Raw genomic sequence first — 57671 nt, 5'->3', positions numbered from 1 at the left:
GCACGGAGTCCGTCGAGCACCGTTGTGATCATCTCGCGCGGGTGCCCGTCGGGCAGCCAGTCCGCCTGCCCGGACGAGCCGGCCCAGTCGCCGAGCTGCGTCTGCGCGTCGTCGGCGAGGGGCCCGACGACCGCGATCCGCCGAGCCGGCGCATCCGCGAGCGGCAGCGTGCCGTCGTTGCGCAGCAGCACGAGCGAGCGGCGGGCGGCCTCGAGGTTGAGGTCGGCGTGCGGGGCGCTGCCGACAACGGCGGCGATGCGCGCCACGTCAGGGTGACGCGGGTTCTCGAACAGGCCGAACTCGAACTTGAGCGTGAGGATGCGCGAGACCGCCTGGTCGAGGTCCGACTCGGCGAGGAGCCCCTGCTCGATGGCGTCGAGGGCGCCCTGGTAGAAGCCGGGGGTGGTCATCACCATGTCGTTGCCGGCCTTGACGGCCGCGGCGGCCGCGTGCGCGTAGTCGGGCTGCACCTTCTGCTCCCACACCATCCGCCCGACGTTGTCCCAGTCGGTGATGAGCGTGCCGGTGTAGCCCCATTCGCCGCGCAGCACGTCGTTGAGCAGCCAGTCGTTGACCGTGATCGGCACGCCGTCGGTGGTCTGGTAGCCGAGCATGAACGTGCGGCAGCCCTCGCGGGCGACCCGCTCGAACGGCGGCAGGAACCACGAGCGGAGCTTGCGGCGCGAGATGTCGGCCTCGCTCGCGTCGCGGCCGCCCTGCGTCTCTGAGTAGCCGGCGAAGTGCTTGGCGGTCGCGAGGATCGCGTCCTGGTCGTCGAGGCCACCGCCCTGGTAGCCGCGCACCATGGCCGAGGCCAGCTCGCCGATGAGGAACGGGTCCTCGCCGAAGGTCTCGTCGACACGGCCCCAGCGCAGGTCCCGCGCGATGCACAGCACCGGCGAGAACGTCCAGTGCACGCCCGTGGCGGCGACCTCGACGGCGGTCGCCCGCGCCACCCGCTCGAGCAGATCGGCGTCCCACGACGCGGCCATCCCGAGCTGCGTCGGGAAGATCGTCGACCCCTCGAAGAACGAGTGACCGTGGATGCAGTCCTCGCCGACGAGCAGCGGGATCTGCAGGCGCGTCTGCGCGACGAGATCGTGCGCGCGGACGAGGCGCTCGGGGGACGTGTGCAGGATCGAGCCGACATGCTGGCGGAGCACCTGGTCGTCGAGGTCCTCGCGGGCGTCCAGCTGCATCATCTGACCGACCTTCTCCTCCCGCGTCATGTGCGAGAGGAGGTCGGCGACCCGCTCGGCGACGGTTCGTGTCGCGTCGAGGTAGGGGGCTTCGGTGATCACTGATTCTCCTGGGGGGATGCGGCAGGCACGGTGCGGACGGCCGTGACGGTGTCGTTGACGTTCATGCCCTTCTTCTTCAGGGCGCGAGCGCGCTCGCCGGCGGAGCGCAGGCGGGGGTTGACGTACTCGTCGATGCCGAAGTTGATGAGGGAGAGGGCGACGCCGATCGCGGCGATGCACAGGCCGGGAGGCATGAACCACCACCACTGACCCAGCCGGAAGGCGCCCTGCGCGCTCGCCCAGTTGAGGATCGTGCCCCAGTTGTAGGTCGTGACCGGGATGACGCCGATGTACGACAGCGTGGTGAGGGCGATGATGGCGGCCGTGACCGTCCCCACGAAGCTCGCGGCGATGAGCGCCATGAGGTTGGGGAGCATCTCGACGGTGATGATGCGACGCAGCGGTTCGCCGTTGGCGCGTGCGGCCAGGACGAAGTCGCGGCTGCGCAGAGACATCGTCTGCGCGCGCAGCACGCGGGCACCCCACGCCCAGCCGATGATGCCGAGCACCGCTGCGATCAGGATCAGCGGCGGATCCTCGAACATCGTGGACACGATGATGATGAGCGGGATGCCGGGGATCACCAGGAACACGTTGGTGACCGCCGAGAGGGCCTCGCTCCGCCACCCGCGCAGATAGCCCGAGCTCACGCCGATGACGATCGCGATGATCGTCGCGATGAACGCGGCGAGGAAGCCGACCACGATGACGCCGCGCGTCCCGTGGATGACCTGGCTCAGCACGTCCTCGCCGATGTGCGTCGTGCCCAGCCAGTGCGCGGCCGACGGCGGCTGGAACCGCGCGGTGTTGTCGACCTTGGTCGGCGAGTACGGCGCGAGCACGTCGGCGAAGATCGCGACGAGCACGAAGAAGCCGAGGATCATCAGGCCGGCGATCGACTTCCGGTTGCGGAACATCGCGAAGGCGTTGCCGAGCCTGGTCCAGAAGGTCGGCCGCTTGCGGAGGTCCTTCGCGGCGGGCGAAGGGGTGCGCAGGGTGGCTGTGGCCGGCGTGTTGGCCGGGAGCTGCGCCGTGGTGTCGTTGGCGATGGTGTCCATGCTCAGGCCTCCGTCTGGCGCGTGCGCGGGTCGAGGAATGCGTAGGCGACGTCCGCGAGGAGGTTCGCCAGGAGCACCGAGATCGTGATCACGAGGAACACCCCCTGCATGAGGGCGTAGTCCTTCGCGTTGGTGGCGTCGAGCAGGAGCTTTCCGACGCCGGGGTAGCTGAACACGACCTCCATGACGATCGTGCCGCCGACGATGAAGCCGAGCGCGAGCGCGAAGCTCTGGATCTGCGGGAGCACGGCGTTGCGTGCCGCGTAGCGCCACAGCACCCGGTTCTTCGGCATGCCCTTGGCCTGCGCCACCGTGACGTAGTCCTCGTCGAGCACGGTCAGCATCATGTTGCGCATGCCCAGCATCCATCCGCCGAGCGAGGCGATGATGATCGTCCCCGCAGGCAGGACGCCGTGGTGGATGACGTCGCCGATGAACTCCCACGACCACTCGGGCGCCATGCCGACGCCGTAGGCCTTGCCGATGGGGAACCACCCGAGCATGACCGCGAACACCGAGATGGCGAGCAGGCCCAGCCAGAAGTACGGGATGGTGCTGAAGAACGTCGTGATCGGGATCAGCGCGTCCAGGCGGCTCCCGCGGCGCCAGCCGACGATCGCGCCGCCGATGGTGCCGACGGCGAAGGCGATGAGCGTCGCGAAGCCCACGAGGCCGACCGTCCAGATCAGGGACTGTCCGACGACCTCGGTCACCGGGCGCATGCCGTTCAGCAGCGAGATGCCGAGGTCGCCCTGCAGCAGGTGGCCCCAGTAGTCGACGTACTGCTGCCAGATGGACTTGTCGGTGTCGAGCCCGAGGAGGGCCCGCAGCGCTTCGGCGGCCTCGGGCGAGATGTTGCGGTTGCGGGCCAGATAGTTCGTGACCGCGTCACCCTTCATCAGGCGGGGGAGGAGGAAGTTGATCGTGATCGCGGCCCACAGCGTGAAGAGGTAGAACGCGGCACGGCCGCCGAGGAACCGCCAGGGGATGCGGGAGTGGGCCTTGACGGCGCGGGTCGCTGTCGTCCCCGACGCGATCGCGTCGAAGGGCTGGTCTGGGAGCTGGGGAGCGACGGCGCTCATTTCGCACCTCCGAGGTCGCCGGTTGCGTGGGCGAAGAAGGTGTCCGGATCCGGGGATGCCGCGCGCAACTCTTGGGTGTACGGGTTCTGGGGTCGCAGGATCACGTCGTCGGCCGGCCCGCGCTCGACGATGCGTCCCTGGTTGAGCACGATGATCTCGTCGCTGAAGTGCCGCGCGGTCGCGAGGTCATGGGTGATGTAGAGCACACCCAGGCCCTTCTCGCGCTGCAGGTCGGCGAGCAGGTTGAGCACGCCGAGCCGGATCGACACGTCGAGCATCGACACGGGCTCATCGGCGACGAGGATCTTCGGGCGCGAGGCGAGGGCGCGGGCGATGGCGACGCGCTGCCGCTGGCCGCCCGACAGCTCGTGCGGGCGACGGTCGATCACGGTGTCGGCGTCGAGGCGGACGCGATCGAGCAGGCGGCGCACCTCGTCGTCGAGCTGGGCCTTCGGCACGACGTTGTCGAGCTCGAGCGGCCGCTGGATGGCGTAGCGGATGGAGTGGTACGGGTTCAGCGAGGCGAACGGGTCCTGGAAGACCATGCGCAGCTGCTGGCGGTACGCGCGCAGTCCCTTGCCGCGCTGGGGGATCGGCTGGCCGTCGAAGCGGACCTCGCCGCTCGTGGGCCGCTCCAGCTGGGTGAGGATCTTGGCGATCGTCGACTTGCCGCTGCCCGACTGGCCGACGAGGCCGATCGTCTGGCCCGAGTGGAGCGCGAAGCTCACATCGTCGAGGGCTTTGATCTGTCCGGCGCCGCGCACCGAGTACGACTTGGTGACGGCATCGAATTCGAGGACGGTCATCGGCGGACCACCCCCCTCTCTCCGGTGAGTCGCGGGAACGACGCGAGCAGTGTGCGGGTGTATTCGTCCTGCGGATCGGTCCAGATGCGCTCCGCGGTGTCGAGCTCGACGATCTCACCCTCGCGCATGATCGCGATGCGATCGCTGATCTCGAGCAGGAGCGGGAGGTCGTGGGTGATGAAGACGACGGAGAAGCCGAAGTCGTGGCGCAGCTCCGAGATCTGACGCAGGATCTCGCGCTGCACCAGCACGTCGAGTGCGGTCGTCGGCTCGTCCATGACCATGAGCTGGGGACGCAGCGCGAGGGCCATGGCGATCATGACGCGCTGGCGCATGCCGCCGGACAGCTCGTGGGGGTAGGAGCGGTAGCGCTGCGCGCCGACCTTGACGATCTCGAGCAGCTCGATGACGGCGGCGCGGCGCTCGGAGCGCGAGAGGTTCGGGCGGTGCACCTCGAAGACGTCATCGAGTTGCGAGCCGATGGTGGCGACCGGGTTCAGCGAGTTCATCGCGCCCTGGAAGACCATGGAGATCTTGTCCCAGCGGAACCGGCGCATCTCCTCTGGCTCGAGGCTGTTGATGTCGATGTCCTCGCCGCCGGCGTCGTGGAAGACGACCGAGCCGCTCGTGATGACGGCCGGAGGCCGGAGCAGGCGCTGGACGCCGTAGGCGAGGGTGGTCTTCCCGCATCCGCTCTCGCCGGCGAGACCGAGGATCTCGCCGCGCTGCAGTTCGAGGGTGACGTTCTTGACCGCGTGCACCGGCGGGTCGACGTCGTAGACGATCGAGAAGTCGTTGATGGAGAGCAGGGGATCGCTCATCAGTGGTCGCTTTCAGGAGGGGTGACGCACAGACGGGGCGGATGCTGAGCATCCGCCCCGTCTGCGATGCGTCACTCGGCGGGCTGCAGCTTGGTCAGGATCTGCACGATCGCCGGCTGCGTCGGGTCAGCCGAGGAGTACTGGTCGTCCTCCGACGGCCATCCGACGTAGTTGCGCGTGTTGAACTCGCCCAGGAGCGGGTGAGCACCGAGCGGGATCGCCGGGACGTCCTCGACGAACGCGGTCTGGATGACCTCGAGCGCCGCGGTGCGGTCCTCGTCCGACGACGCGTTCGCGTACGTGTTCAGCGCCTCGGTGACCGCCGGGTCGTCGTAGCGGCCGAAGTTGAAGGCCGCCTTGTCGTCGACGATCCACTTCGGGTCCATCGTGGAGGTGTAGAGGCCGTAGGCGTTGCCCGTGTCCTCGAGCCAGTGGATGATCGCCTGGAAGGTGCCCTCCTGGCGAGCGGCGTCCCAGCCGCCCCAGTCAGGCTGGTCGACCTTGACCTCGATGCCGAGGCCTTCCTTGAGCTCTTCGGCAATGAGCGCCTGCTCGGTGTTCCAGTCGCTCCAGCCGGCGGGGACCGAGATCGAGAACGTGACGGCCTCGCCGTCCGGGTCGATCAGAGCCTCGTCCTTCCAGGTGTAGCCGGCGTCCGTGAGGACGGCCTTGGCCTTGTCGACGTCGACCGAGTAGTCCTGGCCGGCGTACTCGGGGGCGATCTCGTCCTCGAGCAGGCTGCCGAGACCGGTCACGCTCCAGACCGCCTCGCTCGCGCCCTCGCGGGCGATGTCGACGTAGGCCTGACGGTCGATCGTCCATGCCAGCGCCTGGCGCAGGGCCGGGTCGTTGAACGGCTTGGTCTGCAGGTTCATGAACAGCGTGCCCGCGCCCGCGGTGGGCGAGACGAGGAACTGGTTGTCGGGGTCGGCCGACAGGTAGCTGTCCTCGATCTGCGGGATGAACGCCTGAGCCCAGTCGGCCTCGCCGGTGGCCAGCGCGGTGGTGAGCGCCGCGTTGTCGCCGTACGAGACGTAGTGCAGCTCGGGAACCGCCAGCTCGCCGCCCCAGTAGTCGGGGTTCGCGGTGAGGGTGACCGACTCGGTCGTCCACGAGTCCATGACGTACGGGCCGGTGCCGACGACCTGACCCTCACCCGTGAGGGGGTCGGTGTTCGGGTCTGCGATGTCCGCCCAGATGTGCTCGGGCACGATCTGGAAGTGCAGCACGCGCGCCTGCTGCGTGAACTTGGAGCTGTTGAAGTCGAGGGTCACGGTGTCACCGTCGACGGTGACCGCCTTGAGGTCCAGCGCGTTGGTGTCGTTGAGCTTGCCGTCGAGGACCTGCTTGTACGAGAACGCGATGTCCTCAGCCGTGAAGTCCTCGCCGTCGCTCCACTTCACGCCGCTGCGGGCCTTGGCCGTGAGCTGCGTGTAGTCGTCGTTCCAGGTCACGGACTCGGCCAGCCACGGCGTGGTGCCGAGGTCGCCGGTCGGGTTGACGAGGGCGAGCGACTCGAAGATGACCTTGCCGTAGCCGTACTTGGCGGCCGACGAGTCACCCAGGTACGGGTTGTTCGACTCGGTGCTGATGGCGCCGTCCGGCTTCGCGATCGTGAGCGCGACGGTTCCCTGCCCGGTGCCTTCGTTGCTGGTGTTGTCGTCGGTGCCGGCGCCGGCGCAGCCGGTGAGCACCAGTGCCGTCGCGATGCCGACGACAGCGAGGGAGGTTCTGAGCCTCATTGCTTCTCCTTCGTAGTGGACGTGCGGCGACGACCGGTCCTGGAAGGATCACTCGGCGCCGAGTGTGATTGCGGAATCAACTTACAATCAAGTAAGTAAGTTTGCAACAGCATGGTGCCGCAGTGCGAAGACGCGTCTGCGTAGACTCTGATCCGCACGCGGACGGGAGGGATCGACATGGTGGATTCGCGCAGGCAGACGCGGTCGCGCCCGGAGACGCTCGTTCGTCGCAAGGAGATCATAAAGGTCGCGGCTGAGGTCTTCGGTGCCAAGGGGTACGCCGGGGGAACCCTCGTCGAGATCGCGGAGCACGTGGGCATGACCCACGCCGGAATCCTGCACCACTTCGGGTCGAAGGATCAGCTCCTCCTCGAGGTGCTCGACTACCGCGATGAGACCGATGTCGAAGACCTCGAGGAGCGCCACATCCCCGGCGGCGCCGAGCTCTTCCGTCACCTGATCCGCACGGCGACGAAGAACGCCGAGCGCGCGGGCATCGTGCAGTCGTTCGTCGTGCTGTCGGCCGAGTCGGTCACCGACGATCACCCGGCCCGGGAGTTCTTCCGCAGTCGCTACGAGACGCTGCGCGGCGAGATCGAGCGCGCCTTCCGCAGCATGTGCGACGAGGCGGGCGTCGCGGAGCCGCAGAAGGTCGCGGATGCGGCCGCCGCGATCCTGGCCGCGATGGACGGCCTGCAGGTGCAGTGGCTGCTGCAGCAGGACGCCGTGGACCTCGCGCGCAGCACCGAGTTCGCGATCGAGGCGATCGTCTCCGCCGTGCTGCATCCGCAGCCGGCACCCCTGGCCTGACGCTCCGCCACCGAGGCGCGGGGCGCGGGGCGTCAGCCGCGGAGGCCGTCCACGGTGTAGTCGATGCAGCGGATCAGCTGGCGCACGTCGTCCGGCTCGACCGACACGAACGTCGCGATGCGCAGCTGGTTGCGGCCGAGCTTGCGGTAGGGCTCGGTGTCGACGATGCCGTTGGAGCGCAGGCTCTTGGCGACGGCCGCAGCATCCACGCTCTCGTCGAAGTCGATCGTGACGACGACGGGGGAGCGATCGGCCGGGTCGGCGACGAACGGGGTGGCGAACGACGAGGCCTCCGCCCACGCGTACAGCGCGCTCGACGACTCGCGGGTGCGCCCGTCCGCCCACTGCAGGCCGCCGTTCGCGGTGATCCACTCGAGCTGCTTGTCGAGCAGGAACAGCGTCGACAGGGCAGGGGTGTTCAGGGTCTGGTTGAGGCGCGAGTTGTCCAGCGCGTTCTTCAGGCTGAGGAACTCGGGGATGTACCGACCGGATGCGGCGATCCGCTCGATCCGCTCGATCGCCGCGGGCGAGACCGCCGCGAACCACAGTCCGCCGTCCGAGCCGAGGTTCTTCTGCGGGGCGAAGTAGTAGACATCGGCCTGGTGCAGCGAGAAGTTGATGCCGCCGGCGGCGCTGGTCGCGTCGATGACGGTGAGGGCGCCCTCGTCGCCCTCCACGCGCTGGATCGCCGTGGCGACGCCGGTCGAGGTCTCGTTGTGCGGCCAGGCGTACACGTCGACGCCCTCGACGGCCTCTGCGGCGATGCTCGTGCCGGGGGCCGAGCTGCGCACGTCGGGCGCTTCCAGCCACGGGGCGGCGGCGGCCGCGGCGAACTTGCCGCCGAACTCGCCGAACACGAGGTTCTGGCTGCGCTTCTCGATGAGGCCGAAGGCGGCAGCATCCCAGAAGGCGGTCGATCCGCCGTTGCCGACGATGATCTCGTAGCCGCTCGGCGCCCGGAACAGATCGGACAGCTGTACGCGCACCTGACCGACGAGGCTCTTCACCGGAGACTGCCGGTGCGACGTGCCCATGAGCGCGGAGCCGGGGCCGACCAGGGCCGCCAGGTGCTCGTCGCGCACCTTCGACGGGCCGCAGCCGAAGCGTCCGTCGGCGGGCAGGATTTCACGGGGGAGAGCGACGTGGGCCATGCCCTCGATTCTAGGGATGCGGTCGCCCGCCGCCAGCCGTGTGACACCGCCCGTGGGCACTCGCGGCTTCGCTAGGCTGGACGGGCACCAGACGACCCGCTGAGGACGACATGACCGACCTGATCGACACCACCGAGATGTACCTGCGCACCATCCTCGAACTCGAGGAGGAGAGCATCGTGCCGCTGCGCGCGCGCATCTCCGAGCGGCTCGGCCACTCCGGCCCCACGGTGTCGCAGACGGTCGGGCGGATGGAGCGCGACGGCCTCGTCGTCGTCTCGGACGACCGCACCCTCCAGCTCACCGACGACGGCCGCCAGAAGGCCGTCGACGTCATGCGCAAGCACCGCCTCGCCGAGCGCCTGCTCTCCGACGTGATCGGCCTGGACTGGGCGTACGTGCACGAAGAGGCCTGCCGCTGGGAGCACGTGATGAGCGAGCAGGTCGAGCGGCGTCTCGTCGAGCTCCTCGGCCACCCCACCGAATCGCCCTACGGCAACCCGATCCCCGGCCTCGCCCAGCTCGGCGACGCCGCCGCGAACACCTTCGACCAGGGCGTCATCGGACTGGTCCGCAAGCTGAACACCGTCGGCGCGCCGATCTCCGGCACGGTGCGGCGTCTCGCCGAGCCCGCTCAGGTCGACCCCGAACTGCTGCAGCAGCTCAAGAACGCGGGCGTCGTGCCCGGCGGCACCGGCGACTTCCAGTTCAGCGAGGGCTACGTGCTCGTGCAGATGAGCGGCTCCGACGACGCGCTCGAACTGCCCGTCGAGGTCGCCTCGCACATCTTCCTGGTCGACGACGCCGCCTGAGATCCGTCCGGATCAGCCCCGGGAATCCGGCGCAGAACGGCTCCTCCCCAGCCTGCGCGAACCCGCACAGCCACCTGGGAATGGCGTCGTGAGCGTGACATGTTCGTTACCTTCGGGTAGCGTGAGGGAGTCCACAGGCGAGAAGCCCGCCGTCGGATCCCGTTCAGATTGCCTCTCCGGCTCGTCGTCTGCACGGTGAAACCCGCACCAAGTGCCCCGAACACGCAGTGCTGACGAGCCAGCGCCGCGGCGCAGAGGCGCCGGAGGACTGAGTTGGCTGAAGAGAACGAAACGGCGTATCCCGTTGCCCCGACGACGGGATCGAGCCGCAAGGCCGAGCGCCAGCGCGTCGCGAGCTCCGCGAAGGCCGTGCGTGCCGCCGATCGCCCCGCGCCCCGCCCCGCTCGCGCCCCCCGCCGCACGGCCAAGCCGCTGCGCAGCCTCGTGATCCTCACCATGGTCGGCGGCCTCGTCGCCACCGTGGCACTCCCCGCCTACGGCGCCTGGCGCCCCACCGAGGCGGAGGCTGTCACCATCCAGCAGCTCGCCAACGACAACGCGCAGTCCCTGGTCGTCGCCTCCGACGCGACGAACTCCACGCTCAACCGCGAGAGCTACTCGGCCACCACGTCCGAGCAGATCGCGAAGAAGAAGGCGCAGGAGGCCGCGGCCGCCCGCGCCAAGGAGCTCGCAGCATCCGTCGCCTCGACGACCTCCCAGTTCGCATCGGTCGACCTCTCGATGGTCGCCCCCGGCACCGGCGCGGTGCGCTGGCCGCTCGCGAGCTTCACCATGGGCGAGGGCTTCGGCGCTCGCGGCGGTGCCCACATGGGCGTCGACATGCTCATCGGGCAGGGCACGCCGATCTACGCGGCAGCAGCCGGCGTGGTGCGTGTCTCGCAGGAGAGCTTCGGCGGCTACGGCGTCGCGGTCACCATCGATCACGTCATCAACGGCGTGAAGGTCTCCACCCTCTACGGGCACATGACGTACGGCAGCCGCCAGGTCTCGTCGGGCCAGACCGTCAAGGTCGGCCAGGTCATCGGCCTCGTCGGCAGCACCGGCCGCTCGACGGCCAACCACCTCCACTTCGAGGTGATGGTCAACGGCGGGCACGTCAACCCGATCAGCTGGCTCAACGCCAACGCCGGCTGAACAGTTCGACACGCGCACCCCGTGCGCGGCCCCTGCACGCCAGGCGTGCATTAGCCTGATCCCGACGCTTGAGAGAAGCGGAGGGAAGCCGGATGTACACGACACCGCGCATGCGCACCATGGATGCGCTCGGTCGACTCGTCCTCCGGCATCGTACGAGCGGATGCTGCGGCTCTGCCGCCGCGCCTGGGCGCTGTCTGTGAAGACAGCGCCTTTTTCGTACCCCTGCGCAGCTTGATCCCGTCGCGATTCGAATACCGAGAAGCCGTCCCGGCCATTCGAGAGGATGAGAGATGCGCACACTGGTGCTCAATGCAGGGTACGAGCCGCTGGCCGTCGTGTCGTTCAAGCGGGCGCTCGTGCTCGTGATGAACGAGAAGGCGACCGTCGTCGAGCACATCGACGGAAGACCCGTGTGGGGCGCGTCGGCGGCGTATGAACGCCCCGCCGTGATCCTGCTGACGCGCTACGTGCGCATCCCCGGTGGGCGGCACGTGCCGGTGACCCGCCGCGGGGTGCTGCGCCGCGATGCGCACCGGTGCGGGTACTGCGGCAAGACGGCGTCGACGATCGACCACATCCTGCCCCGCTCGCGCGGAGGCGCGGACACGTGGGAGAACCTCGTCGCGTGCTGCCTGCGCTGCAACAACGTCAAGGGCGACCGCACGCCGCAGGAGATGGGGTGGGAGCTGCACCTGATCCCGCGCCCTCCGCACGGCGTGCAGTGGACGGTGCGCGGCACCGAACGCGCCGAGCCCGCCTGGGAGCGCTACCTGGAGCTCGCGGCCTAGGTCTCGGGCTCCGCGCCGGGCAGAACAGCGAGAGATCCTCGCCGACGCGCGGGGCGACAGCATCCGTCCGCGGCGTGTCCCGAGAAGTCTCTCGCAGTTGTGTCCGATGCCGGCGGTCGCGCGGGTCGCCTCAGTCGGACAGGCCGGCGTCGAGCAGGGCGAGCCAGCGGGTCAGGATCGGCTCGAGGGCGGCGGTGTCGGCCGCGCCGAGCTCGGCCAGCAGTCGGTGCTCGTTGTCGAGGTGCGCGGTGAAGGCCTCGTCGATCAGCGCGACGCCGGCGGGGGTCAGCCGCACGAGCCGGCGGCGTCCGTCCGACGCCTCCTGCCGGCGCTCGACCAGTCCGCGCGCCGCCAGCCGGTCCACTCGCTTCGTGAGCCCGCCGGTGGTGACCAGCGTGTGCTCGGCGAGCTCGCCGGCCGGCCGCTCGTAGGGGGCGCCCGCGCGCCGCAGCGTCGCCAGCACGTCGAACTCGCCCTCGCTCAGCCCGAACTGCGCGTAGACCGGGGTCAGGCGCGCGGTGAGCTCGAGGGCGACGCGGTGCAGGCGGCCGATCACGCCCTGAGGTGACGGGTCCAGGTCGGGGCGCTCGTGCGCCCAGGCGGCCTGGATCCGGGCGATGCGATCGGGGGAGGCGGCAGCATCCATGCCTTCACTATATCTTCCAGGGAAGGTAAAGTGTCTTCCGTGGAAGATAACAGACTGCGCTGGATCGCCGTCACCGCGATCGCCCCCATCGCGTGGGGGAGCACCTACGTCGTCACGCGGCAGCTGCTGCCGCCCGACGCGCCGCTGTGGGGCGGGGTGCTGCGGGCGCTGCCGGCCGGGCTCATCGTGCTGCTGCTGGCGCGCCGGCTGCCGCGCGGGTCGTGGTGGTGGCGCTCGCTCGTGCTCGGCGTGCTCAACGTCGGCGGCTTCTTCGTGCTGGTCTACATCGCCGGCCAGCGGCTGCCGTCGAGCCTGGCCGCGACGCTGATGTCGACCTCGGCGCTGTGCATGCTGCTGTTCGCCTGGCTCGTGCTACGCCGGCGTCCGCGGGCGGCGACCGTGACCGGCGCGCTGATCGGAGTGCTCGGAGTCGTGGTGATGTTCGGCATCGGGTCCGCGCCGGCCGACCCGTGGGGCGTCGCTGCCTCGCTCGGGGCGATGGTGGCCTCGTCGCTCGGGTTCGTGCTGACCGTGCGCTGGGGCGCAGATGTGCCCGCGCTGCCGATGACCGCGTGGCAGCTGATCGCGGGGTCGCTCGTGCTCGTGCCGGTCGCGCTGCTCGTCGAGGGCGCCCCGCCGGAGCTCACGGCGACCTCGGCGCTGGGGTTCGCGTACGTCACGGTCGTGGCGACGGCGCTTGCGTACGTGGCCTGGTTCACCGGACTCCGGATGCTGTCGCCCGGCGTCGTCGGAGTGATCGGGCTGCTGAATCCCCTCACCGGCGTCGTGCTCGGGGTGCTCGTGGCGGGGGAGCCTTTCGGGCTGCCGCAGGCGGTCGGGGTGGGGCTCGTGGTGGTGGGCGTGCTCGTGGGAGTGGCGCCCGGGAGGCGGTCGCCCGGGGTGCGCCGAGCACAACGGCGGGAGGTTCTCGCCGACGCGCCGGGCGACAGCATCCGTCCGCGGGGTGTCGCGTAATATCCCTCGCAGTTGTGTCCCGAAGCCGCCGGACGCGCATGTCGGAGGCTGGCGATATCTTCGAGTCTCGATGTAGAAGATCTAGAACATCTGTTCTATTCTGTCGAGATGAGGGCGATCGTGCACGACCAGGCGAACGCCGCGCGGGAGGTGGGGCGCGACGCGCCGCGTGACGGGCGGCGGGATGCGTCGCGCGACGTGTCCGGCGAGGTGCGACGCCTGCGCGCCCAGCTCGAGCGGGTGCAGGGGCGTTCGCTCGACGCGCCCGTGCTGCCGGTGCATCCGGCCTTCACCTCGCTGCTGCCCGGCGGGGGACTGCGTCCGGGGGCGGCGTACTCGCTGTCGCGCTCGACCTCGCTGCTGACCGCCCTGCTGGCCGCGCCGTCGCAGACCGGCACCTGGTGCGGGGTCGTCGGCATGCCCGAGCTCGGCGCAGAGGCGGCCGAGCGCGCCGGCATCGACCTGAGCCGGCTGGTGATGATCCCCGATCCGGGCGGGCGCTGGCTCGCGGTCACCTCGACCGTCGCCGAGGTGCTTCCGGTCGTGGCGGTGCGCCCGTCGACCCGGGCCGCCGACGGCGAGGTGTCGCGCATGGCCGCGCGCCTGCGCGATCGCGGTGCCGTGCTGCTCGTGCAGGGGGCGTGGCCGCAGGCCGAGGCGATCCTCGAGCTCGACGAGCCGCGGTGGGCGGGGCTCGGCCGCGGGCACGGCTACGTCTCCGGGCGCGAGGTCACCGTGACGGCGCGCAGCCGCCGCTGGCCGAGCCCGCATCGGCAGCGGATGCTGCTGCCCGGCGCCGAGGGGCAGCCGGTGGCGCTGCGCCCCGGCGTGCGCGAGAGCGTCGAGCCGCTGCCGATGCCGATCAGGGCGGTGGGGTGACATGCGCCCCGACGCTCCGGTGCGCAGCCTCGTGCTGTGGCTCCCCGACTGGCCGGTCACGGCGCTCACCCGCGACGGCGCCGACCCGCCGTCGGCCGACCGCCCGATCGCGGTGATGGCGAACAACACGGTCGTCGCCTGCTCCGCCGCTGCCCGCGCCGAGGGGGTGCGCCGCGGGCAGCGGCGGCGCGACGCGCAGTCGCGGTGCCCAGGGCTGCTCGTCGCCCCGGCCGATCCCGCCCAGGAGCAGCGGGCCTTCGCGCCTGTGGTGGCCCTCATCGAAGACCGGGCGCCCGGGGTGCAGATCCTGCGGCCGGGGCTCTGCGCCATGCGCGCGCGGGGGCCCGCCCGGTTCTACGGCGGCGAGGCCGAGGCGGCGCGGATGCTGCAGGCCGTGCTGTACGAGCTCGAGCTGGCCGATGTGCGCGCCGGGGTCGCCGACGGTCCGTTCACGGCCGAGCAGGCCGCCCGGGTGGGCACGAGTGCGGCCGAGCCGGTCTGCGTGGTGCCGACGGGCGGGGCCGCGGGGTTCCTCGCGCCGCTGCCGGTCACCTTCCTCGGCGACGGGGTCGAGCCGGAGCTGCTCGCCCGGCTCGGGGTGCAGACGCTCGGGGCGTTCGCGGCGATGGAACCAGACCGGGTGCGCGAGCGGTTCGGCGACCGGGGGATGCGGCTGCACGCCCTGGCCGGAGGCCGCGACTCGCAGCCGGTGCAGCCGCGGGTGCCGCCGCCCGAGCTGCACCGCGAGGTGGCCTTCGAGCCGCCGCTCGAGCTCGCCGAGCAGGTGGCGTTCGGCATGCGCATCGCGGCCGAGGAGTTCATCGCGGGGCTCGGCGCGGTCGACCTGGTCTGCACCGAGCTGCGCGTCGAGCTGCTCGGCGACCAGGGCGAGCGCAGCGAGCGGGTGTGGCTGCATCCAGGCTCGTTCGACGCGGCGGCGGTGGTCGACCGCGTCCGGTGGCAGCTCGCCGAAGACGCGCAGCGCCGCATCCTGCGCAGCGGGGTGTCGCTGGCGCGCATCTCGCCGGAGGCGGTGGATGCCGCATCCCACCACGTCCCCGCGATCTTCGGCGCGGGCACCGACGAGCGGGTGCACCATGCGCTGTCGCGGGTGCAGGCGATGCTCGGGCACCGCGGAGTGGTGACCCCCGCGATCGGCGGCGGCCGCTGGCTGGCCGAGCGGCAGGTGCTGGTGCCGTGGGGCGATCGGGCGGTGCTGGCGAAGGAGCGCGCGCGACCGTGGCCGGGGAGCCTGCCCGATCCGCTGCCGGCGACGGTGTTCCCGGTGCCCGCCGCCGTCGAGGTGGTCGATGCGGAGGGGGACTCCGTCGCGGTGGGCGACCGCGACGCGCTCACGGCGGTGCCGGCGGTGCTGCACGAGGGCGGCCGGCAGCGGGCGATCGTGGCGTGGGCGGGGCCGTGGCCGGTCATCGAGCGGGCGTGGGATGCGGTGCGCTCACGTCGTGCGCACCGGTTCCAGGTCGTCGACGCCGACGGAGCGGCCTGGCTGCTCGTATGCGAGCGCGGCGAGTGGGCCGCGGAGGGCCGCTATGACTGAGTGGCGTTTCGTCTCGGTCGCTGCGCTCCCTCGCTCAACGACCCGCGGGGGGAACCGGGTCGTTGAGACCGCGCAGCGAGACGAAACGCCGCGAGGTGAGCTGACGGGGCGTTTCGTCTCGGTCGCTGCGCTCCCTCGCTCAACGACCCGCGGGCGGGGGCTCTGATGGGCTTCCACAACCCGGGGGTGCCGTGGTCGGAGATGGAGGCGCTGCTCAGCGACCGCCGCCGCCCCGGCGGTCCGCCCGCGGGTGCCGACGGCGGCGACAGCCCCGCGTGGTCGCGCAAGCGCGGCAAGTACGCGCCGCCGACCATCGAGCGTCCGGGCGACGCGGTGCCCTACGCCGAGCTGCACGCGCACTCGTCGTTCTCGTTCCTCGACGGCGCCTCGTCGCCCGAAGACCTGGCCGAAGAGGCCGAGCGGCTCGGCCTGCACGCCCTGGCGGTCACCGACCACGACGGGTTCTACGGCATCGTCCGGTTCGCCGAGGCCGCCGAGGCGATGCAGCTGAAGACGGTGTTCGGGGCCGAGCTGTCGCTCGGGCTGCCCGGCCCGCAGAACGGCGAGGCCGACCCGACGGGGTCGCACTTGCTCGTCCTCGCGCGCGGCGAGGAGGGCTATCACCGGCTCGCCGCCGCGCTCACCCACGCCCAGCTTGCCGGGGCAGAGAAGGGGCGGCCGGTGTACGACCTCGACGAGCTCGCCGCGCAGGCCGAGGGGCAGTGGGCCGTGCTCACCGGGTGCCGCAAGGGCGCGGTGCGCCAGGCGCTCCGCACAGAAGGACCAGATGCCGCCGCCGACGAGCTCGACCGGCTCGTCGCCCTGTTCGGCCGCGACGCCGTGCATGTCGAGCTCATCGACCACGGCGGACCGCTCGACAGCCGCGACAACGACGTGCTCGCCGGTCTCGCCGCCGAGCGCGGTCTGCCCCTCCTGGCCACCAACAACGTGCACTACGCCGCGCCCGAGCGCGCCACCCTGGCCGCAGCGGTCGCGGCGGTGCGCGCCCATCGCGGACTCGACGAGCTCGACGGCTGGCTGCCCGCCCACGCGGGCGCGCACCTGCGCTCGGGGGCCGAGATGGCCGCGCGCTTCGCCCGATACCCCGGCGCGGTCGCCCGCACCGTGACCCTCGCCGACGAGCTCGCCTTCCCGCTGCGGCGCGCGAAGCCCGCGCTGCCGAAGCAGCAGGTGCCGGAGGGGCACACCCCGATGACCTGGCTGCGTCATCTGGTCTGGGAGGCCGTGCCGCGCAAGTACCCCGACCTCACCGACGACAACCGGAAGCGCATCGAGAAGGAGCTCGGCGTCATCGAGATGAAGGACTTCCCCGGGTACTTCCTCATCGTGCACGGGATCGTCCAAGAGGCGCGGCGCCGCGGCATCCTGTGTCAGGGGAGGGGATCCGCCGCCAACAGCGCCATCTGCTACCTGCTCGACATCACCGCCGTCGACGCGATCGGCTACGACCTGCCGTTCGAGCGGTTCCTCTCCAGCCTGCGCGACGAAGAGCCCGACATCGACGTCGACTTCGACTCCGACCGGCGCGAGGAGGTGATCCAGTGGGTGTACGCGACCTACGGGCGCGAGCGGGCGGCGCAGGTGGCCAACGTCATCCAGTACCGGCCGAAGAACGCGGTGCGCGACATGGCGAAGGCGCTCGGGCACTCGCCGGGGCAGCAGGACGCCTGGTCGAAGCAGGTGGAGGGCTGGGGTGCGCACCTCGAGACCGGGGCGGAGCACGACATCCCCGACCAGGTGATCGAGTACGCGAGCGAGCTGCTGAAGGCGCCGCGGCACCTCGGCATCCACTCCGGCGGCATGGTGCTCACCGACCGGCCCGTCGGCGAGGTGGTGCCCATCGAACACGCCCGCATGGAGAACCGCACCGTCATCCAGTGGGACAAGGACGACGCCGCCTGGATGGGCCTGGTCAAGTTCGACCTGCTCGGACTCGGGATGCTGGCGGCCCTGCAGTACTGCTTCGACATGATCCGGGCGACCACGGGGGAGGACTGGGAGCTCGCGACCATCCCGAAGGAGGAGGCCGCCGTCTACGACATGCTGTGCCGGGCGGATTCGATCGGGGTGTTCCAGGTCGAGTCGCGCGCGCAGATGGGGCTGCTGCCGCGGCTGCAGCCGCGGCGGTTCTACGACCTGGTGATCGAAATCGCCCTGATCCGCCCCGGCCCGATCCAGGGTGGCGCGGTGCATCCGTACGTGCGGCGGAAGCTCGGTCGCGAGGAGGTCACCTACGCCCACCCCAAGCTCGAGCCGGTGCTCGCGCGCACCCTCGGCATCCCGATCTTCCAGGAGCAGCTCATGCAGATGGCGGTCGCCGTCGGCGAGGTCAGCGGCGAGGACGCCGACCTGCTGCGCCGGGCGATGGGCTCGAAGCGAGGGGTGGAGCGCATCGAATCGCTGCGCGACAAGCTGTACGAGGGGATGGCGCGCAACGGCCTCGTCGGCCAGGACGCCGACGACATCTACGCCAAGATCCAGGCGTTCGCGAACTTCGGGTTCGCGGAGTCGCACTCGCTGTCGTTCGGGCTGCTGGTGTACGCCAGCTCGTGGATCAAGCTGCACTATCCGGGCGCGTTCCTGGCCGGGCTGCTGCGCGCGCAGCCGATGGGGTTCTACTCGCCGGCGACGCTGACCGCCGACGCGCGGCGGCACGGCGTGGAGGTGCGCCGCCCCGACCTGCACGCCTCCGGCGTCGAGGCCCTGCTCGAGCCCGTGGAGGGGGCTGACGACGTTTCGTCTCGCTTCGCTCGCTCAACGAGCCGCGAGGGTCACCCGGACCCGCGGGTCGTTGAGCGAGGGAGCGCAGCGACCGAGACGAAACGCACCCCCACTGGCCTCACCTCCTGCACCCACCGCGACCAGCCGCCCGTCGGGCCCTTCGACATCGACGCGCCCGACGAGTCGGCGGCGCACCGCCGTGACGGGGCGTTCGCGGTGCGGCTCGGGCTCGCCGCAGTGAAGGGCATCGGCGCGGTCGTCGCCACCCGCATCGTCGCCGAGCGCGACGCGTGCGGCCCCTACCGCGACCTGCGCGACCTGGTGCGTCGCACCGGCGTCACCGCCGCGCAGCTCGAGGCGCTCGCCACTGCCGGGGCGTTCGAGTGCCTGGGCCTCAGCCGGCGTGAGGCGATCTGGCTCGCGGGCTCTGCCGCACAGGACCGGGTCGAGTTCCTGCCCGACTCCCTCATCTCCGTGCAGCCGCCGCTGTTCACCGACCAGACCAGCTACGACATCCTCGCCGCCGACCTGTGGGCGACGGGCATCTCGACCGACGACCATCCGATGGCTCACTACCGGTCGGGGCTCGACGCCCGCGGGGTGCTCACCGCCACCGAGCTGCGCCGGCACGAGACCGGGCGGCGCATCGAGGTCGCCGGACTCGTGACCCACCGGCAGCGGCCGGCGACAGCATCCGGTGTCACGTTCCTCAACCTCGAGGACGAGCACGGCGTGGTCAACGTCATCTGCACGGTGGGGGTGTGGAACAGGTACCGCAGGGTCGTGCGCGATTCGCCCGCCCTGATCGTGCGGGGGATGCTGGAGCGCTCACCCGAGGGCGTCACCAACGTGCTGGCCGACCGGTTCGAAGACCTGCGGGTGGGGGTGCAGCACCGTGCGCGGGACTTCCGCTAGGCGAGCGTCAGCCCGGCGACCTCGAGCCAGAGGAAGGCCACCACCACGAAGAGCAGACCGGTGTAGACGAGGTCCTCGATCCAGTCGATCAGGCCCGGCTTGCGTTCGAGCATGATCACGGGGTTGTAGTAGAACACCGAGACCACGACGATGAGCGCGGCGAAGATGAGGCCCACCCACGCGGCAGCGGCGAACCCGCTGAACAGGAGCGCGATCACGACCGCCGCGACGATGTACAGCCACAGGTCCGAGACCAGGAAGGCGCGCATCGAGTCATGGCGGGAGGTGCCCGCCTTGGCGGTCGCCCGCCAGAGCTCGTAGGCGAGCGAGATCGTGAACGCGATGACCAGCAGCCACGCCGACAGCGTCTCCAGCAGACTTGGATGCACTTTTCCTCCCCGGGAGAAGTAAAGCGATGCCGATCCGTCACCGTCAAGATCTGGGTGCACCACGGCGGGCCGGGGCTACCATCACGGCATGGCCGCCGCATCCGCTGTCGAGATCGTCCGCTCGTTCATGACCGCCTTCCACGAGCAGGACCGGGCGAGGGCCGAATCGCTGATGGCCGACGCCTTCGTGTTCACCAGTCCGCAGGACGACCACATCGACAAGCAGGCGTGGCTGGAGCGCTGCTTCCCCAGTGCCGACCACTTCGACGGCGCATCCGAGACGCTCGAGATGGTCGAGGTGGACGGGATCGTCCTGCACCGGTACGAGTACCAGGTCGAGGGGGTGCGGTGGCGCAACACCGAAGCCCTCCGGGTGGAAGACGGTCGGGTGCGCGAGGTCGAGGTGTACTTCGGCGGCGCCGTCGATCCACGGCCCTGAGCCACGCGCTCGCGACTCGGTGGGGTTGCTGGACGGAGCACACAGCGCAGCCGGGTAGCGTGGAAAACGTGAGTACCCCCCGGCCCACGCGAGTGTCGGCCGCGCCCCTCGAGACGAGGCGGTCGCGCCGGCGCCGCTTCCACGAGCTCAGCCGCAAGCGGCGCAAGCGCCTGACGATCACGACCGCGGTCAGCGTCGTGACCCTCGTCGTGCTCGGCGTCAGCGTGAGCGGGATGATCGGGCGGGCGCAGGCGATGGAGGGCTACGCGGCCACCGCCGCCGAGATCGTGCAGCTGCGCGACGGTGTGCCGATCGACGAGCTGACGGATGCTGTCGCCACCGCGCAGGCGGCGCTCGCCGTGCAGAGCGGGCTGCCCTCCGGCAAGGCCTCCACCGCGCTCGCCGACGCGGCCACCGCGGCCGAGGATGCCCTCGCGACCGCGCAGACCGCCGTGCAGGGCAGCGCGGGCATCGACGTGGCGCATGCGGATGCGCTGGCGACGGCATCCGGTGTCCAGGGCCGGGTCGACGCACTGCGTGCGGCGGCCGACGCGTCCACCGCGCAGCTCGACGCTCTCACCGCCGCGCGCACTGCCTTCGTCGACAGCGCCGTCGCCGGCGCCGACGACGTGCTGGGCGACTACTCGGATGCCGAGAAGTCGACCGAGGATGCGCTCTACGTGGCGCGGGAGACCCTGTCGACCGCCGTCGACGTGGCCGCGGCGCTGCAGACCGCGACCTCCGCCGCAGCCGATGTGCGCAGCTCCGCCGGCGGGTACCGCGCCGAGATCGCCGCGCAGGTGACGGGATCGCAGCCGACTGGGGGAGACGTCGCGGCGCAGCTCGAGTACCTGCTCGCCTACGCCACCGACTACAACACCGCCGACTGGGGCGACGACAACCCGTCCGGCGGCGACTGCGTCAACTTCACCAGTCAGGGGCTGCTCGCCCGCGGCTGGCAGATGGACGGCACCTGGTCGTCGACCGGGCCGTCGGGCGGGTCGAAGGCGTGGGTGCTGACGCCCGCGATGGACGAGTACCTGCAGGCGAACGGGTTCGTCTCGCACGGCGTCGACGACCTCGACCGCGTGCGGGTGGGCGACGTGGGCATCTTCGACTGGGGCGAGAACGGCGCGGGCCGCGACCACACGATGACCGTGTCGAAGGTGGACTACACCGTCGAGGGCCCGATCATCTCGTTCGCGAGCCACAACTCCGACGGGCCGTATCGCGAGCTGATCTCGGCGCTGTACGAGGAGCACTCCGACTCGACGGTGAAGATCTACTCGATCCCTTAAGTCATCTCACCTCTCGGCGGCGCCGCCGCCTGACCCCATTGCGCGCGCGGCGACGGATCGGGACACTGGGCGGACGCCCACACCGACGGGAGACGCCATGTCTGAAGCGGATGCCCGCGCACCGCGCGCTCCTGTCGTCGAGGCGGTGATGTCGCATCGCGAGATCCTGTTCGTGATCTTCGGCCTGATGGCGGGCATGTTCCTGTCGGCGCTCGACCAGACGATCGTGGGTACGTCGATCCGCACGATCGGTGACGACTTGAACGGCCTCAGCCAGCAGGCGTGGGTGACGACGGCGTACCTGATCGTGTCGACGATCTCGACGCCGATCTACGGCAAGCTGTCCGACATCTTCGGCCGGCGGCCGCTGTTCATCTTCGCGATCGTCGTGTTCATCATCGGGTCGATCCTCGCGACCTTCTCCACCTCGATGCTGCAGCTCGCCGCGTTCCGGGCGATCCAGGGCCTCGGCGCCGGCGGCCTCATGTCGATGCCGCTGGCGATCATGGGCGACATCCTCGCGCCGCGCGAGCGCGCGAAGTATCAGGGGTACTTCCTCGCGGTGTTCGGCATCTCGAGCGTGATCGGCCCGCTCGTCGGCGGCCTGTTTGCCGGCGCAGAGGAGATCCTCGGGATCGCGGGCTGGCGGTGGGTGTTCCTCATCAACGTGCCGATCGGCCTGGTCGCGCTGATCATCGTGCTGCGGTTCCTGCACATCCCGAAGCAGCCGAGGCATTCGGTGCGGATCGACTGGTGGGGCGCCGCGTTCGTGATCATGGCGCTCGTGCCGCTGCTGCTCGTCGCCGAGCAGGGCCGCGAGTGGGGCTGGGGCTCGGCGATCTCGATCGCCTGTTACGTGATCGGCGGCCTCGGCATCATCGCCTTCGTGATCGCCGAGACGCTCATGAAGGACGACGCGCTCATCCCGCTGAAGCTGTTCCGCTCGTCGACGTTCTCGATGGCGACCGTGATCGGCGTGTTCGTCGGCTTCGGCATGTTCGGCGCGATGATGACGATCCCGCTGTACCTGCAGCTGGTGCTCGGCTCGACGCCGACGCAGAGCGGCCTCGAGATGCTGCCGATGATCCTCGGTCTCATGATCGCGTCGATCGCGAGCGGGCAGATCATCGCGCGGACCGGCCGGTACCGGATCTTCCCGATCCTGGGCACAGCCCTGCTCGCCGGCGGGTTCTTCTGGCTCACCAAGCTCGAGTACGACCGCTCGTACTGGTTCATGGCCGGCGCCATGCTGCTCGTCGGCCTCGGTCTCGGGCAGCTCATGCAGACCCTCACCATCGCCAGCCAGAACTCGGTCGGGCTACGCGACATGGGCGTCGCGACGAGTTCGTCGACGTTCTTCCGGCAGATCGGCGGAACCCTCGGCACCGCCGTGCTGCTCTCGCTGCTGTTCACCGTGCTGCCCACGAACATCCAGGCCTCGCTCGCCGACGACGACACGCTCACCTCTGCGTTGGATGCCGCGCTCGACCCCGACGTGGCGAACGACCCGGCGAACGCCGCGATCATGGAGCAGATCTACGCCCCGATCGTCACCGGCGTGACCGACGCGACGACCGCGCAGATCGAGGACGGTCTCGCGCAGGCGGAGGATGCTGCGACCCAGGCGGTCGCGGATCAGGTCGCGGCGGGGGAGATCCCCGCCAGTGCGCAGGATGCGGCCACGGAGCAGGCGGTCGCGCAGGCTCAGGCCGAGGCGGCAGCGCAGATCAAGGAGGAGATCCCGGTCGCGCAGATCGCCGACGACGGCACCGTGACGCTCGACTTCTCGGACGACGACGCCCGCGCCGCATTCGTCGCCTCGGTCGCTCCCACCCTGGAGGACCAGTTCGCCGAGTCGTCGGAGGACTCCTCCGGTGACAGCGGAACCCTGGACGACACGTCGTTCCTCACCGGCGCCGACCCGCGGCTGACGAAGCCGTTCCTCGTCGCGTTCAACGACTCGACAGTCACGGTCTACTGGGTCGCGATGTGGGTCGTCATCGTGGCATTCATCCTCACGCTGTTCTTCCGCACCCCGCCGCTGCGCGACAAGTCAGCGCTGCAGGAGGCCGCGGACGACGCCGCGATGATGGCGCAGCGCGCAGCGAACGAGACCGGCGCGCTGGTCGAACCGGTCGCCGTGACGACCGGGTCGCTGCGCACGATCACGCTCGAGGACGACCCGCCGCTGACTCGCAGGGACCTGCGCGGCCAATAGACTGGAGGGCACAAGCCTCTGTAGCTCAATGGAAGAGCTGCTCCGTCCTAAGGAGAGGGTTGGGGGTTCGAGTCCCTCCAGGGGCACACTTGTTTTTCGCCTGTGATCAGGGATTCTTCTAAGGTCAGACCACTCGAAAAGTCGTTTTTGCCCGCTTTTTGCCCGCATTCTGAAAACTCCGAGGCCGGATTCGAGGCGAAAACAACGCCCTCCACGATGCTTCGTTTGGCGTCTCAGATCGCCAGAATGGAGCGTTTCGGGCGTGCGGAGCCTCGTCGAAAAACTGAGCAATCTGCACTCTAAGGCTTTGACGGCCGGGCGTAGCGGGTCTGCGGACCTGTCGGCAGCGCAACGAGCGGCATGGCGGCGTTGAGTCGCGTCGCGACTTCGTCCAGATCGTCTTCAAACAGATCGGCGTAGGTGTCGAGCGTCATCGCCGCCGATGCGTGCCCAAGCATCCGCTGCACCGCCTTCACGTTGGCGCCCGAACTGATCGCGAGCGACGCGGCGGTGTGGCGAAGGTCGTGGGGGGTCACCCGGGGGATGGACGGGTCGGCCGCTTGCGCACGCTTCACCGCGTTCGCAAACCAGCCTTGGGCGCCGGAGTTGCGCATGTGATTGACTCCGTCGCCGAACAGCAGTCCCTCGGGTCCCTTGCCAGCGCACGCCTGCTCGATCATCGGCGCGAGCCGCTCGGGGTAGGGGACGGAGCGCTTCTCATGCGTCTTGGGAGTGCCGACGTGGATCTCGTAGGCGATCATCACCGCGTTCTCCTCGATGACGAAGCGTTTGCGCAGGCGGTTCACACTCCGAACGCGGAGTCCTGTCGCTTCGCCCCAGCGCAGGCCCGTGTACGCAAGCGTCAAAACGAGCGTCGCATGCGCCGAGCATGCCGCCAGCGTCGCCACCTGATCGTGAGTGAGGTAGACGCGACGCTTGCCCGGTCCCTTCCGGGGGAGGCTGCGCACATGTCGCGCCGGGTTACTCGCGAGGCGACGATCGTCGATCGCGACGTCGAGGATGCCGGCGAGCACTCCGAGAGCGCGCAGAACCACCGTCCGCGATTTCTGCGTCGCGAGGTCGGACACCCAGTCCTGCACTTCGGAGCGCCTGATCGACCAGATCTCGCGGTCGGCCCACACCGGAGCGACATGGTTCGTCCACGCTCGCTCGAGCGTCATGTAGTACGACGGCTTCGTCATCGGCGGCTGTTTGGATCGCAACCAACTGTCTGCGAACATCCGCACCGGCACTCGGGACGCCGCCGGATCGATGTACTCGCCCTTTGACTTCGACACCGTCACCATCGAGAGGTACAGCTTCGCTTCGCGCATCGTCGTGAACCCGCGCTTCTCCGCCTCGCTACGATCCGGCTTGCGGTAGCGCACGCGATAGCGGCGGCCCTTCACCGTTTCGTACGGGGTGATGGTGCCCATCTCGACCTCCACTCATGCCGGGTTGACGGTCAGTATCGAGTCAGTGTCGGACACAGCGAGCGCTTCGTCAACGACGCTGGAACGCGATGCATGACGACGGCGGAGAACGTCGCAAACTGTCGACGGGGACCGGGTGCCGTCCCTCCGAAGCCGACAGCGTAGCGATCGCGCGCGGCTTCGTGCCGGGCTATCGCGGCATGTACTGCTCGCTCGCTTCGCTCGGTCCGCGATTCCACTTTCCCGGCACTCCGCCGCGCCCGATCGCTGGTGGGCTAAATGTCGAAAAGCAGAGCGGGGGCCGTGCGTCGGTCATGAGCTATGGTCACGGATCTCAATGTCGGAGGGGCGCATCAGACTGATCTACTCGCTCGACCGGCGGGTTTCCCGACCGAATGGAGCACTCCATGACCGACGCCAACTACACCGCGATGCTGATCATCCTCGATCGCTCGGGTTCCATGAGCCTTGTCCGTGACGACATGATCGGCGGGATTGAGCAACTGATCGCCACACAGGCTGGCCAGCCCGGGATGCTAACCATCGATGTCGTGACGTTCGACACCGAGATTGAGGTGACTCATCGCTTCGCTGATCCCAAGTCCATCAAGGTCGAGCTCGTTCCCCGGGGTGGTACCGCGCTCTACGACGCGGTGGGGTGGTCGTTCAACGGGTTCGGCCAGGCGCTGGCTGAACTGCCTGAGCACGCGCGCCCGGGCTTGGTGCTCGTCACCATCGTGACCGACGGTGAGGAGAACAGTTCCCGTGAGTACACCGCCGAGATGGTGACCACGATGATCGAGCACCAGCGTGAGGTGTTCGACTGGGACGTTTCTTTCCTTGGCGCCAACCAGGACGCGGTCGAAGCGGCTCGCAAGATCGGCATCCAGGCCGAGGACGCGATCGACTATGACCTCGGAGCCGTGGGCGCGGTGATGAGCGCGCACGCTGCCAAGCTCAGCCGGCGCCGTCAGGGCAACCGGACGGGTTACACGGCAGAGGAGCGCGGAATCGCACGGGGAGACAGCTCCGGCTCATAGTTGGCGAGCAACGGCCACGAACGGCGGCGCTGGCGCGCGGTGTCGAAGCCCCGGGCGTGCTCTCGTCGAGGCGCCCGCTACGATCGGCTGGGGGAGACGGGGAGGATGGCAGCCGCCGTCCATCCAAACTTTGTCGGGCGCTCAGCAATGTCGTTGGTCACCCATAGACTGATCAACTTTCCGATTCGAGGAGGAGGTGGCCGTGAGTTCAGCGCGAGAGCAGTCAGAGCGCTACAAGCTGTCCTTCACGACCGGCCGCCTGTTCCTGCAGAACGCTTCCCTCGCCGCTGAAATCTACGGTCGACTTCATGACTGGCGAGAGGTGCGCGAGGCCATCGACTCCGCGAACCTTCTCCAGAGCCGCGCATCCCGGAGCGCAACTCGTATGGGCGGGGAGCTGATTCAGAGGCTTCAAGAGCTCACCGACGCGGAGGTTTCGCTGCTCGCAGTCGTTACAGGAGAGGAGCGCGCTCAGTTGATGTGGGTTGCTACCTGTCGCCGCTACTCACTCATCGGCGAGTTCGCCGAGGAGGTGCTTCGTGAGCGCTTCCTTCAGCTGGCCGCGGATGTGCTGCCGGAGCACTTCGACTCGTTCATCCGTGGGAAGGCGCTCTGGCACGACGAACTCGGCGAGGTCACGTCGAAGACGATGCAGAAACTGCGCTCGACCGTCTTCCTCTTGATGCGCGACGCGGGTCTCACCGGTGATGACGGCAGAATCATCCCCGCCGTCCTATCGAGGCGCGTGCGCGACGAGCTCGCGAAGCGCACGCCGAGTGACGTCCGCTTCTTTCCAACAAGGGAGGCGGCATGACCACGCAGCAGGTCTTGGAGCAGGAGCAGCACCTCGTGTCGGTGCTCGGAAGTCGCCGATTCCTCGAGATGGAGGGGCTCGGCAACGAAGTGCCGTTCTTCATCTACCCCTACGACCCCGAAGACTCGCTGGCCGTCGCGGCAGCAAAGAAGCGTCTCAAGAACAAGCTGAAGAACGAACACGGCGTCACCGTCCTGGAGATCAACCTCTACGACCTCACGGTCGAGATGCTCCAAGCGCGCGGTGTGTGGGAGCGGCTCCTGAAGCTCGAAGTCGAACAGGGGAAGGACGCACTCCTCAAGCCGCTGCAGAACATGCTGGATCCGGGGTCGAAGCTGATCCCGGCGATCAAAGAGCGACTCGACGCCGCGTCCTACGACATTCTCTTCCTCACAGGCATCGGCGAGGTGTTCCCTTACATCCGCTCGCACAGTGTTCTGAACAACCTGCAGACTGTCGCGACGAGCAAGCCGATGCTCATGTTCTTTCCCGGTGACTACAAGCAATCGGGAACCTCCGGCTCATCGCTCGTGCTCTTCGGGCGACTCAAAGACGACAACTACTACCGGGCGTTCGACATCCGGGATCGGGAGGCCTGACGGTGAAGCTCCATGACATCTTCGAGAAGGACATCACTCGTCCGATCGACGGCGTGATCAAGGCCGACGATACGACCCACCTCGGTACGGAGGTCGAGGAGTATGTCCTCACCAAGGAGGCGGAGACGGCGCTGTCGAACCTTCTGGAGGAATACACCAACTACAGCAACGCGAACGGAGTCTGGATCTCGGGCTTCTTCGGCTCGGGCAAGTCACACCTGCTTAAGATGCTGGCGCACCTGCTTGGGGACGTCGACGGCCAGGACTTCCCGCGCGCGCAGGTCTCGGACAGCTTCAAGACGAAGACGACCGACAACTTCCTGAAGGCCTCGCTCAAGAAGTCGGAAGGCATCCCAGCCCGCAGCCTTCTCTTCAACATCGACCAGGTGGCCGACGCCCAGGGCGGCGACAAGACCGACGCGATCCTGAAGGTCTTCATCAAAGTCTTCAACAACAGTCGCGGCTACTACGGCATGCAGCCGCACGTCGCCCGCTTCGAGCGCGATCTCGACTCCCGCGGGCTCCTTCCGCAGTTCATAGAGACGTACCAGCGGATCGCCGGCATGCCGTGGACTGAAGGGCGGGAGCTCGACGTGCTGGAAGAGCCGAACGTTGCCGCCGCCTACGCAGAGATCTCAGGCACTGCCACGGGCGCCCCCGAAAACATTCTGGAGAAGTACCGCGATTCGTACCGCGTCGACATCGACGAGTTCGCAAATGAGGTCGTCGCCTGGCTCGACAAGCAGGGGCCGGGTATGCGACTCAACTTCTTCGTTGACGAGGTCGGCCAGTTCATCGGCGAAGACGGGAAGATGAAGCTGCAGCTCCAGTCCATCGTCGAGACGCTGAACACGAAGGCGAAGGGCCGCGCCTGGGTGTTCGTCACGAGTCAGGAGGCGATTGACCGGATCGTCGGCGACCAGTCGGCGCAGCAGGCGTACGACTTCTCGAAGATTCAGGGCCGGTTCAAGACGCGCGTCAGTCTCTCCAGCGCCGATGTCGAAGAGGTCATCCGCAAGCGCCTCCTGGCGAAGAATTCGACTGGGGTGATCGAGCTGAAAGCGATCTATGCGAAGGAGTCCGGCAACTTCAAGACTCTCTTCGACTTCGTCGGGGGACGCACCTATCCCAACTACCCGGACGAGGCGCGCTTCGTTTCGACCTACCCCTTCGTGAACTACCAGTTCCCGCTCTTCAGCGCCGCACTGGTCGGCCTGTCGGAGCACAACGCGTTCACCGGCCGGCACGCCTCGGTCGGCGAACGATCAATGCTCGGCGTCGTGCAGCAGGTCGCGAAGGAGCTGGACGGGGCTGAGGTCGGCCAGATCGCCGCGTTCGACAACCTCTTCGCCGGCATCCGCGACACCGTTCAGGCGGCGACGAAGCGGTCGATTGACGTGGCCGAGAAGAACCTTCCGGATCAGGAGTCTGATGTCACGAAACTGGCTGTCCGCGTGCTCAAGGCGCTGTTCCTCGTCAAGTACGTTGATGGGTTTCGGGCGACTGCGCGGAACCTGACGGTACTTGTATACGACCGTTTCGGCCGCAACCTCCAGGAGCTCTCGAAGAACGTCGAGGAAGCGCTCGCGCTGCTGGAGACGCAGACCTATGTGCAGCGCAACGGCGACACGTACGAGTACCTGACCAACGAAGAGCAGGAGATCGAGAACGAGATCAAGATCGTCGATCTTGACAGTTCCGAGGTCGGCAAGCGGCTCTTCGAGATGCTCTCGCAGGACGTTCTCAAGACCCCGAAGTTCCGGTACAAGACGGGCAAGGGGGATTACCTCGACTACAGCTTCGGCTACCGGATCGATGACGTCAGCTATGGTCCGCAACACGCACTGACCGTCCACTTCTTCACACCTGGCTACCCGCACGTTCTGCAGACGATCCGGGCGCACAGCACAGGTCTCGACGAGGTCCGGGTTGTCCTCGACGCGGATGCGGGACTCTTCGGTGATCTGCGCCTCCTGCTGAAGACCGAGAAGTACGTCAAGCAGAAGCAGAATGGATCGCTCACGGCGGTGCAGCAGCGCCTCCTCGGGGCCAAGGCGCAGCAGAACCTTGAGCGGAAGAAGGAACTGCTGGAGCGCCTGCGCCGCGCGATCGGCAAGGCAACCCTCATCGTCTACACGGTTGACGTGGAGTCGAGCAGCGAGGTCGCCGACACTCGCGTCTTCGACGGCCTGAGTGTGCTGGTTACGAAGGCCTACCCGCAGCTCTCGCTCCTCGGCGGCAAGGTCTACATCGAGTCCGACATCCAGAAGTTCGTTCAGGCGCCCGCCGACGGTCTCGTCACGGTCGACACTGCACTGACGGATGCCGCGAACGAGGTCTACTCGGTCGGTGTCCAGCAGCGAGCCAACATCGGCCAGCAGGTCACGGCCAAGACGATCGTCGATCAGTTCACCGGGAAGCCCTACGGCTGGGACCAGACCTCGATTCTGGTCGTGATCGCCTACCTCTTCGGCGGCTCACGCATCACAATCGAGCACAACGGGAACCTGCTCAAGCGCACCGAGATGCCGCCGCTGCTCAAGAACACACAGCAGCTCGTCAACCTCAAGATCGGCGTGCAGAAAAGCTACGACGAGAAGAAGGTCACCGCCTTCCGCAAGTTCGTCACCGAGTTCTTCGACGAGGGCGTCACGCCGAAGGACCCGCTGGAGCTGGCACACTTCGGCGCCGACAAACTGAAGGACCAGCTGGGCAGGCTCAAAGAGGCGCGCGCCGCCTACGACTACCCCTTCATCGCTCAGCTCGACCCCTCGATCACCCTGCTGGCGAGCGTCGCCGGAAAGACCGACGAGTGGTACCTGACTGAGTTCGCACAGGCGGACGAACTGGTAGAGGCGAAGGAGACCGTGCTCGACCCGATCCGCGCCTTCCTGAAGGACGATCGAAAGACGATCTACGACGGAGTCCGCAGGTTCCTCCGAGATGCGAGCGACAACCTCGGCTATCTCCCCAAGGGAGCGGCCGAACCGGTGCAGGTGCTGTTGGATGATCTCGCCGTGTTCCGGGGACACCGGATCGTGGATCTTCAGCACCAGGCCGACGCGCTGCGGCAGCAGGTCGGTGAGCTTGTCAAAGACGAGCAGGGCAAGGCGGCTGATTCGATAGAGCAACGCCGCATCCAGCTGCAGCGCACCGCCGAGTACAACGAGGCGAACGAAGCCGCGCAGGGCCGGGCGCTCGATCGCGTCGACCGCGCGATCCAGCAGGTGTGGGAAGAGACCAGCATCTCGAAGATCAAGCTCGCGTCCAACAGCTTCGCGACGTCGACCTTCCCATCCCTCGTCGCCGATCTCGCCGCCGCGCGCCCCGTGGTCGATCTCGCCGGTGGCGAGCCCTCGGGCTTCGCGAACGGAGGGGAGGGGCCGATCTCGCCGAAGCCCCCCACTGTGCCCCAGCCGAAACCCACCGTGGCCATTTCGCAGATCGACGTCGCCGGAGGAAAGTTCGTGCTCACGAGCGCTGCGGATGTCGACGAGTACGTCGAAGCGCTCCGCGCTGCGCTCCAGTCCACAATCGCCGAGGGGAAGCGGATCACGCGCTGATGGAGACTGCACCGCTCAAGTCCTTTGCCACGAAGGCGCGCACCGATCTGATCAAGGAAGTGGGAGCGCGGGTCTCCGTCGTTCTCGCGGAGAACTCGCTAGCACGCGTCGAGTCGCTTGCCGCCGTCCGCCGACTGGAGGAGGCAATCGTCAGAGACGGGCGCGACCAGGTGATCGACCGGGTTGCCTATACCTGGTTCAACCGGATCATCGCGCTGCGCTTCATGGATGCGAACGGCTACACGCCGTCCGCGATAGTCTCGCCGGAAGCGGGCCGCGCGACTGGTCAACCAGAGGTGCTCGCCGAGGCGAAGGCGGGCTCCTTAGACAGCTCCGTCGTCCCGGAGAAGACGCAGGAGACGATCACTGCGCTCTTCAACCGAACCCGCCCGAGCCAAGACCCTGACGGGGAAGCCTACGGCTTGCTCCTCGAGGCGTACTGCCGCTCATGGCACAAGGCCATGCCGTTCATGTTCGAGCGCGAGGGCGATTACACCGAGCTGCTCATACCGGCCGCGCTGCTCGCTGTCGACTCGCTGCGGGACCGTGCGGTGAGGACCCTCACTGAGGAGGTATGCCGCGACGTCGAGGTGATCGGATGGCTCTACCAGTTCTACATCTCGGAGCGGAAAGACGAGGTCTTCGACGGATTCAAGAAGAATAAGAAGGCCGGCGCCGCCGAGATTCCTGCCGCTACCCAGCTCTTCACTCCCCACTGGATCGTGCGGTACCTCGTAGAAAACTCGGTCGGGCGACTCTGGCTGCTGAACAACCCCTCCTCCCGGCTGGCCGAGCAGATGGACTACTACATCAAGCCGGTCGACGAGGAGACGGACTTCCTCAAGATCGCGAAGCCGGAGGAGTTGAAGATCATCGACCCGGCGGTCGGTTCGGGGCACATGCTCACGTACGCCTTCGACCTGCTTTACGCGATCTACATGGAGAGGGGCTATGACCCCGCAGAGATCCCGGGCCTGATCCTCCAGCACAATCTCTACGGGACCGAGATCGACCCCCGCGCCGGTGCGCTCGCCGCCTTCGCCCTCACAATGAAGGCGGCCGCAAGGCGGAAGCTCTTCCTGAAGAACCCTGTCGCGCCGAACGTTCGCGTGCTCGAGGCCATCCACTTCGACCTCGCTGAACTCGACTACCTTTGGTCACTCACCGACGGCGCCGGACTCACACGCAGCGACGCGGACGAATTCTGGAACGCGTTCGAGCACGCCGACACATTCGGCTCACTCATCCGGCCGAAGGAGCAGCTCACCGCGCCGTTGAAGTCGGCAATTGAGGGGGCCCCGACAGAGCGCGATCTACTGCACGGCGAAACGCTCGGGAAGGCCGGGGCCGTCCTCGCGCAAACGGCGTACCTTTCGAAGCGGTATGCCGTCGTCGTCGCGAATCCTCCATACATGGGAACTGCGAGTATGGGCGGCCCGCTAGTCGAGTTTGCTGCCAGGAACTTTCCCCAATCCAAGAACGATCTCTTCGCTATGTTCATCGAGCGCAACCTTCTGCTTGCGCTCGCTCGTGGCGAGGTAGGCATGATCACAATGCAGTCTTGGATGTTCCTCGCGGCATTCCAGGCGCTCCGGGCGCTGCTTCTTCGTAGCCACGCAGTGAACACCATCGCCCACCTCGGAGCTGGAGCGTTTGAGTCGATTGGCGGGGAAGTTGTCACCACGGTGGCATTCACGGTCCGGGCCGGCGCGGCCGTGGGCGAGACCTCGGTTGCCCGCCTGGTAGACATCTCTCCCGCAAGCGCGAAGGATGCCACTTTCCGAGCCCTGGTTTCGGCACCCGACGATCCGCGATGGTTCAAGAAGAACCTTCGCGACTTGCTAAACGTCCCAAGGAGTCCGTTTGCGTACTGGTTCTCACACGAAGTCACCAGCTTGTTCGGGAGCGGGCGCTCGGTTGGTTCAGTCGCGGAGACCGCAAAGGGCATGGTGACGGCCGACAACGCATCGTTTGTGCGCCAATGGTGGGAGGTCGAGTTCGACAACATTGGATTCGGTGCCGATACGCGCAAGGCTGCGGAGGCGCTCGGGAGTCGATGGTTCCCGTACGCCAGGGGCGGGAGCTATAGAAAGTGGTTCGGCAACGTCGATGCCGTTGTCGACTGGTCCCACGATGGGCGCGCTATTCAGACCACGATGACGCCCGACGGCAAACGAGTCCGCGCCACAAACACCAATCTGACTCGAATCTTCAAGCGTGGGATCAGTTGGAGCAGCATAACGACTGGCCGGCCGTCGTTCCGGCTCGTCGATCAAGGGCACTTGTACGACGCGGCCGGCGGGATTTGTCAATCCTCCGCCGATCTCTACCTGATGGGGTTGATGAACTCACGTGCTATCGAAGCCGTGCTCCACGGCCTTAATCCGACGATCAACTTGCCGCCCGATTATGTGGGTGCGGTTCCCGTGCCCGAGAGCGGTCCCAGCGATGCCATTGACCGCGAGGTGTCGCGCGCGGTCGATATTCAGCGAGCAGAATGGGGTTCCCGGGAGACAACGTGGGAGTTCGAGGGGATCGACCTAAGCGATCACGGAGGGCGCCTTCCTGCCATCCTCGAGCGGCGGCGGGCCCGATTCTCGGCGGGTCAGGTGGAGCTCGACGCTCTCGAACGCTGGCTTGACGCGTACTTTGATGCAGAGCTCGGTGTTAGGAGTGAGACTGCCCCCAAGTCTGCGAATGCCTGGGCAGAAGACGTCTACGCGATCGCTGATGCCGTTCTGGACTTCATCTCCTACGCAGTCGGCTGCATGTTCGGGCGCTACAGTCTCGACGAGCCGGGGCTGATCCTCGCCGACCAGGGGAACACGCTTGGGGAGTACGTGGCGAAGGTCCCGAATCCGTCGTTCATGCCAGACCACGACAATGTGATCCCGATCGTCGATGGCGATTGGTTCGAGGACGACATCGTCGCCCGGTTCCGCAAGTTCCTTCGCGTGGCCTTGGGTGAGGAGCACTTCGAGGAGAACCTGCAGTTTGTCACCGAGTCGCTCGGGGTGAAGGACATCCGTGACTATTTCGTGAAGTCGTTCTACGACGACCACGTCAGGCGGTACAAGAAGCGCCCGATCTACTGGCTCTTCCGGAGCCCGAAGGGTTCATTCAGCGCCCTGATCTACTTGCACCGCTACAACCCCTCCACAGCATCGACTGTGCTCACCGGCTACCTCCGCGAGTTCATCGGCAAGCTTGAAGCCAATCTCGAGCACCAGGGCCGCGTCGCCGCCGGCATGGGCGGTGCGTCACCGCGTGAAGTAGCTGCCGCGCTGAAGGAAGCTGACCGGATCCGCAAGGTCCTGGTCGAGCTCCGCGATTACGAGCACGACGTGCTCTTCCCTCTGGCGGGCCAGCAGATCGCCCTCGACCTCGACGACGGCGTACTCGTCAACTACCAGAAGCTAGGAGCCGCGCTCAAGGACATCGGTCTGAAGAGGGGCGGCTCCGGTGAGTGACATCGGCGTCCTGAAGAAGGGGCTCGCCGAGCGCTTCGCGAGCGGCAGGAAGTCGGGTGACCGTCACATCGTCTTCTGGCACGATCCGGAGGGCGACTACCAGGCCGACCTCGATCAGCTCGAGGCGGAACTCGACGAAATTGAGGTCATCCGGGTCGACGGTGACGAGTATGCGGTCAAACATCGGCTACTGAAAGAGCAGCCAAACCAGGCCTTCATCGTCTACCGCAAGGGCCCCATCCCCGGCGGCGTGGGCAATTGGCTATGGGACCTCGAACTCGCCTACGGAGTCTTCACCGCTGATCGCGCCTCGATGGACGCGCAGGATCTCGGCCTCCCGCTCTCGATGCAACCGGTCGTCGCTCAGCATCCGAAGTTCTTCAACAGTGCCGATCGCAAAGCAAAGCTCAAGGGGCTACTCAGCGCCGACGACGACCGCACGATGCTCCGCGCAAAGATGAGTGCAGTCGCGCTCGGGCTCAAGGCACACAGCTTCGGTGAGCTCACCAGGGCTCTTCTCATCGAGAATGCCTCGGGAGCGTCGGTTGGCTACGACGCGCTCCATTCTTACGGACTGACTGATTTCTACTGGGAAGGCGCCAAAGGAATCTACGGCTACGAGTCGCCGGATCCGAAGATCGGCGACTTCGTCGAGTGGGTGTTCACGCAGGCGAATACCGACTTCGGTTCCGCTCGAGTCGGGCTTCGACACGATTACAGCGCGTGGCGGAATGATGTCCGGAGCCGCGAAGCAATGGCAGCGCTTGCCCGCCGCGTCGAGAGAGACCTCGGCGTCGAAGCCCAGATCGCCGATCGTGACTACCACGAGGTGCTCAATTCCGATGTCTTCGAGGCGATCGACTGGAAGATCATCGGCGACCTCGCCCTCGGCGTCAGCAACCAGAGCCTCACCGTCCGCGACCTGCAGGAAGCGGAGAGAGCCCGCCAGACCACCTTCTGGTACACCCTCGATCCGTCAATCCGCGCGCTCTACACCGCCATCCGCTCCGCCGCCGAACTGCTGCATGACATCAGCACACTGAGCGTCGCAATTGCTGACTTCGACGACGGGCTCTCGAAGTACAAGGACCGCTGGTACCGCATAGACCAGCGTTACCGACAGTTCCTTCTCGCCACTCACGCCACCGAACACGCCGATCAGCTCGCCCCACTCATCGAGCAGGTCGAGCTGTACTACACAAACAAATACGTCTTCCCGCTCGCAACCGAGTGGCAGAAGCAGATCGATGCCGTTCAGTCATGGAAGTCGGTCGCGTACCGGTCGCAGGGGTCATTCCACAAGTCGTTCGTTGACCCGATCGTCTCGCAAGGACGCCGCGTCGTCGTCGTCATCTCCGACGCGCTCCGCTATGAGGTCGCCGACGAACTCGCCTCCGCCCTGCGGAGCGATACGAAAATCGCCTATGACGCGAAGGTCGACATCATCCTCGGTGCCCTTCCGAGCTACACGCAGCTGGGCATGGCGTCCTTGCTTCCGCACACGACCATCGGATTTGCGGGCAAGGGAAGCGACGTCGTCGTCGACGGTAAGCCGGCCGGCGGCCTCGTCAACCGAACGAAGATCCTCGACGGAATCGGCGGCACCGCCATCAGCGCCGAGGACGTGCTCGCGAAGAAGATCAAGGACGAGCTGCGGCCCTATCTGCAGCAACACAAGATTGTGTACGTCTACCACGACACCATCGACAAGCGCAGCCACAAGCTCGGCGCCGAGTCTGGTACTCCCGAGGCGGCGAGAGATGCCATCGCAGAATTGACGAAACTGATCGGCAATCTCACCTCCGCCGACGCGAACGTGCTCATCACCAGCGATCACGGGTTTCTCTTTCAGGAATCGAAGATCGGCGATGGCAGCAAACTAGATGAAGAACCACACGGTGACATCAAGTACCGAGACCGACGCTTCCTGCTCGGCGAGGACTTCAAACAGACAGCTTCCTTCAACACGTTCGCCTCATCACAGCTCGGGCTCACCGGCGACTGGCAGGTGCACATTCCGAAGTCGATCTACAGACTCACGCAAAAGCTCCAGGGTGCCGCAGATCGTTTCGTCCACGGTGGCGCGACATTGCAGGAGGTCGTCGTGCCTGTCGTCACCGTCACCCGCAAGGGCAAGAGTGAGGCGAAGCCGGTCGACGTGCAGATCAAGCCCAAGAGCGACGTGCTGACAAACGCGATCGTGCGGATCAGCCTGCTGCAGGCCGAACCCATCAGCGAGCGCACCCACGCGCGGGAGCTCCGCGCTGCCTTCTACTACGGCGACGCCCTGATCTCAGACCAGGTGGTCGTTGTCTTCGCCGCGACGGGTGATGAGCGGGATCGCCTGCAGGAGATCAAGCTTCAGATCCGCCCCGACGCTGGAGTGCCGCTTGGCGCGCAAGTCGAGCTCCGACTCGAACAGCCGAGCGCGAACAGCAATTCGTGGCAGGCGCCTTACAAGCACATGTTCACGAACCGGATCACGGCTACGCCAGACTTCTAAGGGGAGGAGGATCCATGACGAACCTCGACGAGGCACTTAGCGATCTCGGTGTAGCCGAGGATGAGGAGGTCTATGTGCCTGCCTTCACCGACGAGGAGTCCGACCTCGATCGGAAGGTGAATGACCTCTTCGCCGGATCCGTGGTCCGCAAAGACCTCGTCAAAGCGGTGCGCGGCAACGCCGTTGTGCCCGGATATGTGCTCGAGTACCTCCTCGGCCAGTACGCCGCCTCTGACGACGAGGACACCATCCAGGACGGCATCGACATGGTGCGCAGCATCCTCGCCGAGCACTATGTCAACCGGAACGAGAAGGTACTGATCCAGTCGACGATCCGCGAGAAGGGCAAGCACCGGATCATCGACCGGGTCACCGTCGACCTCAATACGAAGCAGGACTTCTACGAGGCGTCTTTCGAGAACCTCGACATCAAGGGCGTGCCGATCGACGCCAACACCGTGACGAACAACCAGAAGCTGCTTGTTGGCGGCGTCTGGTGCATCTGCGACATCGAGTATCAGCCGAGTGACGGTCCGACCGAGCCGTGGGTGCTCGCGAACCTCAAGCCGATCCAGATCGCCGGCGTCGACTTCGATCGCTACTACGCGGCGCGCGCATCGTTCACGACGGACGAGTGGATCGACGTCCTGATGCAGTCGATCGGGCTCAACCCGGACCAATTCAGCCGCAGAGGCAAGCTCATCGCCCTCACCCGGCTCATCCCTTTCGTCGAGCGCAACTACAACCTCGTCGAGCTCGGCCCGAAGGGCACCGGAAAGTCGCATACATTCAGCGAGCTCTCGCCGAACGGTGCGCTGATCTCCGGTGGCGAGGTCACAGTCGCAAAGCTCTTCGTCAACAACGCGAACGGCAAGCTCGGGCTGGTCGGCTACTGGGATGTCGTCGCCTTTGACGAGTTCGCGGCGAATCGCCGCACCGACCAGAACCTGGTCAACATCATGAAGAACTACATGGCGAACAAGCAGTTCAACCGCGGCAACCAGCCGCTCGGGGCTGAGGCATCCATGGTCTTCATCGGCAACACGTCCCACACCGTGCCATATATGCTGCAACACTCCGATCTCTTCGACGAGCTTCCTGATTCATACCGCGATGCTGCGTGGCTCGACCGCATTCACCACTACATCCCCGGGTGGGAAGTGTCGCCGATCCGCTCAGAGATGTTCTCTGACGGTTATGGCTTCGTTGTCGACTACCTTGCCGAGATCCTCCACTCCAAGCGATCGGAGGATTTCTCCGATAAGTACCAGGCGCACTTCACACTCGGCTCTGACATTTCCACCCGCGACCGCGACGGCATCAACAAGACCTTCTCCGGCCTCATGAAGCTCATCCATCCGACGGGAACTGCCACTCCGGACGAGATGGAACAGGTGCTCGCCTACGCCATCGAGGGCCGCAAGCGAGTCAAGGATCAGATTCTGCGCATCGACGCGACCATGCGGGACAACCCGCCGCGCTTTGGCTACCAGGACGCGCTCGGCGCCTGGCACGACGTCGTCACGGTTGAGGAGAATCAGTACCCGCAGCTGTACCGCCGCGATTGGGACACGGAAGCCCTGGGCTCCGGAATCGCTGGGAGCGACTTGCCCACCTACACTCCGCCGGCGCCCACACATCAGCCGTATTCCGTCGTCTCAGTTGCCCCGCCGCTGCCGATTGTGCCCGATGGTAGCGATGCACCCGTCGTTCCCGACGCCACGACGCCGCTCTTCGAGGGCATCCGTGACTTCAAGGCGGGGCAGACGGGTGTGTCGTATGAGAACGTGATTTTGCCCTACGTCGTGGGTGCCGCAAAGATCACCGTCATCGACCCCTACATCCGGATGCCACACCAAGTTCGCAACGTCGGAGACCTCCTTGGGCTTATCGCTCTCGCCAAGGGGCCGGCCGATGAGGTCGTCGTCGAACTCGTCACTACGCAGACGGACAAGGATCACTTGAAGAAGGACCAGCTCGAGCGCCTCGTTGCTTTGCGCGAAGCTGCACTGAGCTTCGGCGTCAACCTGGACATCCGGCTTGTCGATGGCATCCACGACCGTTCGATCGTCACTGACCACGGCTGGCGAATTCTTCTGGGGAAGGGCCTCGACATCTGGGAGCCTCCGACGAATGCGATCGCAGAAGCTCGACAGGAGTTCCGGCGCATCAAATCCGACACGACCTTCACCTACGCCCGCACGCCGATCGAAGGCGCGTGACGGTGGCGGGTCTGCATCCAGCACAGGCAGCGCTCCAGGAGGTCGTCCGAGGGCGCCAGGTGGGGAACTGGGAGCTCACGGAGCCGCTGGGGCGCGGAGGCCAGGGCACGACGTGGCGAGCCATCTGGAAGAGGGAGGACCACTCGCTTACCCGGGTGGGTGTGGCCGGCGGACGACTCAATCGTGGCGTCATCAAGCTGATGCTGCCGCCCGCCCCGGATGAAGTGCCGATCCCGCCAGCCCGATTCGACGCCTGGCTCGCGGGTGAAGTGAAGGCCTTTCTTTTCGAGGCGATGGTCCTGAGCAAGATCGACAGTCCGTACATCCCTGGCGTCTTCGAGGCCGCGACGCAGCAGACCCAGGCTGGCTGGGATGTGCCGTGGTTCGCGACCGAACTCATCAGCGGGCGCAGTCTCGCGGAGCAAGTCGGCACGGTCGGGCCGATGGATCAGAACCAGCTCCTCGATCTCGCGCACGATATCGTCGCCGCCCTCGTCGCTATTCATCACGTCGGGCTCGTCCACCTCGATCTCAAACCAGACAACGTCATGCTCGAACCGGGCAGGGCTCGCCTCATCGATTTCGGGCTCGTCACGAAGGCGAACCAGAAGGGGCGCCTTGGCGGGACACCCGGCTTCTTCACCCCGGAGCAACTCGACGAAGTGATCGAAGAGCGGGATTTCGCGCCCGCTGCCGATGTGTTCAAGCTCGGGGTGACTCTCGCGATTGCCGCGGGCGTCCGGCTGCCGGACATCTGGGGCACGGACCCATTCGGTGAGGACGAAACCGTTCGCCGTGCGATGCGTAAAGGCGCCCAACTCGTGTCCTTGAAACCCGTACTTCGAGACCTGATCACGCCGATGCTCGCCTTTGACCCGTTCGCGCGCCCAACTGCGGCCGCCGTGCTGGAGCAGGTTCGCGATCTGCTCCCTGCCGGGAATTCGAAGGGTTCCGGCAAAGCGCAGGGTGGTGGGGCAACGGCGCCCCCTGCACTGCCGAAGCCGCCACAGCCTGCCGACAGACCAGCACGTGCCGCAGCCGCAGGCCAGCCGGTGCCCGCCGCAGCCGGGGTCGGAAACGCGAACCTCGGCGCGAGGGTCGTCGTGGTTGATCGCCTCGGCCTCGACTGGACGGGGGTCGTCGTCGGTGTCGACACAAAGCGCCCCGGCAACATCCTCGTGAAGCACGAGTCGACTCGTGGCGCCGAGAACGTCCGCTCGTACCCGCTGAGCCAAGTGGTCCGCGGTACACCGCTGAAGTAGGTCGGTCGCCATAGTTGGTGGGCACTCCGCCGCTCGCCGTACCGCCCGCATGATCGTCTATCGCGGATAGATCCGCGACAGGTCTAAATGCGGTGGCGCTCCGGCGTCTCGTGCAGGACGGGCGCCGAATACGAGTCGGCAATCCGGTCGAAGAAGTACACGTAGTATCCGCTAATGGGTGTATCGCCCTCGCGAAGGTACACCGCCTTGGGGCTCGATTCGTGCGGCTGCTGCAATGGTGTGCTGAATGCTGTCGGAATGCCCCCACCGGGGAAAACGGGCATGCGATACCGCTTCCCGTCGATCGGTCCGCCGAGCATCACCGCGGGCACGTGCTCGAGTTCGCTGTCGTGGAATGTCTTATTGGCCATGGATCTCTCCTCTTCGTCAAGCTGCATCGACGATGCCGAGGGACGGGTGGCACCACCACCTCCCCAGCTCGGGAAAGTCCATCAGACTACATCAGGCCACCGACATTGACATGAGCAAGCCAGGAGCAGTGTGGCTTCGCGCGTTGCCGGATCGGGCTAGGAATCGAAGCTCGCGCCTGGAACGGTGATCTGGACGACGGCACCAGAAACTGCCGCGTTGCATCCCCTCAATGGGAGAAGCTCTGATAGTCCGACTTGATGCGAGCCTGTTGTAGCGCAACGCCCGTCAAGGCGTTCCGGACTAGGGGCCGTCGATGGCTTCGATGAGCCGAACAAACGCGCTGAGCTCCTTCACCCCGGTCACGGTCGTCGGCAAGTGCGAAGTGAGGCCAGGGGAGTGGACCAACCAGCTGGCCCACTGTGCACGGGAGATCGCCACATTCAGGCGATTGCGGTTGATAAGGAAGTCCATTCCGCGTGGCGCCTCTGACGCATCCGAGGCGGCGAGCGACACGATCGAGACCACTGCCTCGCGCCCCTGGAACTTGTCGACAGTGCCTACCTGCATATCTGAGAACCCTGCTGCCGCGAGGGAGTCGAGGACGAGCTGGCGCTGGGCGTTATATGGCGTGACGATGATGATGTCGTTTGGGCGGAGCGCTTCGTTGGTACGTCCGCTCGATGGGTCGGTCCAATGCGCCCCGACAAGCTGACGCACGAGGTCGACGACGGCGGATCCCTCCTCCGACGATGCGACCGAGTTTCCGGTGTGCTCGACCGGCACCGCGTGCAGCCCTGACCCCCAGCCTTCGAGATGACGCTCGCGAGTGCACTCATGCGCGTGTAGGGCGTTGGCGTAGGACAGCTGCGACACCTGACGGGTGAGCGCGGCATCCATCCGTCGAGTGAGTGGCAGGAAGTATCCGAATTCGGGTGGCAGCACGCTCGCGCCGTCGGCGATCCAGCCGAGCGCTGATTCGTCGACCGGCTGCGGGTGGGTGCCCTGCGACACCTGAGGCAACTGCTGCGGGTCGCCGAGCAGCAGCACGCGCTGGGCGCCGAGCGAGACCGCGATTGTGTTGGCGAGTGAGAACTGCCCCGCCTCGTCGATGACGAGCAGATCGAGCTGCTGTCGCGCGATCTGCTTCTCGTTCGAGAACGCCCAGGCGGTCGCGCCGACGACATAGCCGGCAGGCTGGCTATCTGTCCATGCTGAGATCTTCGAGGAATCGACCGATTCGTAGGGCGCCCTCTGGTCTCCTGAGACGTGCGCGAGCAAGGCAGGGTCGATACCCGCTTTGACGATTCCGCTGAGGAAGTTGTCGATGACGGCGTGGGACTGCGCGGTGACACCGATCTTCCACCCCTCGTTCACCAGTTCTGCGATTGCGTGGGCGCCGGTGTGCGTCTTGCCGGTTCCGGGAGGCCCCTGCACCGCGAGGTAGGACCGATCGACATCGCGGATGGCGGCGGCGAGAGCGGGGGAGTCAAGTACGTCGACGGGAGTGAGGCGGCCCGATTGGGTGCGAGGGTGTCGGCGGAGTAGGATGTCACCCGCGGGATCCTGCGGCACGTCGGGGTAGGCAGCGAGCAGACTCCTCGCCCATTCGAGGATCGCGTTCCGCTGGGCGGTGACAGCGATCGGGCCGCCCGGAACGAGCGCGATCGGCAGCGCGGAGTAGGTCTCCTCGCCCTTGCGGAGCACCTCGCGCACGATCAGAACGTCGTCTGCTGCGTCGCCCTCGACCGAGGTGATGGTCGCGTCGTGGGTCGGGCGGGCTCGCGGGTCGTCGCGTTCAGTGCGGGGAGCATCGCTGTCGCTCTCGTAGACGAGGCGAGCGTTGGCCTGATCGGATGCCTTGAACTTCGAGCCGGGCCCCGCGGTGCCCGTGAGGCGGAGAGTGCGCCGGAGGTTCTGTCGCGCGGTCTCGCGGTGCCAGTCCTGCACCACCTCGACGCCGTGGATGGCGAGCACGTCGCGGTCGTCAGCCCATTCGTCGATGGGCTCGAGCAGACGGGCGAAGTGCTCCCACCAGCCCTTCTTGTCTTCCCGGCCGTAGTATCGGACGGCGGCCGCGGCGAGCGCCGCCGCGAAGCGCGACGGATTGTCTTGGACCGTCAGAGGGTCGCCGGCCAGTTGCTGGAGCGACTCGGAGAGCACTGTCTCCTCAACCGCCAGCACGCTCAGCGTCGGCTCAGCGCGCTCGACCGCTTCATCGGCATCCACCCGCGTCGCGGCATCCGGAGCGAGCGATCGCAGCCAGTCACGTAGAGCGAGCGTCGAGCGACAGTCGTACTCGTTGTATTCCGCGATCTTGTCGAGCTTCTGCTGGTAGCTCTCGAAGTCGCGGATGCGTCTCAGCTCGACCGCCTCCGCATACTCGACGATCGAGTCGCCCGCGTTGGTCACTCCATCGTCGTTACGCAGGTCGGCGCCCATGTAGAGGGGCTCGAGCTTCTTGATCGAGTACGAGGGCGAACCCACGCGGAGCGCGCCGCGCACAGTCGCGTACAAGTCGACGAGCACGTGGCGACGAAAGAGATTGTCGACGATGTCTTCGCCGTAGCCGTGCCGGATCGCGAGCTGCGCCAGGTGCGTGCGTTCATACGACGCGTAGTGGTAGATGTGCATGTTCGGATGCTGCGCGCGCCGCGCCGTGACGTAGTTGAGGAAGTCGCGGAGCGCGCGACCCTCTTCCGCGAAGTCGTGCGCCCAGAACGCCCGGAACGTGCCATCGTCCTCGACGAGCCCGAACAGGTAGTCAAGGCCCCACACGTGCCCCGAACCGTCGGTGTAGAGCGGATCGCCTTCGAAGTCGAAGAAGATGTCTCCGGGGTCAGGTGCCGGCAGCGCGAGGAGCGGCACGGCCGAGGTCAACTCGTAGGGCGGCGCCTCCCCTTTCACCGCGTTCAACTGCAGCCCTGCTTGTGCGCGCAGATTTTCGAGCGTTCGCGCACCGATCCCTTCGACGGTGCTGGCGCTCTCGGCGAGCTGGTCGATCGTGCGGATGTTGGCCTTCGCAAGGCGTTCGCGCTGCGAACGGCGAAGGTTCGCGACCAACAGCACATCGCGCTGCGCCTCGATCTCGGCCTCGCAGTGGTCGCATGCCCCACAGATCGAGAATCGAACGTCACCCCAGGTCACGGGGACACCATCGGCGCCTTCGGCGTCGCGGATGCACAGGAGTTCAAACAGACGCCGACGTCGCACCCGGTATACGGGCAGGAGATCCTCGACGAGGTGGTGCGACGGGGTGCCATCGCCCAACAGGAGCGTCACGGTGTCATCGACCCGGATGCCGTTGCGCTCGAGGATGTCAGCGTAGGCCGCGAGCTGGAGCACCGCCGTGACCTTCTCGGAACGCGCGAGCTTCGTGTCCTCCACTCGGTAGCGACCGTCAGGCTGGCGACCGATGAAGTCGGCGAACCCGACGAAGGCCGTGCCCGTAGTCGCGTCGTCTTCAAACATCGTCGCTTGGAACACGACATCGACGCCGTCTTCGAAGGCTTGAGCGGCGAGCGCTGCCGCCCCGCTCATGGACTCGCGCGTAAGCGGGTCAGGTCGCGCAAACTCGCGCACGCCGAGCCCGAACTCGTCGCGGTACTTCTGCAGCACGCGCAGTTCGTGTTCGTCGCCCAGCGCAGCCGTGCGGTTCATCAGCTTGTCTTCCTTGACGGCGAGCTTGTCGATGCGACCGCGCAGCTGATCGAGCTTGCGCAGGAACGCGAACTCACACTTCGACGCCGTGGTGAGGTCGCTCGCAGAGGTGACGAGGGTGCCATCAGAGAGGATGAACAAGAAGATCCTTCCGTCAGTGAACGCGTCAAGTCGGTTCTGGAAGCGCACCGTCGACACTCGGACAGTATCGGATTGCGCGGACAGACGATCTGCGGGGTCGGGCGGCTAAGTGCGCGATATTGCAGCGCCCATCAGCGGGAACCCAGTCGCGACTCAGCGCCTCGCACATTGCCCTGTGACGCACGCATCCGGTGAAACGCAAGTTGCAATGTGCACAGTCGCTGGTGCCTCACCTGCATCGAGCGCACCAGAAGCGCAGATGATCGGGTTCAAATCCAGTGCCGATTGCGGCGGTCGGCTCTCCGATCGCCTGCTCGCCTCAAGGGCGACAGCGTACTCAGAAGACGTCCTGAGTCACTTCTGGACTGTCCGGAGAAGTTTGATCGCTGATTCCTCGGCTCTGCCAATCGCCGAAATTCGTACCGGTTGCGGCGTCAATCCAAGATGTGCGTCCGTTTGCAGAGCGACCCGCGACCACTGCAGCTGCTGCTGACGGCGACGAGAACACCACGTCTTGGGTGAATCGTGCGAGCGTGCCTGCTTCCTGCAGAAGCGTCCCGTCGCTGAGCAGCGCGATGTGTTGTTGCTGGTACCCAGGGTGCCGATGCGTCCCGACCCAATCTGCCCTGGCGGTTGAACCCTGCAGCACGGTGAACTCACCGTCGACCTCTTGGGCCACGGCTGAGACGCCATGGCGGGGAATATCAAATCGGAAGGTGGGGGACGTTCGTGCGCCAGCCGGGTCGGCTGACGGCGAACTCGCCTTACTAATGTTCATGACACGCGTCGGGCGGAACTCCGTTATTCCGAGGACCGGAAGAACTATTTGCACTTGGCTGAGGTAGTACTCCATGTCCGATCGATCAGCCTCGGGCAGCTGGATTGGGCTCGGCGCTGTCCCATTCATCACTGTGGCTCGCTTGGCTGTCGCGGCTGCGGCGATGAGTTTCGCCTCGAGATAGCGCGCATGCGCCTTCGTGACGTTTGCGTCCTTCGATGTCAGGACGACCACTCGATCCCAGAAGTCCTTCCCGCCAACCTCCTCGGCACGTGCATGCTGGCGAAGTCGAACTGCAATATCGTCACCCTCACCGACGTAGACGGCCTTGCCCGAAGGTGCCTGCGATTCTGGATCGTCGCCGAGTAGAAGGTACACGCCGGTTCGACGGACCTCCTCGCGGGCAAGCAGACTTGCGATGTCCGAGCGTGGGGCCGCAATGATGTGACCTGTCCAATTCATAATCTCGGCCGTCAACAGGCCGCCCGGTGTTCCGTCCACCAGGTAGACCCGAATCTGTTTGCCCTCGACCAAGGTCGCGCCTCCATGTCGATATGCGGCCGCTAGAGCGGGCGGCGCTTCCTGCAGTCTTCCATGACGATGCGCATCAACTACGAATTGCTGCGCGAACCAAAGGGTCCCGATCTGATTCCCCCAAGAGCGGCGCTCCGACTTTCCGAGCATATGGGTTCTCCATGCGACAGCTCTCGCAGAATCGAAACTACGATGCACGCAGGCATCCATGATGCCCGGCGCCATCTAGCGCCATTGCGCTCCACGTGCCGACAGCCGAGAAAAATACCTGGATAAGTGGCAAATCACGAGTCTAGTCTGGCGCTATGCGCGGGGGCCTGGAGCGGTGGAAGAGGGGTGTCGACTCCCGTGGCGTCCGGCAGGCGATCGCCTACGCGCTCGAGGGAACCTGCGACGCACACCGATCGCACACGAGCGGCGCTGAGGCGCTCGAGAAGTACGCCGAGGCATCCGAATCGACCGTCACCAGGTTCATCGTCGCGAGTGGCCGGATCGGTAGCGATCAGCTCGCTGCCGGCGGTCTGCGGGTCTGGATCACCGGGCACGATCCGATCACGGGGGAGGAGCGCGGCCACCAGCGCCTGACCCCCGACGCGGACCTCCTCCTCGATGGGACGATCAACCACCCGAAGACCTACAGCATCGCCGCGCTCCTGCACCCCGAGCTCGCCACCGAGTTCGAAGCGATGCAGGACCGGCTCCGTGACCGCATCCTGCTGACTTGGCAAAGCGAGCTCAACGCGCGCCGAGGGCACAACGGACTCATACGTGAAGACATCGCCCGGATCGAAGTCGTTGAGCTCCAGCACCGTCGCTCACGCGCGCTCGACCCTCACATCCACCGGCACCTGTGGTTAAACATCAAGGTCCTTGGCGCGGATGGCCAATGGTCGAATCTCGACTCCCGCGCCGCGATGAAGCTGCATACCGTCATCAACGCCGAAGGCGAACTCGCCGCCCGCACCGATCCCGCATGGATCGCCGCGCTTGCCCGGCACGGCTACACGCTCAACGGCGCGGGGGAGATCACCGAGCTCGCCAGCGCCGTGCGCCCCCTCTCACGGCGATCCGCACAGATCGAGTCCAACCGTGCCCGACTGATCGCCGAATGGTCGGCAGCACACGGAGGATTGGCGCCGAGCGTCGAGGCTCTGCAGCAGATCGACCGACGCGCCTGGGCGGTGGCGCGTCCGAACAAGCCCGCCGACATCGATGTAATGTCCTGGGAGTCCACGGTCCGCGACGAGATCGCGGCGCTCGATCCGAACTTGATCGCGCCGCATTCAGCCGTTCCGATCCTCGTCAGTGACCTGCACGTCGTCGACCTCGATCTACTCGCCGCGCAGGCGATTGTCGATGCGGACAAACGGTCCACCTCCAGCGGTGGGCGATTCAGCATCTTCGACCTTCGCGCGGGTGCGATCCGCGCACTCTCGCGAACCGGTGTCGTTGCAGAGCGCGACCAGCTCGACGGCCTGATCGCCGACGTCACCGCGGACGCCGCCCGTGCCGTGCATTGCCTCGTTGCTGATGACCCGCCCGCGCACGTGAAGGCCTTCATGGCGACCGAGACCGTACGTGCCAAGGTGCGCCTCGCCGGGCGTCTGGACGTGCTCGCACGGCAGGGGCGCTCCCTGCTGCCGAACGAGCTGCGCCGGTTCGCACACAACGAAGATCTCTCGACACTGGATGCCTCGCAGGCCGTCGCGGCCTGCGCCATCGCCGGCACAGACGGGCTCGTGACGGTGACGGGCCCTGCCGGCACGGGCAAGACGTTGATGTTGCGCGTTGCGTTCGCCGCGCTCACGGCCCAACGGCGTCGGATGCTCGTCGTTGCTCCGACGCGCAAGGCTGCGTCGGTGGCGTCCCGCGAGGTCGGGGCCGCGGCATCCAGTCTCCATGCCCTGCTCCTGGACCATGGCTACCGGTGGGGCACTGATGAGGGTGGCGCGACGGTCTGGACGCGGCTCCGTCGTGGAGATGTCGAGGTCGGCGCGGACGCCGTCTATGCGGGTCCGGCCCGATACCCGCTGCGACCACGCGATCGGATCGTCGTCGACGAAGCCGGCATGGTCGACCTGCAGACCGCGAACGTGCTCGTCGAGCTCGCGATCGAGCAGGGCGTCGGACTGGCATTCGTGGGCGACGCACACCAGGCGTTGCCAGTCGGGCACGCGGGCGCGATGGGCTCCGCCATTCGACACTCAAACGCTGCGGTCGAACTCGACACGGTGCATCGGTTCCGCGATCCCGACTACGCGGCGCTCACGCTGCGGTTGCGGAACGCCGGCGATCACGAACTAGCCCTGACGGTCGCCGGGGAGCTCGTGGACCGCGGCCACGTCGACTGCGTCGATCACCTCGACGCGGCGCGCGAGGCGATGATCGAGGCGTACTTTGCCTGGCACGCGCGCGGCAAGCGAGTGACGCTGGTTTGCGGCTCAAACGCAGAGGCGGATGCCATCAACGACGCCATCCAGCAGCGGCGGGTCGACCAGGGCGAACTCGATGCCGGCGTCGTTGCATGGGGGATGGGAGCGCAGCGCATCCTCGTCGGCGACACCGTCCAGACCCGTCGCAACGACCGGATCACCGGCGTCGAGAATCGTGCGCAGTGGATCGTGCGCGAGATCCGGGAGGAGTGCGTCGACCTCGTGTCGGTTGGCGACAGCGGCGAACTGGCCCGCGTCTCCGCGGACTATGCGCGCGACCACCTGCAGCTCGCGTATGCGTCGACGGTGCACGGAGTGCAGGGCGACACGGCCGACGCGTCGGTTGTCGGACCCGATGTGGATGCCGCCGGACTCTACGTCGGCCTCACGCGCGGGCGAGTGCACAACGCCACCATCGTGGTTGCGCGGACGGATGCAGAAGCTCGTGAGTGCCTCGCTGATTCGATGCAGCGGGGCACGCCGGAGTTGACGATGCAGGATGCCGTGCGCGCAGCGCGGGCGGAGCTACAGCGGGCAGCTAAGTGGCAGGAGGCGGGGACCGTGGTGAGGCAGCCGCGTGCGGTTCGCGGGATCGGGCTTTGACCGAGGCTTTGGAGCGTGGTTGCCATTGGCCGTCTATTCGCATCGATACGTTGGGGACCAACCGATCGCCAAAGGAGAAGTCGGTGACTGCGTCACTAATCTTCACAACCGAGCCGCTCGCGACGCGTGCCCTCGCAGCTGAGATCCGCCATGATCAAGCGCTCCTTGTCGAGAAACTCGCAGCACACGTTGGCGAGGATCGTCTGGGTCGATTCGCGGACGTCAGAGCAGAGTATGGCGATCAGAAGATAGACATCGCGCTCATCTTTAGTGGGCCGGAGTTCGTCCTCGGCATTGAGGCGAAGTTCGATCACGCGCTCACGGAAGACCAGGTCGATCGGGAGTTGACCGTCGCTGATCACTTGGTGGTGTTGCTACTCGAGAGGGAGCACGCGACCGAGTGGCTTCCTCACAAGGAGCGTGTTTCTCTGATGACCTGGGAGGAGGTGCTCGAATGCTTCCCGCAATCGCGCCTCACGCTCACGGAGGTACGCGCGGCGCGTTCAGGCAAGAGCGCTGTCGAAGCGCGGCTCCGTCAACTGATCGAACCGGCTCAGCAGCGGTTGGGATCGGACTGGACCATCGACAGTAGGCGAGGCGGATCCGGCATGCCTGCGCTCAACTTCCACTCGCCCATGATCGGCGATGCCCAGCTTCGGGCCGTGCTCCAAGTCGCTCAGCGAGCCATGCCGGCCGCAGGTGACCCCGTGCCTCTGCGTTTTAGCGTCGGCGTCAGCGTGATCGCTGATTCGACCAGCTATCCTCGCGATGCGTCGGCGACGCCGCCGTGGGTCGACGCGGTGCGGCGGCTACGGGACGACGTCATTGGCGATCGAGTCGAGGACCTGCACCTCAGCAGACGTCGGCCGAGTTCTGCGCATGTGAACTCGGAGACGGTCAACGGTCGGGCGCATGCACGCAAGCTGGCGATCGTCAGTCACCACTTCGCAGACAGTGAGAGATGGCTGACGACGGGGTACATCGACTGGATTGTGGGGCCGGCATCACAGCGCATGCCACTCGAACGTGTCGAACTGCTCACTGACGCTCTCGTCGAGATCCTTGACAGGTGGTATCGCGTCGAACTCGCAGCGTTCCACGAGTCGCCCCAACAACCGGCGCGTCCGGACGGGTCCGCTCCGTTATGACCCTGTGGACGACGGCTGCGGCATTGTGATCCCGCCACCACCACTCGTCGCACGTGACGCGCTGCGTCGGCGTCTCAAATGCGTACGACCCAACTGACATTCTTGAGCCATGGCGCAACCCACTGAGCTGCTCGCCGTCCTCATCGACGCCGACAACGTGCCCGCATCGAAGATCGGAGCGGTCCTGGCCGAGATCGCGCGCTTCGGCACAGCATCCGTCAAGCGCATCTATGGCGACTGGACGAGTACGCAGCTCAGCGGCTGGAAGGCAGCGGCGAGCGAACATGTCATTCAACCCGTGCAGCAGTTCGCGAACACCGTCGGAAAGAACGCGACGGACAGCGCCCTCATCATCGACGCCATGGACCTGCTGTACACACGTAGGTTCAGTGGGTTCTGCATCGTCTCCTCCGACAGCGATTTCACCCGGCTCGCGACGCGCATTCGGGAGGATGGCGTCACGGTGTACGGATTTGGTGAGCGTAAGACTCCGGAGGCGTTCCGAAACGCGTGCGACTCCTTCACCTACCTCGACGTGCTCGAGGAGGCGGACGCTGGACCGGCAGCAACACCTCTCGCTCGTACGCCAACGCCAGCTCTCCGTCAGGACACGAAGCTCGTCGCGGGACTGCGCTCGTGCGTGTCGACGGCAACGGGCGAAGACGGATGGGCGAACCTGGGCCCTGTCGGCGGCCTCATGCGCAAGCAACAGCCCGACTTCGACCCTCGAAATTGGGGCTACGCAAAGCTCTCGGATCTCGTGCGAGCGATCGGGCTGTTCGACGTAGAGCCACGGCCGATCGGCGGCCTGCAGATCAGGAACAAGTCGAAGTAGACCGCGGCGGTCGTCCGCTACAGAACATATGCGGCAACGTAGCTGCCGCCGACCACTAGTGCGACGAGTGCGCCAACGGTGGACCAGGCGATAATTCGCGGCCAGTCGATCCACCGTCGCGTGCGGATGCCGGGGCCGAAACCGGCGGCATCCGCTGCGCGGACGAACTCGTCGAAGCGGACAGTCACGCGCGGGGCCTCTCGCTGCGGTCGAGACTCGCTCGTTCGCGGACGTGCGCGCTCCCGACGAGGCGGGGGAGAGCTGGGTGACGACGGTGGCGCGCTTGCCGACGGCGCGCTCGACGGCCGAGGCCGCTCAGTTGACCACGAGGCGCTCCCACTTGTCGGCGCGGGAGTTGCGACACGCGCAGGATCACTCGTGAACTTCACGAGGATGTCGCGCGCTTCGCGCGCGCGATCGAACTCGCGCCCGAGTTGCCTCCGCCTCGCGTCATCCGCGGACGGATGCCGGTCCGGGTGCACCTCCCGCGCCCGTCGTCGGAACGCATCGCGGATCTCCGCGACGCTGGCGCCGCGCGTCACACCGAGCACTTTCCGGGCCTCGTCCAGTGTCATGAGGCATCCACGAGGTATCGCTGATACTCCCGTGCCAGTCGTTCCGCCCTCGCGCGTTCGGCGCCTCGCGTCGCGTGGGTAATGAGTTCTGCGGTCATTCGTCGTCTTCGCACGTGAACGACGACGAGGCAGGCGAAGGCGAACACGAACAACAGCATCGCGGCGAGACCCAGGACGGGGATGTGGGCAATGAAGGCCGCGATGAACGTCGCTGTGCTCGCGAAGGCGGCGATGTTGAACACGCGCATCCAGCCATTCAGGGGGGCGTAGTACTTCGTCGCTGCGTTGTCCCACGTCCTATTTGTCGTCCAGAACTGCCAGCCCTTTGGCGCCGGCTTGAGTCCAGGCAACGGCGTCCACTCGGCCGGGGGTTGCCAGAACGTGTTTGCGCGAATCCAGTTGTCGGTGGGCGTCGGCCAGCCGGGAGGCGTGCGGAAGTCGCCGCGCACGCCAGACACGCGGATTCGTCGGGGGGTCACCGAATCGGGTCCTTCGCTATTGAAGAGATGCTGATCAGCAGATTAGCGGGATCTCCGCGACCGTCATGTGCCACCGCGCGTCCGTAGGCGAACGCCAGCGGAACGTTGACGCCGAGGACTACCATCAACTTGGCAACGCCCGTGTCATCCGAGTGCCGCCGGTAACTGCCGCGACCTGCGTGGGATCCGACAGCGCCCGCTCATCGTGAATCGCAAGGAGCGGATTGTACGGAGCGAGAGCGTCGTCACAAGCGGCATGCGCAAGGCGCGGACCTCGTCGCTGACAGCGACCGACTTGCGCGCTGCGCCCGAGGGCCAGTAAGGCGACGCGCGCTAAGCCTCCCAGGCGCAGTCGACGAGCTCGGTCGACGAAACGTTGCGACGGCGCGCTGTGGTCATTAGGCACCGTATCGATGGTGCAGCAGCGGCTGCATCCCCGTGGCCCCTTCCGGCACACCGAGGAGACCCTCTGCTGAGCAGCCGTGTCGAGCCCCGCGAGGACCGGTGTCGGTGGTTCGCGAGAAGGTGAGGATATTCCGAGGTCGGCAGCAGCTGTCCAATAGAGTGAGCGAACCTCGTCATAGGAGGCGATTCCCCGTTGGAGGTTCCGTGGCGCTGCGCGCAGAGTCCGCTCATGAAGAGGGACGTAAAGGCGTCTTTCGCACTAAGCGGTGGCTAGAGAGTACAACGCACATCGAGCTGAACTTCGACGCCTACGACTGGGCGTCCGAGTGCACCATTAGCTGCCTGGACGGAGGGTTGCAGACGTTCGATCTAAAGGGTCACATCTACCAGTCCAAGTCCATGCTCTATGTAGAGAATAAGTCCTACACCTCCGTCGGTAGCCAGGCGAAGGACTACCAGGACTTCCTGGCGATCGCATACAGCGCGACGGCGGCGGAGATCTCCCGCACCCAGGACCCCCGGTGGCAGTTCATGTGGGTTACGACGTACCCGTTCGCACAGAAGAAATGGCTGAAGCTGACCAAGCGATCCCAGATCAAGGCTGCACTAGAGGCGGATACGACGGGACTGCTCGACGGCAACCCAATCGACGAAGAAGTCTTGGATTTGATGGCCGACAGGGTGTGGCTGCTGGTCTACAACAAGCGGCAGCAAGAGTTCACGCTGACGCCGAAGGAACTCAACATGATCGAAGCGAAGTTGAACCGGAAGGGCAAAGCATGACCATCGATGTTCAGGGCGGCGCTCAGAACGAAGCGCCCGTTGTGTCAGCAGTACGTCAGGCCAGGGCATATTCGCGCTCGGCCGATGTCATCGAGGGCGTCAAGACGGCCGTCATCGATGAACTCAAGCGCCTCGACCCGACCCTCAAGATCAAGAAGACCGACTACTTCAATCACAGCTACGCGCCGGACCTCATTGCTGTTTGGCGGGAGGCAGGTCGAGAGCAGGAGCGCCGGATCTTCATCCGCGGATCGCTGTCCAGCGTTGTTGCTGCTGAGGACGTCGAGTCGCTCGCCGACCAGGAGCCGCTGCTGATTGGGCTGGGAGACGAGAAGAAGAAGGTGCTCGCTGATCTGCGCAAGCAGCTACCGGCGTCGACCCGGACACTGGCAACCGAGGTATCCGCTACTTCACGCATTCCCACGCTGACGCGGGACGAACAGCGGGACACCCAGCTGTCAGGGCTGGTACGAGCAAACATCGTTCGCGGCGGCAGGGGCCTCCTCAGTGATAAGGCCGCGGATCGAATTGTCGCCGTCGAGGAAGACGAACCGCTCGAAGCTCTGAAGGCGTTTCAATCGACCGTTCGCCAGCTGTTCACGGGGGCAACCGCCGAGCGCTTGAATCGCACTGCTGGTCTCCTTGTGGAGTTTTTCGAGGAGCGCCCCAGTCAACAGACGTTGGGGCTGTTGCGGGAGGAACCTCTCCTCGACGGTGAACTACGAGTCGTGCTGCCATATATCTTGAGGCGCGCAAGCGAGGTGAAGTCCTCGGAGGTCTGGGAGGCGCTCGCGTCGATGCTGACCCTCGAGCGCCTCGAATCAATGTCTCCTTCTCTGGCTGACCTTGATCTGACACCGATAATCGCGCGTGCCACGAAGTCAATGACGGCTGGCCGTTCGGCACTATTTCCGAACACGGAAGTGGCGAACGACGAACACGCCGAACTGCCACCGTCGTGGAAGGTTCGAAACGGCCGTCTTGTGGCCGATGTGCACCGTTGGGCGCTTTGGATGGGAACTGACGCCCGAAAGATCCGGGCGCGCGACGACGGTACGGACGCCCGCTGGGATGAACTGTCGGCGCCCCTGCGTGCATTCGACCTCACCGCCATTGAGCTTCATGGACTCAGCCGTCGGTTGGCGGTCGGCAACGAGGACCCTGACACGCTCCGCGAAGATGTTGAGCGGATCCGCGGAACCATCAAAGACGACTTCCATGTCGCGGCAGTCACCGTTCGAGAGAAGGGCGATGCGGACGCCGGCGAGGTGAAGGTTGAGTTTGAAGGTGCAGTCGGGACCGGGAAGGCGACCGTTGACTTCCACGTCCGCGCCGCTGCACTTCTGGCGGTGCGACGTCCTCTGACTGACGAGGATATCGAGACGCTCACAGGCGACTAGCACGGCCCGATCCAGTGGCGCAGAGCTTCCCTCGCAGCAGGGCCGTCCTCACGCGACTTGCCTGCTCGATTCTGCGCGTACCTGATGGCGGGCCAAGCGGCGGAGAACTGGTCCCGCATGAGCACTCAGGCTGGCCCGAAGACGCTCTCCTGCACGGCTTTGACGACCTCCTCGCTCGCCCCCGCCCAGCCGAACCGCCGGAGCAGGTGGAGGCTGGGAGTGAGGGCCAGTTCGCGGCCGGAACGCGGACCGCCACCCGCGGGAAGCTGAACCGTGCGCTCCCAAGCCGACGTCTGCAGTCGGTGCTCGTCGTAGAAGGGTTGCCAGCGGCGGTCTCCCGGGACTAGTTCCCATCCTTTCGCGCCGATGAGCTCGAACGTTACTTGGTAGGGCTCCGCCGGGGCGACTGCACCCTGCAGTCGCTGTGCGAACATCAGAACCTCGGTGAAGTCGGTCACGGGCTGCCAAAGCGGGAAGTACCCGTGACCGGGTTTCGCGTCCGCTCCCCCGTCGTATACATGCCGCCCGTCAAGAGGCAGCGCGTGCCACGACTGGAACTGTCCGCTCTCGAACGCGACCCAGGCCTCACGGTGCATCACCGTTTCCTGCTCGGTCACCCACGAGGCGCCTTGCGCCGGGCGGGACACGAACGGGTAGGGCCAACCGCGCAGATGCAGCGCTGCGCGTCGTATGAGCGAGGCAATCGCGTTGTAGTCGACACGCTCCGCACGGAACTCCTGGGGGCGGATTGTGAACTTGAAGTGAGCGGCCGTCGTGATGTCCGAGATGTCAGCATCGGCCAGGTAATCCGCGGACTCGTCCTCGTAGCGCGATTGTGCGGTCGGCACGCCGCCCGTGGTGAGGTTCGCGGCCGCGGCGAGCGACATGAACTTCGTCACCTGCTTTTGCGTCGCGAGTTCCAAAACGGCGCGCAATTCGTTCTGTGTGTGGCTGGCCGAACTCTCCGGCTTGCGGAACGACCGAGTGTAGAGCTGTCCACGCTGGATATGACGCGGGAAGTCTCTTGCGGCGAGCACGGGGATATCGTCGAACTCCGCGACTAGCAGGACCACCACGTCCTTACCATTCGAGAGTTGGCGGCCAGCGCGGTCGAGTCGGAGAGGCGGGTCGGCAAACTTGTTCAACTTGTCGGAGACATTGTCGTAGTCGAGCCACTCGATAAGCTGCTCCGCGGTGAGTCCGGAGCGGGCCTCATCCACCTCGTCGACACCGATGATTATGGACCCGCCGTCCCGCTGGTTCGCGAGCGCCAGCGCGGCTCGCGCGATCTTCGCGACGAACTCCGGATCGTTGATGGAGCCTGGCCCCTTGAACTCGACGGACCGAATCTCATATCCGCCCTCAATGAGCGCGGCGATCTCCTGGTTGGATAGCACCTGTTCAACGTAAGGGATGCTCGAACATGGCTTCCAGCGCTAGTCGTAGATGCCGTGGACGTGATGGCGGCTGCTCCCGTGCCGCCCTTTACCGCGACGCGCGTTTGGGGATCCCGGGGAAACGACACCCGACCGAACTCTACCCGGCGCCGGCGGACCCGGATCAGTCGATCGTGTCGATCGCGTCGACTTCGGGTACGGGTTCAGCAGGCAAATCAAGTGCGGCGATCGCGACCACGAGCGCGACGACCGAAGCGACCGCCTGCGAGCGGGTTCGTGATCGGTTTCCGTACCGCACGATCTTTCCCCCGAGGAGATCGACGGTCGCCTGGGAAGCCTGGACCCAGAGCCGAGCCTGGACCACCCCTTCCCTTTCCTCGGCGCCGACGACCTCGACGAGCACCAAGTTCCCAGAGATGGCCTCCAACCAGGCCACCGGCACATCACCGTCAGGCAGGTACCGTTCCTCGAGCCCACGAGCCCAGTCGTTCTTGCTCCACTGGGCGTTCGCGGCGCACTCCTTGACGTCAACAGGGAAGGCCTTGATGAGCATCACTCGATGCGGCGACTGTGCGGTCGTCGTCAGCTTCAGCCACGCCACGGCTCAGCCCTTCGGAGGGTGCTGATCATTGCCGTAGGAGTTCTTCGCACCGATCGTCCCGTCCATCCTGCGAATCGTGTGTTCCACGTGGCGATCCTGCGCCATCTGACGCCCGACGGCCTGTTGCTCGGCCTTCGTGCCTCCGACGTGCGCCGCGCGCGAACTGCCCTCCACCTTGCTTTTCCATTGACCGTCTTCGTTGTACGTCGACACGTCACCCTTGGCCATCATGTGCTCCTCCCTGGTTCGATCACGTTGTGCGCCGAACGGTGCCATCATCACCTGGGCCTCCGACATTCACTCGGTAGGGCCTCGTCGTCACTGGATTCACCGCCGCGGTCGGGTTGCTCGCCTAACCCTGCGCGAAGGCGCCACTCGCCACACCAGCGCGCGCCCGCGGGGACCCATCTCCGTGCGAAGCCCGTACAGGGATCGACTCGCGCAGCACCTGGAGTCAGGGGGATTCCTAGTTACGGAAAGTCTCGGAGCGTCGGACGACTCATGCGTGTCGCTGATCGCTCGTGTTCGCGCCTCTGTGCGGCGCTGCCTGTCCTGCGTTCGCGGCGCCTGATACCGCCGCGATCTCGACACCGAATGCTCGTAGCAGGCCAGCTCGGGGGATCATGCGTCGGGGACCGAGTTGAATCGTGGGGATCGTCCCGCTGTCGATGCCGAGCTTGATCGTGCGGTAGTCGACGCCGACGAGCTTGGCGGCATCCTTCATCGTCAGCGCGAGTGAGTTGTTCGTCTTGTTCATGGCCTTCTCCTTTCGGTGAGCAATGCATGTCATCACTTGCCCACACCGTACTCCTGCCGTGAGCAATCCGCGACATGTATTGCTCACCGGCCGGAGATCGTGACAGGCTCATGGCATGAGTGATGGTGACGTCGACGTCGAGGTGACGGCCAGCGAGCGCATCGATGTCGGCGACGGGGTGAGTATCCCCAAGGCATGGGATGCCGTCGCGACCGGCGAGCCGAACGTTGCGGGAGCCATCCGTCTTCGCGTGGTGTTCGACGAACAGCTGCGGCGCACC

At 66.4% G+C, this 57671-nt stretch carries 44 protein-coding genes, 1 tRNA gene and 1 pseudogene (2 of these 46 running past the window's edge); 26 read left to right on the top strand and 20 right to left on the bottom strand.

Annotated elements, in window-relative coordinates; translation table 11 throughout:
* The 6 genes from Microterr_RS09860 to Microterr_RS09835 form a co-directional block, all read right to left on the bottom strand.
* Positions 1-1298, bottom strand: partial view of an exo-beta-d-1,3/1,6-glucosidase gene (locus tag Microterr_RS09860; RefSeq protein ID WP_263798779.1) — the 5' portion only. It extends 946 nt beyond the left edge of the window; 1298 of the gene's 2244 nt are visible here — the first part of the coding sequence; the start codon lies at positions 1296-1298; the stop codon falls past the left edge of the window.
* Positions 1298-2359, bottom strand: a complete 1062-nt coding sequence (locus Microterr_RS09855) for an ABC transporter permease (protein WP_263798119.1) — start codon at positions 2357-2359, stop codon at positions 1298-1300. Before Microterr_RS09855 ends, Microterr_RS09860 begins: the two co-directional genes overlap by 1 nt.
* A 2-nt stretch (positions 2360-2361) precedes the next feature.
* Positions 2362-3441, bottom strand: a complete 1080-nt coding sequence (locus Microterr_RS09850) for an ABC transporter permease (protein ID WP_263798120.1) — start codon at positions 3439-3441, stop codon at positions 2362-2364.
* Complete coding sequence (locus tag Microterr_RS09845; protein ID WP_263798121.1) at positions 3438-4247, bottom strand: ABC transporter ATP-binding protein; 810 nt, start codon at positions 4245-4247, stop codon at positions 3438-3440. Before Microterr_RS09845 ends, Microterr_RS09850 begins: the two co-directional genes overlap by 4 nt.
* A complete protein-coding gene (locus Microterr_RS09840) occupies positions 4244-5068 on the bottom strand; it encodes an ABC transporter ATP-binding protein (RefSeq protein ID WP_263798122.1) in 825 nt (274 codons plus the stop codon). Before Microterr_RS09840 ends, Microterr_RS09845 begins: the two co-directional genes overlap by 4 nt.
* A gap of 71 nt (positions 5069-5139) precedes the next feature.
* Complete coding sequence (locus Microterr_RS09835; protein WP_263798123.1) at positions 5140-6810, bottom strand: ABC transporter substrate-binding protein; 1671 nt, start codon at positions 6808-6810, stop codon at positions 5140-5142.
* A 177-nt stretch (positions 6811-6987) separates the two neighbouring features.
* Between Microterr_RS09835 and Microterr_RS09830 the strand changes: the two genes are divergently transcribed.
* The gene (locus tag Microterr_RS09830) at positions 6988-7620 is read left to right on the top strand and encodes a TetR/AcrR family transcriptional regulator (protein ID WP_263798124.1); all 633 of its coding nucleotides are present in this window, start codon (positions 6988-6990) and stop codon (positions 7618-7620) included.
* A 32-nt stretch (positions 7621-7652) separates the two neighbouring features.
* Here Microterr_RS09830 and serC read toward each other — a convergent pair whose 3' ends face one another.
* Positions 7653-8771 (bottom strand): phosphoserine transaminase, encoded by a 1119-nt coding sequence (serC, locus tag Microterr_RS09825; RefSeq protein WP_263798125.1) that lies wholly within the window; start codon positions 8769-8771, stop codon positions 7653-7655.
* A gap of 110 nt (positions 8772-8881) precedes the next feature.
* On the opposite strand from serC, the gene Microterr_RS09820 reads away from it, so the two are divergent.
* The 3 genes from Microterr_RS09820 to Microterr_RS09810 all read left to right on the top strand — a co-directional run bounded on the left by Microterr_RS09820 (position 8882) and on the right by Microterr_RS09810 (position 11529).
* The gene (locus tag Microterr_RS09820; protein WP_263798127.1) at positions 8882-9583 is read left to right on the top strand and encodes an iron-dependent transcriptional repressor DtxR; all 702 of its coding nucleotides are present in this window, start codon (positions 8882-8884) and stop codon (positions 9581-9583) included.
* 273 nt (positions 9584-9856) lie between these two features.
* Positions 9857-10738, top strand: a complete 882-nt coding sequence (locus tag Microterr_RS09815; protein WP_263798128.1) for a M23 family metallopeptidase — start codon at positions 9857-9859, stop codon at positions 10736-10738.
* Positions 10739-11031: 293 nt separating this feature from the next.
* Entirely contained in the window at positions 11032-11529 is a 498-nt protein-coding gene (locus Microterr_RS09810; protein WP_263798129.1) for an HNH endonuclease, read from the top strand.
* Between the two features lie 130 nt (positions 11530-11659).
* On the opposite strand, the gene Microterr_RS09805 is transcribed toward Microterr_RS09810, so the two are convergent.
* Complete coding sequence (locus Microterr_RS09805; RefSeq protein WP_263798130.1) at positions 11660-12175, bottom strand: MarR family winged helix-turn-helix transcriptional regulator; 516 nt, start codon at positions 12173-12175, stop codon at positions 11660-11662.
* Positions 12176-12214: 39 nt separating this feature from the next.
* On the opposite strand from Microterr_RS09805, the gene Microterr_RS09800 reads away from it, so the two are divergent.
* The 4 genes from Microterr_RS09800 (at position 12215) to Microterr_RS09785 (ending at position 19244) form a co-directional block, all read left to right on the top strand.
* Positions 12215-13150, top strand: coding sequence for a DMT family transporter (locus Microterr_RS09800; protein ID WP_263798131.1), 936 nt, complete (start codon positions 12215-12217; stop codon positions 13148-13150).
* 108 nt (positions 13151-13258) lie between these two features.
* Positions 13259-14029 carry a hypothetical protein gene (locus tag Microterr_RS09795; protein ID WP_263798132.1) on the top strand — a complete coding sequence of 257 codons (771 nt, stop codon included), beginning with the start codon at positions 13259-13261 and terminating at the stop codon, positions 14027-14029.
* A 1-nt stretch (position 14030) separates the two neighbouring features.
* Positions 14031-15587 (top strand): DNA polymerase Y family protein, encoded by a 1557-nt coding sequence (locus tag Microterr_RS09790; protein ID WP_263798133.1) that lies wholly within the window; start codon positions 14031-14033, stop codon positions 15585-15587.
* A gap of 165 nt (positions 15588-15752) precedes the next feature.
* A complete protein-coding gene (locus Microterr_RS09785) occupies positions 15753-19244 on the top strand; it encodes an error-prone DNA polymerase (RefSeq protein ID WP_263798134.1) in 3492 nt (1163 codons plus the stop codon).
* On the opposite strand, the gene Microterr_RS09780 is transcribed toward Microterr_RS09785, so the two are convergent.
* Positions 19241-19633 (bottom strand): hypothetical protein, encoded by a 393-nt coding sequence (locus tag Microterr_RS09780; RefSeq protein WP_263798136.1) that lies wholly within the window; start codon positions 19631-19633, stop codon positions 19241-19243. The genes Microterr_RS09785 and Microterr_RS09780 overlap by 4 nt on opposite strands.
* Before the next feature lie 88 nt (positions 19634-19721).
* Between Microterr_RS09780 and Microterr_RS09775 the strand changes: the two genes are divergently transcribed.
* The 4 genes from Microterr_RS09775 (at position 19722) to Microterr_RS09760 (ending at position 23674) form a co-directional block, all read left to right on the top strand.
* Positions 19722-20072, top strand: a complete 351-nt coding sequence (locus Microterr_RS09775; protein ID WP_263798137.1) for a nuclear transport factor 2 family protein — start codon at positions 19722-19724, stop codon at positions 20070-20072.
* Positions 20073-20140: 68 nt separating this feature from the next.
* Positions 20141-21370, top strand: coding sequence for an amidase domain-containing protein (locus tag Microterr_RS09770; RefSeq protein WP_263798138.1), 1230 nt, complete (start codon positions 20141-20143; stop codon positions 21368-21370).
* Between the two features lie 97 nt (positions 21371-21467).
* On the top strand, positions 21468-23588 hold the full coding sequence (locus Microterr_RS09765) for an MDR family MFS transporter (protein ID WP_263798139.1): 2121 nt from the start codon (positions 21468-21470) through the stop codon (positions 23586-23588).
* 14 nt (positions 23589-23602) lie between these two features.
* Positions 23603-23674, top strand: a tRNA-Arg gene (locus Microterr_RS09760).
* Between the two features lie 213 nt (positions 23675-23887).
* Here Microterr_RS09760 and Microterr_RS09755 read toward each other — a convergent pair.
* Positions 23888-25024 (bottom strand): tyrosine-type recombinase/integrase, encoded by a 1137-nt coding sequence (locus Microterr_RS09755; RefSeq protein ID WP_263798140.1) that lies wholly within the window; start codon positions 25022-25024, stop codon positions 23888-23890.
* 404 nt (positions 25025-25428) lie between these two features.
* On the opposite strand from Microterr_RS09755, the gene Microterr_RS09750 reads away from it, so the two are divergent.
* The 8 genes from Microterr_RS09750 to Microterr_RS09715 all read left to right on the top strand — a co-directional run bounded on the left by Microterr_RS09750 (position 25429) and on the right by Microterr_RS09715 (position 40494).
* Positions 25429-26061 (top strand): vWA domain-containing protein, encoded by a 633-nt coding sequence (locus Microterr_RS09750; RefSeq protein ID WP_263798141.1) that lies wholly within the window; start codon positions 25429-25431, stop codon positions 26059-26061.
* A 202-nt stretch (positions 26062-26263) separates the two neighbouring features.
* Entirely contained in the window at positions 26264-26875 is a 612-nt protein-coding gene (locus Microterr_RS09745) for a DUF1819 family protein (protein WP_263798142.1), read from the top strand.
* A complete protein-coding gene (locus Microterr_RS09740; RefSeq protein WP_263798143.1) occupies positions 26872-27474 on the top strand; it encodes a DUF1788 domain-containing protein in 603 nt (200 codons plus the stop codon). The genes Microterr_RS09745 and Microterr_RS09740 overlap by 4 nt, the downstream gene beginning before the upstream one ends.
* 2 nt (positions 27475-27476) lie before the next feature.
* Positions 27477-31037 carry a BREX system P-loop protein BrxC gene (brxC, locus tag Microterr_RS09735; protein ID WP_263798144.1) on the top strand — a complete coding sequence of 1187 codons (3561 nt, stop codon included), beginning with the start codon at positions 27477-27479 and terminating at the stop codon, positions 31035-31037.
* The gene (gene pglX / locus Microterr_RS09730) at positions 31037-34507 is read left to right on the top strand and encodes a BREX-1 system adenine-specific DNA-methyltransferase PglX (protein ID WP_263798145.1); all 3471 of its coding nucleotides are present in this window, start codon (positions 31037-31039) and stop codon (positions 34505-34507) included. The genes brxC and pglX overlap by 1 nt, the downstream gene beginning before the upstream one ends.
* Positions 34500-37010 (top strand): BREX-1 system phosphatase PglZ type A, encoded by a 2511-nt coding sequence (gene pglZ / locus Microterr_RS09725; protein ID WP_263798147.1) that lies wholly within the window; start codon positions 34500-34502, stop codon positions 37008-37010. The genes pglX and pglZ overlap by 8 nt, the downstream gene beginning before the upstream one ends.
* 14 nt (positions 37011-37024) lie before the next feature.
* Positions 37025-39232: a BREX system Lon protease-like protein BrxL gene (gene brxL, locus Microterr_RS09720; RefSeq protein WP_263798149.1), complete on the top strand. Its 2208-nt coding sequence runs from the start codon at positions 37025-37027 to the stop codon at positions 39230-39232.
* Between the two features lie 161 nt (positions 39233-39393).
* Entirely contained in the window at positions 39394-40494 is a 1101-nt protein-coding gene (locus Microterr_RS09715) for a serine/threonine-protein kinase (RefSeq protein ID WP_281974198.1), read from the top strand.
* 83 nt (positions 40495-40577) lie between these two features.
* Here the strand turns inward: Microterr_RS09715 and Microterr_RS09710 are convergent, their stop codons facing one another.
* From Microterr_RS09710 to Microterr_RS09700, 3 genes are all read right to left on the bottom strand, one after another.
* Positions 40578-40865 (bottom strand): hypothetical protein, encoded by a 288-nt coding sequence (locus Microterr_RS09710; RefSeq protein WP_263798151.1) that lies wholly within the window; start codon positions 40863-40865, stop codon positions 40578-40580.
* Positions 40866-41166: 301 nt separating this feature from the next.
* Complete coding sequence (locus tag Microterr_RS09705; protein ID WP_263798152.1) at positions 41167-44664, bottom strand: TM0106 family RecB-like putative nuclease; 3498 nt, start codon at positions 44662-44664, stop codon at positions 41167-41169.
* Between the two features lie 337 nt (positions 44665-45001).
* Positions 45002-45976, bottom strand: a complete 975-nt coding sequence (locus Microterr_RS09700; RefSeq protein WP_263798154.1) for a GIY-YIG nuclease family protein — start codon at positions 45974-45976, stop codon at positions 45002-45004.
* A 305-nt stretch (positions 45977-46281) separates the two neighbouring features.
* Between Microterr_RS09700 and Microterr_RS09695 the strand changes: the two genes are divergently transcribed.
* The 3 genes from Microterr_RS09695 (at position 46282) to Microterr_RS09685 (ending at position 50994) form a co-directional block, all read left to right on the top strand.
* A complete protein-coding gene (locus tag Microterr_RS09695; protein WP_263798155.1) occupies positions 46282-49011 on the top strand; it encodes an AAA family ATPase in 2730 nt (909 codons plus the stop codon).
* 83 nt (positions 49012-49094) lie between these two features.
* On the top strand, positions 49095-50159 hold the full coding sequence (locus tag Microterr_RS09690) for a PD-(D/E)XK nuclease family protein (RefSeq protein ID WP_263798156.1): 1065 nt from the start codon (positions 49095-49097) through the stop codon (positions 50157-50159).
* Between the two features lie 109 nt (positions 50160-50268).
* Positions 50269-50994, top strand: coding sequence for an NYN domain-containing protein (locus Microterr_RS09685; protein WP_263798157.1), 726 nt, complete (start codon positions 50269-50271; stop codon positions 50992-50994).
* 17 nt (positions 50995-51011) lie between these two features.
* Here the strand turns inward: Microterr_RS09685 and Microterr_RS09680 are convergent, their stop codons facing one another.
* From Microterr_RS09680 to Microterr_RS09670, 3 genes and pseudogenes are all read right to left on the bottom strand, one after another.
* On the bottom strand, positions 51012-51182 hold the full coding sequence (locus Microterr_RS09680; protein WP_263798881.1) for a hypothetical protein: 171 nt from the start codon (positions 51180-51182) through the stop codon (positions 51012-51014).
* A 213-nt stretch (positions 51183-51395) separates the two neighbouring features.
* Positions 51396-51569, bottom strand: a pseudogene (locus Microterr_RS09675) (DnaJ domain-containing protein); the annotation flags it as partial.
* On the bottom strand, positions 51566-52048 hold the full coding sequence (locus Microterr_RS09670; RefSeq protein WP_263798158.1) for a hypothetical protein: 483 nt from the start codon (positions 52046-52048) through the stop codon (positions 51566-51568). The pseudogene Microterr_RS09675 and the gene Microterr_RS09670, both read right to left, overlap by 4 nt.
* Positions 52049-52657: 609 nt before the next feature.
* On the opposite strand from Microterr_RS09670, the gene Microterr_RS09665 reads away from it, so the two are divergent.
* Entirely contained in the window at positions 52658-53236 is a 579-nt protein-coding gene (locus tag Microterr_RS09665; RefSeq protein ID WP_263798159.1) for a hypothetical protein, read from the top strand.
* Positions 53233-54636 carry a hypothetical protein gene (locus Microterr_RS09660; protein WP_263798160.1) on the top strand — a complete coding sequence of 468 codons (1404 nt, stop codon included), beginning with the start codon at positions 53233-53235 and terminating at the stop codon, positions 54634-54636. Before Microterr_RS09665 ends, Microterr_RS09660 begins: the two co-directional genes overlap by 4 nt.
* 125 nt (positions 54637-54761) lie before the next feature.
* Here Microterr_RS09660 and Microterr_RS09655 read toward each other — a convergent pair whose 3' ends face one another.
* The 4 genes from Microterr_RS09655 to Microterr_RS09640 all read right to left on the bottom strand — a co-directional run bounded on the left by Microterr_RS09655 (position 54762) and on the right by Microterr_RS09640 (position 57391).
* A complete protein-coding gene (locus Microterr_RS09655; protein ID WP_263798161.1) occupies positions 54762-56033 on the bottom strand; it encodes an AlbA family DNA-binding domain-containing protein in 1272 nt (423 codons plus the stop codon).
* Between the two features lie 163 nt (positions 56034-56196).
* Entirely contained in the window at positions 56197-56634 is a 438-nt protein-coding gene (locus Microterr_RS09650) for a hypothetical protein (RefSeq protein WP_263798162.1), read from the bottom strand.
* A gap of 3 nt (positions 56635-56637) precedes the next feature.
* Positions 56638-56862: a DUF2188 domain-containing protein gene (locus tag Microterr_RS09645; RefSeq protein ID WP_263798163.1), complete on the bottom strand. Its 225-nt coding sequence runs from the start codon at positions 56860-56862 to the stop codon at positions 56638-56640.
* Between the two features lie 271 nt (positions 56863-57133).
* Positions 57134-57391 (bottom strand): helix-turn-helix domain-containing protein, encoded by a 258-nt coding sequence (locus Microterr_RS09640; protein WP_263798164.1) that lies wholly within the window; start codon positions 57389-57391, stop codon positions 57134-57136.
* A gap of 142 nt (positions 57392-57533) precedes the next feature.
* On the opposite strand from Microterr_RS09640, the gene Microterr_RS09635 reads away from it, so the two are divergent.
* On the top strand, positions 57534-57671 hold the 5' end (the start) of the coding sequence (locus Microterr_RS09635) for a hypothetical protein (protein ID WP_263798165.1). It continues 453 nt past the right edge of the window; only the first 138 of its 591 coding nucleotides appear in the window; its start codon is at positions 57534-57536; its stop codon lies off the right edge, out of view.

The organism is Microbacterium terricola, from assembly GCF_027943945.1.
Classification (GTDB): Bacteria; Actinomycetota; Actinomycetes; order Actinomycetales; family Microbacteriaceae; genus Microbacterium; species Microbacterium terricola.
Note: the sequence above shows the minus strand (reverse complement) of the source record. Positions and strands in the feature narration are given on the sequence as shown.

What these genes read in the sequence shown, in the direction of transcription:
- Microterr_RS09855 (WP_263798119.1), bottom strand. Translation starts at nt 2,359, where the DNA reads ATGGACACCATCGCCAACGACACCACGGCGCAGCTCCCGGCCAACACG.
- Microterr_RS09850 (WP_263798120.1), bottom strand. Translation starts at nt 3,441, where the DNA reads ATGAGCGCCGTCGCTCCCCAGCTCCCAGACCAGCCCTTCGACGCGATC.
- Microterr_RS09845 (WP_263798121.1), bottom strand. Translation starts at nt 4,247, where the DNA reads ATGACCGTCCTCGAATTCGATGCCGTCACCAAGTCGTACTCGGTGCGC.
- Microterr_RS09840 (WP_263798122.1), bottom strand. Translation starts at nt 5,068, where the DNA reads ATGAGCGATCCCCTGCTCTCCATCAACGACTTCTCGATCGTCTACGAC.
- Microterr_RS09835 (WP_263798123.1), bottom strand. Translation starts at nt 6,810, where the DNA reads ATGAGGCTCAGAACCTCCCTCGCTGTCGTCGGCATCGCGACGGCACTG.
- Microterr_RS09830 (WP_263798124.1), top strand. Translation starts at nt 6,988, where the DNA reads ATGGTGGATTCGCGCAGGCAGACGCGGTCGCGCCCGGAGACGCTCGTT.
- serC (WP_263798125.1), bottom strand. Translation starts at nt 8,771, where the DNA reads ATGGCCCACGTCGCTCTCCCCCGTGAAATCCTGCCCGCCGACGGACGC.
- Microterr_RS09820 (WP_263798127.1), top strand. Translation starts at nt 8,882, where the DNA reads ATGACCGACCTGATCGACACCACCGAGATGTACCTGCGCACCATCCTC.
- Microterr_RS09810 (WP_263798129.1), top strand. Translation starts at nt 11,032, where the DNA reads ATGCGCACACTGGTGCTCAATGCAGGGTACGAGCCGCTGGCCGTCGTG.
- Microterr_RS09805 (WP_263798130.1), bottom strand. Translation starts at nt 12,175, where the DNA reads ATGGATGCTGCCGCCTCCCCCGATCGCATCGCCCGGATCCAGGCCGCC.
- Microterr_RS09795 (WP_263798132.1), top strand. Translation starts at nt 13,259, where the DNA reads ATGAGGGCGATCGTGCACGACCAGGCGAACGCCGCGCGGGAGGTGGGG.
- Microterr_RS09790 (WP_263798133.1), top strand. Translation starts at nt 14,031, where the DNA reads ATGCGCCCCGACGCTCCGGTGCGCAGCCTCGTGCTGTGGCTCCCCGAC.
- Microterr_RS09785 (WP_263798134.1), top strand. Translation starts at nt 15,753, where the DNA reads ATGGGCTTCCACAACCCGGGGGTGCCGTGGTCGGAGATGGAGGCGCTG.
- Microterr_RS09775 (WP_263798137.1), top strand. Translation starts at nt 19,722, where the DNA reads ATGGCCGCCGCATCCGCTGTCGAGATCGTCCGCTCGTTCATGACCGCC.
- Microterr_RS09765 (WP_263798139.1), top strand. Translation starts at nt 21,468, where the DNA reads ATGTCTGAAGCGGATGCCCGCGCACCGCGCGCTCCTGTCGTCGAGGCG.
- Microterr_RS09755 (WP_263798140.1), bottom strand. Translation starts at nt 25,024, where the DNA reads ATGGGCACCATCACCCCGTACGAAACGGTGAAGGGCCGCCGCTATCGC.
- Microterr_RS09750 (WP_263798141.1), top strand. Translation starts at nt 25,429, where the DNA reads ATGACCGACGCCAACTACACCGCGATGCTGATCATCCTCGATCGCTCG.
- Microterr_RS09740 (WP_263798143.1), top strand. Translation starts at nt 26,872, where the DNA reads ATGACCACGCAGCAGGTCTTGGAGCAGGAGCAGCACCTCGTGTCGGTG.
- pglX (WP_263798145.1), top strand. Translation starts at nt 31,037, where the DNA reads ATGGAGACTGCACCGCTCAAGTCCTTTGCCACGAAGGCGCGCACCGAT.
- brxL (WP_263798149.1), top strand. Translation starts at nt 37,025, where the DNA reads ATGACGAACCTCGACGAGGCACTTAGCGATCTCGGTGTAGCCGAGGAT.
- Microterr_RS09710 (WP_263798151.1), bottom strand. Translation starts at nt 40,865, where the DNA reads ATGGCCAATAAGACATTCCACGACAGCGAACTCGAGCACGTGCCCGCG.
- Microterr_RS09695 (WP_263798155.1), top strand. Translation starts at nt 46,282, where the DNA reads ATGCGCGGGGGCCTGGAGCGGTGGAAGAGGGGTGTCGACTCCCGTGGC.
- Microterr_RS09685 (WP_263798157.1), top strand. Translation starts at nt 50,269, where the DNA reads ATGGCGCAACCCACTGAGCTGCTCGCCGTCCTCATCGACGCCGACAAC.
- Microterr_RS09660 (WP_263798160.1), top strand. Translation starts at nt 53,233, where the DNA reads ATGACCATCGATGTTCAGGGCGGCGCTCAGAACGAAGCGCCCGTTGTG.
- Microterr_RS09645 (WP_263798163.1), bottom strand. Translation starts at nt 56,862, where the DNA reads ATGGCCAAGGGTGACGTGTCGACGTACAACGAAGACGGTCAATGGAAA.
- Microterr_RS09640 (WP_263798164.1), bottom strand. Translation starts at nt 57,391, where the DNA reads ATGAACAAGACGAACAACTCACTCGCGCTGACGATGAAGGATGCCGCC.